The organism is Paenibacillus sp. Soil766 (assembly GCF_001428105.1).
Lineage (GTDB): Bacteria > Bacillota > Bacilli > Paenibacillales > NBRC-103111 > Paenibacillus_E.
In genome coordinates this window covers 1-57,671 of sequence record NZ_LMSJ01000030.1, presented here as the reverse complement: position 1 = coordinate 57,671, position 57,671 = coordinate 1, and the positions used below count along the sequence as shown (strand labels likewise).

Genomic DNA, 57,671 nt, shown 5'->3' with positions numbered 1-57,671 from the left:
ACGAAGCAATGGGTCCTGCAACGCCTACTGGATGAACAAGCCATAACGATTGGTGAGCACGATGAAATTTCAGCTTCACTCACGACCAAGCTCAAGGGTGGAGACAAAATTGTTATCGAGCAGGCCTCACCAATTCAATTGACTGCTGATGGAAAGACCACCACTGTTTACACAACTGCAAGAACGGTAGAAAGTGCATTGCAACGTTTAAATATTGCACTTGGGGAGAACGATCGTATTTCTCCCGAACCGACGGCCGCTCTTGGCACAGGCGATGAAATTAAGATCGTCCGTGTGACCAAAGAGACGGAGGAAGTCTCTGAACCGATCGCATTCGAGACAGAGAAAAAGAATGACGCATCTTTACTCAAAGGCAAAGAGCAAGTGGTCCAAGAAGGTAAAGAAGGCGTGTTGGTCAAGAAGAAAGAGAAGACTTTCGAGGACGGTGTTTTAGTCGCGGAAGCAGTTGTGGGTGAGGAAGTACAAACAGAAAGCGTTAAAAAGGTAGTATCCGTAGGTACGAAAAATCCCGTGGTTGTGCTCTCTGCCTCTTCACCGAGCGTGGATGAGGTTTCCAAGAACGGTGTGACCTTCGGCTACAAGCAAATTCTCAAAAACGTGAAACTTACTGCCTATTCAGCGGGCGTTGCGTCGACAGGCAAAACCGAGGGATCCGCAGGTTATGGTAAAACCTACACAGGTACTACCGTAACTGAAGGGCGTACGATTGCTGTTGACCCCAAGGTGATTCCACTGGGTTGGTGGGTATATATTGAAGGTCTTGGTTTCCGTCGTGCTGAAGATATTGGCAGCGGCGTGAAAGGTCAAATGGTCGATGTATATTTCGAAGATCATGGTTACGCGAATAAATTTGGAACCAAACAAGGGTACACGGTGTACGTGGTTGGCCCCACAAAACCGTCCCAAAACTAAGGTGTAAACGTTAGTTAGGCCGGGAACACTAGGCTATACACGTAGCCTGGCATATGCCTGTGCGAAAGAAGAGGAGACCCCTCTTCTTTTTCTGCTTGTACTGGGAAGGAAAACGTAGATGATAAAAGAAATGATCGTTGTGGAAGGTAAGGACGATACAGCTGCCATCAAGCGGGCTGTGCAGGCGGATACGATTGAAACAGGTGGCTCCGCCATCGGACAAGCTGTGCTGGGGCGGATTGCGCTGGCTCAACAGCGCAGAGGCGTCATTATATTCACGGATCCGGATCACGCAGGGGAACGGATTCGCAAAATCGTGGCAGCCAAGGTTCCTGGCTGCAAGCATGCCTTCATTACGCAGGAGCAAGCGGCGTATAAAGGCGACATCGGCGTCGAGAACGCGACGCCGGAGACGATCCGTCAAGCGCTTCAGAGCCTGCGGACGGAGTATGACGCGGCCGTCTCGCAGCTGACGATGGAGGATTTGATCGCTGCCGGTCTCATCGTGCATCCGGATGCGGCAGCTCGCCGATTGGCCGTAGGCAATGCGCTAGGCATTGGTTATTGCAATGGCAAGCAATTTTATAAGCGTTGTGCGATGTTTCAGATTTCGCGAGAGGAATTTGAGGCGGCGCTCGAGCATTTGAATTGAACGCATTCGGAACGCATTGCATTGAATGACGAGAATGAGAACCTAATAGATAATGAGGTCTAACCTATGACGATATCCGGGCAAGAAGTAATTGTGACTGCAGAAGATGTGGCGACACCCAGTAAAACAAAACAAATTATTAAGAAAAATGGTCTCGTGCTGAAAAAGAGCTTGGGCCAGAACTTCTTGATTGATCAAAATATATTGAGCAAAATCGTCCTGGCTGCTGAGCTGGGGCCTACGAAGGCTGCGCTTGAGATCGGCCCCGGTATAGGCGCGCTCACACAGCAGCTAGCCAAGCTCGCTGGCCGCGTGCTGGCCGTTGAGATCGATCAGCGTCTTCTGCCCATCTTGGACGAGACGCTGGCGCCTTACCCCCATGCTACTGTCGTTCATGGGGATATCTTGAAAACCAACCTGCCGGAGCTGTTCCGGCAGCATTTCGAAGGCGTGGATGGCGTCAGTGTTGTCGCCAACCTGCCGTACTACATCACGACACCGATCATCATGAAGCTTCTCGAAGAGAAGCTTCCCCTGGAGAATATCGTCGTGATGATTCAAAAAGAAGTGGCCGACCGCATGGCGGCTCGTCCGGGCACCAAGGATTACGGCAGCCTGAGTATTGCCGTGCAGTTCTACTGCGAGCCGGAGCTCGTCACGATCGTGCCTCGCACCGTCTTCGTGCCGCAGCCGAACGTCGATTCCGCTGTCATCCGGCTGCGAGTGCGTCAAGCGCCGCCTGTTGAAGTGGCGGATGTGGACTTCTTCTTCGCTGTCGTCCAGGCGTCCTTCGTTCAGCGTCGCAAAACCCTCTACAACAACCTCGCGGCGAGGTTCTTTACCAAAGAGAACAAGCCTGAGCTGGAAGCATTGCTGCACGGCATTCAGATCGAGCCTTCACGCCGGGGTGAGACACTCAGCATGGAGGAGTTCGCACGTTTGTCGACGGCCCTTCGTGCGCACGGCTGCAAATAAACCCGCACCAAATGCCTAGTCTCGCCATAGGATACCCTTAGGAGGGGATTTGTGCGATGAGGCAAGGAGATTTTGTTACCCGTATTTCCTATGGCGGCGACGTCGTGTTTAAAATTGAACGAATTGAGCATCTCAAGGCCATTCTAAGGGGTGTCGATTTTCGGTTACTTGCAGATGCGCCGCTCACGGATCTGACAAAAGCGAATCCTAAGGAGACCTTAGATCATCCACGGTCAAGCTCGCCTGAATTTCGTGAGTCGCTGCGTCGACTGGCGGTGTCCCAAGTGCAATTGCAGGAAAAGAATCAGATAGCTGTCAATCATAAACAAAAGTCACAACCAGCTCATAACAGCTATTTTGAAGTGCCCGGAAGAGTTCTACACTTGGATGGCGATCCGAGCTATCTGCGCAAAAGCATGCAGCTCTACGGCGAATTACGCATTCCGGCAGAAGGTTTCTTTATTCCTGAGGCGCAAATGGCGGAAGCACTGCAAAGATTGCTTCCTCAATATAAACCGGACATTGTCGTCATTACGGGGCATGATGGTATTTTGAAAAATCGGCAAAGTGTGAGCCCAAGTAATCTGTCGAGCTATAAGAATTCCCAGAACTTCGTGAATGCGGTTCGAGTGGCCCGACAATATGAGAGGGATCGGGATTCTTTAATTATTGTGGCAGGTGCTTGTCAGTCGCACTTCGAAGCTTTATTGCGGGCTGGGGCTAATTTCGCCAGTTCCCCTGCACGCATACTCATTCACGCCTTAGATCCGCTATGCATCGCAGCTAAGCTGTCCTATACCCCAACAAGAGAAACGATTTCGATGTTGGATATTATGGATTTGACGGTGACGGGATTAGAGGGGCTAGGTGGGGTGGAGACGCGAGGCAGTTATCGGATGGGTGTTCCTGGTATTCAGCACACAGAAGAGTCTGTATAGCTGAATTAGGCGTCCCTAGAGAACGGGGGATGCTTGTAGTTATTTGATGCGAGTGAAAGCTATCCTGAATCTTGCGATTCTAAGTAACACTTTCTGTTATGAACTCCGTATTGGAGGGCGACAGAGAGTGTTCTTTTTTTTGTCCACGGCAGGCTGTTGTTCCCAGTGTTTATTCAATGTGCGTAAGCTCAGGGGAGAGAAGTTTCTCCGTAACTGGAAAAGTGTGAATAATTTGCGAACATTGGTGACAACCTGAAGGGAGGAGAAATCGGAAAACCTATAAAAATGCCGTTGACAACGGGATTGGGGTGCTGATATAATATTTGACCTCATTTGACATGATGGGGTGAATGAGTTATAATTGACAAGGAAAGAGGTGGTAGTTGACAATGGCAAAAAATGCGCTATTGGAAATCAAACGCAGTTTGGAGCCCCATGTTGGGCAGAAGATCATGTTGAGAGCGAATGGTGGCCGTCGTAAGACTGTCGAGCGTTCCGGTGTTTTAGAAGAAACCTACCCTTCTGTGTTTATTGTGAAATTAGATCAAGAATCTCACGCCTTCAAACGAGTGTCATACAGCTACGCCGATATCCTCACCGAGTCCGTCGAAGTTACCGTATGCAACGATGATGGTCAGGTTCGCATCACTTACATACAGCATTAGCTTAATAGCGTTCCGATAATGAACAGGCCCTTGCGGTCTGTTTTTGCTTTGTATAGATAGGCTGATCAGGCTGGAGTTCGTGTAGTGCATGTACTTACAGTGATAGGGCATACTAATCGAAATCGTCATCAATCACTGCTTATGATGGTTGCAGCGTTCATGGTGCGCAAATGATAAGGAGGATTTGGTATGAGTCGAAGAAGAAGTGTGATGTCAGAGAGCTTTAAATATGAGTTAGCGAAGGATCTTGGTTTCTACGATGTCGTACAGCGAGAAGGCTGGTCGGGGATTCGAACGAAGGATGCAGGGAATATGGTGAAGCGGGCGATTCAAATTGCACAAGAGCATTTGGCCAAGCAATACGTTTCGGCTCCGATCAACGTGCAAACCACCTCGTCTAACTATCATCAGTCGACTGCTAGTCAGCCGGCATTTAATGGACAGGGTTATACAAACTATTCACCGTCATATAACAGTCATCATCAGCAACAAGCGGGCTCTACGAATTATCCGCCGCCAGCGGGCTACCAGCAGTCTTACCAACAGTCTGGACAAGGAGTGCAACGTCCGTTTTACAGCTAAAGCAAATGCTTTAGCTTTTTTTTTATGCTTTTGTTATAATATCGGGGTGGCTAACGAGCAAAAGAAGGTGATCGGATGAAGATTTTTGAGAAAGCACCGGCTAAAATTAATTTGTCTCTTGATGTTTTACATAAAAGGCCAGACGGCTACCATGAAGTTGAGATGGTGATGACGATGGTGGATCTGGCTGATCGGATCGAAATGCAGGAGATGGCGCGTGACACGATTATCATATCGAGTCAGGCGGGGTATATTCCGCTCGATGAGAAGAATCTAGCCTTTCAGGCTGCGCGTCTTATTAAAGACCGCTACGACGTCAAGCAGGGCGTCTACATTCACTTGGACAAGCGGATACCCGTGGCTGCAGGTTTGGCGGGCGGGAGCAGCGACGCAGCGGCAACATTGCGAGGGCTCAACCGTCTCTGGAATCTGAATATCCCAAATGAGGAACTTCAAGTGCTTGGCGCAGAGCTTGGTTCGGATGTGCCTTTCTGTGTGACTGGAGGGACTGCTCTTGCAACAGGGCGTGGCGAGAAGCTGGAACATATCTCAGCTCCTCCTCAGTGTTGGGTTGTCTTAGCGAAGCCGCCCATTAATGTATCGACCTCAGAGATCTACGGAAAGCTGAACGCGCGTGAAATCAAGCAGCATCCTTCCACGGCGGGTGTACTAAGTGCGATACGGGACAAGCAGTTCGATCGTTTGTGCGATAATCTAGGCAATGTGCTGGAGGAAGTGACGCTGGATCTGTATCCAGAGGTCAGACATCTGAAGGAGTGCATGCAGCGCTTAGGTGCAGACGGTGTATTGATGTCGGGCAGCGGGCCAACCGTCTTTGGTCTTGTTTCCAAGGAAGCGAAAGTGCCGCGTATCTATAACGGGTTGCGAGGCTTTTGTAAGGATGTTTATGCTGTGCGCATGCTGACCTAAAGAAGCTTATTTGAGCCCCTCATTGGGGCTCTTTTTCATCTAAAGGGGCATAATGGTAAAAGTCGAGCATGAAACATAATTGATGTAAGATGTGTGTTAAGTTTATGTTAACATATTTTTCATGGTTTGCTTGAACAAATACGTATATAAGTGGTATATTTTCATTATAATATTCGGATTTTGGGGGGTAGTGCGATGAAAAAGTTGAAAAGGAGCGCTAGGCTGGTAGAAATGACACAATATTTGTTATTTCGCCCCCACTCGTTAATCCCTTTAACGACTTTTGCCGAGCGTTACAACTCCGCGAAATCTTCCATAAGCGAAGATCTTGCCATCATTAAGGAAGTTTTTGAAGAAGAAGGTTTGGGTGAACTGAATACGCTGGCCGGAGCAGCCGGAGGCGTGAAGTTCTCACCGAAAGTACCCAAAGAAATATCACTGAAGTTTATCCAGAACCTATGTTTGCAACTTCAACAACCAGAACGGATTCTTCCGGGTGGATATTTGTATATGTCAGATATTATGGGACAACCCCAGTATTTGAACGAAATTGGCAAAACCTTTGCATCCGCTTTCGCTGGTCGCGAGGTGGACGTGATTATGACCGTTGAAACCAAAGGGATACCGCTCGCTTATGCGACGGCCACCTATATGAATTTGCCTGTTGTTATTGTGCGTAGAGACAGCCGAGTGACGGAAGGTTCAGCCGTTAGTATTAACTATGTATCGGGCTCCAACAAACGGATTCAGACCATGTCACTTGCAAGACGCGCACTGAAGGAAGAATCCAAGGTGCTGATTATCGATGATTTCATGCATGTTGGCGGAACGATTCATGGCATGATGGACCTGTTAGCCGAATTTAAAGCAACTGTACAAGGTGTTGGTGTATTCATGGAATCCTGCGAGGCCGAGGAGCAGTTGGTGGATAATTACGTGTCACTAGCTCGATTGTATGGCGTAGACTCCAAGACGAAACAAATTACGGTAGAGCCTGGCAACTATTTTGATTCGAAATAAAGGAGATTTCTAAGATGGAACTTATTTCAACATCAGCAGCACCTGCTGCTATTGGACCTTATTCACAAGCAGTTAAACTGGGTAACCTGTTGTTTACTTCCGGACAAATTCCGTTAGGCTTAGATGGTCAAATCGTAGAAGGCGGTATCAAAGAACAGGCTGTTCAAGTTTTCGAAAATTTGAAAGGCGTGCTTGAAGCAGCGGGCTCATCTTTTGGGCAAGTTGTGAAAGCGACGGTCTTCTTGAAGGATATGAACCAATTCGGCGAGCTGAATGAGATCTACGCTGCCTACTTCGGAGATCACAAACCTGCTAGATCTACCGTTGAAGTTGCGAGATTGCCTCGTGATGTTTTTGTCGAAATTGAACTAATTGCTGTGATTCCTGTCGAAATTTAACAGAAACATTAAGAACACATTAAATTATCAAAAATTTCAAAAAAATAAGAAGGAATTTGCATGGAGATGTTGAATATATCACCCAAGTCTCAGAGATGGAAAAAGGTGGTGAACACAAGTGCAAATTACAGATGTAAGACTCCGCCGGGTAAACTCCGAGGGGAGGATGAAGGCGATTGCTTCTATTACCATTGATAACGAGTTCGTCGTACACGACATTCGTGTCATCGATGGCAATAACGGAATGTTCGTTGCTATGCCGAGCAAGCGAACACCAGACGGTGAATTCCGCGATATCGCTCATCCGATTTCGTCCACGACTCGTGAAAAAATTCAAGCAGCAGTACTCGCTGAATATGATCGCGCAGCTGTAGAAGAGGAAGTTATTGAAGAAGGCGCATAATTCAGATTATTGAGAGAGCCCTTAGGGCTCTCTTTTCTTTTCGCAGGTAATGATGCTATATTGGGGGAAGAACTCATTTTATAGACATAGGCTCTAGAGATATAAAGAGAAATCATGAATTTATAATAGAGGAGTTGGATATTCGTTGAAGCTCATGGCAATTGTGTTGGCTGCAGGACAAGGGAAACGAATGAAATCAAAGCTTTACAAGGTGCTTCACCCGGTTGTTGGTAAACCGATGGTGGGTCACGTTGTGGACACGCTGCAACATATAGAAGTAACGCAGACAGTGGTAGTGGTTGGATTTGGTGCGGAAGCTGTAAAAGGCTATTTAGGCGATCGTGCCCAGTATGCGCTGCAAGAGCAACAACTAGGAACGGGGCATGCCGTGCTTCAGGCCAAGGATCTGCTAGGTGAGGAAGAGGGAATGACGGTTGTCATTTGCGGCGATACGCCTCTTATTACGGCAGCTACGCTGCAAGAGACGATTGAATTGCACCGACAATCAGGCGCAGCGGCGACGATTCTGACTGCAAAGCTAGGTGAACCACATGGTTACGGACGTATTATTCGTGGAGAAGACGGACGCGTTGCGCGAATCGTCGAGCAGAAGGATTGCACACCAGAGGAAGCGGCTGTTCAGGAGATTAATACAGGTACGTACATTTTTGATAATCGCAAAATGTTCAAAGCGCTGGCGTCGGTTACGAACAAGAATGTACAGAATGAGTACTATTTAACCGATGTTATCGGGATTATGACAAGCGCTGGCGAAGTTGTTCAAGGGTATTGCATGGCAGATCCTGCTGAATCGATTGGTGTAAATGATCGTGTGGCGTTGTCCGAAGCGGAGCAACTTTTCAAGGCGCGGATTAATCGCGAGCATATGTTGAACGGTGTTACGATTATTGATCCGCTGAATACGTATATCGAGAAGGATGTTACGATTGGCGCCGATACCGTTCTACTGCCGGGTACAATTTTGCGCGGAAACACACAGATTGGTGAGCTTTGTACGATTGGACCGCAAACTGAAATCATCGATTCCACAATTCAAGATGAAGTGACGATTAAACAATCCGTTCTTCAAGGGGCATTTGTAGATAGCGAAACATCGGTTGGCCCGTTTGCTTATTTGAGACCTGGCGCTAAGCTTGGCAAGCAAGTGAAGGTTGGCGATTTTGTAGAGATTAAGAATGCTACACTGGGTGAAGGAACGAAGGTTTCTCATCTGAGCTATGTTGGTGACGCGGTAGTCGGGACGAATGTGAACATCGGTTGCGGTGCTATTACGGTGAATTATGATGGGTTTAATAAAAACGTAACCGAAATCGGGAACGATGCGTTTATTGGCAGCAATGTCAATTTGATTGCTCCTGTGAAAATTGGGGACGGTGCGTTTGTCGTTGCTGGGGCTACAATTACAAATGATGTGAATGAAGGCGATTTGGCTATCGCTCGTGTGCGACAAGAGAATAAGGCGGGTTACGCTGAAAAAATTAAAGCGCGGATGAAGGCGAAGAAAGAAAATAAAGGTCGTTGATGGACGGTGTGTTGCCATTTGCGACGGAGTAATTGAGCAATAGGAATGGAACCTCTTGAGGCGGGGTACGCTAGAAATGAAGTGCTGCCCACTCAGCCTGGTTTACGTGGAAGCGTCCAGGCGGAGCGAGACCGATAGAGGTTCTTTTTCTCGTGCTAGTGCGCCTGCAGCAATCGTGGGACGGTCGAAGAGTTGGAAAGTCACAGCTGCTCCCCCAATGAAAGCGCTTAATATCCAGGGCGCGAAACAAAAGTATGCTTCTTTCTGCTATAAAAGATACGATTAATCTTAACGAAATGACGGTTGTACATTTCAACGAAGCCTATATCCTTGTGCAGATTTTGATAGTATACTTGGACGGGTACGTCCGCATCGATATGATCTTGGAAATGATCATCTTCTGTAAGCTGTTCTCCATGAAGATACATCGTTCTTTTATCACCTACAGCTTTTATGGGATGGATAACATTAGGTAACAGGTATATTGTAAACAATAACCTTTAGAAGCGGGTTCCGCAAAGGTTTTTTAGTTTATCGCTAGGGGGATTTTGAAAATTATGAAATGTTTTATCGGACTGGGAAATCCGGGAAAGCAGTATGAGCTAAATCGGCACAACGTTGGATTCATGGCGATTGATCGCTTTGCAGCCAAGTGGGGGATTACCTCTTTTCAGAATAAAGGAAAGGGGCTGCTCGCAGAAGGTAATGTGAACGGGACGAAGGTGTATTTATTGAAACCAATGACGTACATGAACCTTTCAGGTGAATCCATGCGAGCCTTCCTTGATTTCTATAAAGCGAAATTGGAAGACGTCGTGATTGTTTACGATGATATGGACACATCCTTCGGTCAAATTCGTCTTCGTTATCAAGGGAGCCCAGGCGGACATAACGGTATTAAGTCCATTATTCAGCATGGGGGCACACAGATCTTCAATCGGATTCGAATTGGTGTGAATCGCCCTGCGCCAGGCTATAACATTGCAGATTATGTGCTGTCCAATTTTTCCAAAGATGAGATGAAGTCCATAAATGACGTACTGGATCTAACCTGCGATGCAATGGAGTTTAGCTTAGGCGAGTCCTTCGAGAAAACGATGGCGAAGTTTAATAAATAATCACAACGCATTAACCTGCTGTATATATGATGATATGTAAGCTCCCTATTCGAAAATGACAATGGCAGATTCGGCTAATTATTCCGAAGAATGGTCATACTAGGATGTAATCGAATTGTCGAAGGAGGCATACATATGATCAAGTATATTTGCAGGCACTGTCATACCTTTGTCGGGGAAATTAATCAGCGTGCGATTACCGAGCAGCAGTTAGGCTTCCATTTCTTGACCCCTGATGAGCGTAGAGATATAATATCGTATAATACGAATGGAGATGTTACGGTTAGGGTCGTTTGCGACTACTGTCATGAGGCACTAGAAGCGAACCCAGAATTATCCCTGCTAGCCAGTCCGTTGCAATAATTTATGATGAAGATAAAGAGTTAATAGCCGAGGCAAGTGTGCCGAGGCTTCTTTTTGTGAGGGGAGTGTACTTGTTTGCAAGCTTTAATTCAAGCTTTTTCTGCGGATACCGACTTTCAAACGATCGTGACTGGCCTTAAGTCCGAAATGAAAGAGCAGCTCATTGCCGGTTTAACGGGCTCCTCCAGGCAAATCATGCTGGCCTCACTTGCGCGTGAGCTTGAGCGTCCGCTTTTCGTTGTTACGCATAATATGTTCGCTGCGCAAAAAATAGCGGAAGACCTCTTGGAGTGTCTTTCCCCAGATGAAGTGCTGCTCTACCCATCTCAAGAGCTTCTGACTACGGAAGAAGCGGCTTCAAGCCCAGAGATGTTAGCGCAGCGTATTGACGTTCTCACCAAACTTGCCGGCGGATTCCGCGGCGTAGTTATTGCACCATTTGCTGGCGTGCGAAGATTGCTGCCGCTCAAACAGGTGTTCGAAGAATCCCGAGTAACGATTAACGTCGGTGATACGGTTCAATTAGACGAACTGCTGGCTTCCTTATCCAGCCTAGGATATGAACGGGTTGAACGGGTTGAAACCAAAGGCGAAATGAGTGTGCGAGGCGGTATTCTCGATTTATTTCCGTTAACGTCGGAGAATGCGATTCGGATTGAGCTCTTTGATATCGAAGTCGACTCTATTCGGACTTTCGATGTAAGTGACCAGCGGTCAATAGATAAACTAACAACGGTGACGATCCCTCCATGCCGTGAGATTCAAGCGGATAGAAAGCGGTTACAATCAGCGGCGCAACACGCGTATGAGTTGCTGCAGGCACAGTTGGCGAAGATGACTGAGCGCTCAGCCAAGGACAAATTGTTAGAGGTCGTAGGCCGCGATATCGAGCTTATGCGCGAAGGTCAGACGTTCCCAGGCATTTATAAATATATTTCTCTCCTATACACGGAAAGACAGACGCTCATGGACTACATGCCCAAAGATTCGATACTCATTATCGACGAGCCTGCCCGCCTCCTGGAAACAGCGAAGCAGCTCGAGCGTGATGAAGCCGAGTGGATGATGCATGCGTTGACTGAGGGGAAGAGCTTGCCGGCTTTTGTGCTGTCCAAATCTTATGAAACCCTGCTGCACCGCAGACCCTTCCCAACGTTGTATGTGTCCTTGTTCCTACGTCAGGTAGCGGGTATTCAGCCGCAGAATATCGTTAACTTCGTTTGTCGTGTCATGCAGAACTTCCATGGACAGATGAATCTCCTCAAGGCGGAGATGGAACGATGGAAGAAGAATGGCAGTAAGGTCATTCTTCTAGCGAATGGTGACGACCGTGCAGAACGTGTACGTCGTGTTCTTGGCGACTACCAGATTGAAGTTCCTGAGATTGTCGATGGCAATCTGCAAACCGGATTTGAAATGCCTTCGATTCATCTCGTCGTGATTACAGAGGGTGAGATTTTCACTCAGAAGCAGCGTAAAGCACGTAAAGTGGAGAAGAAGCTGGAGAACGCAGAGCGGATCAAAAGCTATCAAGAGCTGAAGGTCGGCGATTACGTTGTTCACGTCAACCACGGGATCGGGAAATACGTAGGCATAGGTACGTTAGAAGTTGGCGGGATTCATAAGGATTATTTGCATATTATGTACGCTGGCGGCGATAAGCTGTCTGTTCCGATTGATCAGATTGATTTGATTCAGAAATATGTTGGTTCCGAAGAGAAGGAGCCGAAAGTATATAAACTTGGCGGCACGGATTGGGCGCGGGTGAAAAGCAAAGCACGCGCATCTGTCAAAGATATTGCAGATGAGCTGATTAAGCTGTACGCCGAACGCCAAGCGGCGAAGGGGTATGGCTTTGGTAAGGATAGCTCGTACCAGAACGAGTTCGAAGCGATGTTTCCTTATGATGAGACGCGAGATCAGTTGCGCGCGATAGAAGAAATCAAAACGGACATGGAGAAAGAACGTCCGATGGACCGTCTATTGTGCGGTGATGTTGGGTACGGCAAAACCGAGGTTGCGGTCCGTGCAGCCTTCAAAGCTGCGATTGACGGGAAGCAAGTGGCCGTGCTCGTGCCAACGACAATTCTGGCGCAGCAACATTATGAAACGTTCCGTGAACGCTTCTCTGGCTACCCGTTCAATGTAAAGGTATTAAGTCGGTTCAGATCCAAGAAGGAACAAACTGAAGTAATGAAAGGCGTCAAGAAAGGTACCGTAGATGTTGTCATCGGGACCCATCGCCTTTTGTCACAAGATGTCCAGTTTAAGGACCTTGGCTTGCTCATCGTCGATGAAGAGCAGCGTTTCGGCGTGTCCCACAAAGAGAAGCTTAAGCGTCTGAAGACGAACGTGGACGTGCTTACGCTAACGGCGACGCCAATTCCAAGAACTTTGCATATGTCCATGCTGGGTGTTCGTGACTTATCGGTCATTGAAACTCCGCCAGAGAACCGCTTCCCGGTTCAGACCTATGTGGTGGAATACGGGCCAACGCTGGTTAGAGAAGCGATCGAGCGTGAGTTGGCGCGTGAGGGGCAAGTTTACTATCTATACAATCGCGTGCAAGGCATTACACAAATCGCTGATCAAATCTCGATGATGATTCCGGATGCGCGAGTTACTGTAGCACATGGTCAAATGGGTGAGCAGGAGCTCGAGAAAACGATTCTCGATTTCTTGGACGGGGAGTACGATGTTCTCGTCAGCACGAGCATTATCGAAACCGGCGTAGACATCCCGAATGTGAATACACTTATTGTCCATGATGCGGATAAAATGGGCCTCTCTCAACTCTATCAGCTGCGCGGACGAGTAGGTAGGTCGAATCGCGTCGCTTATGCGTATTTCACGTATCAGCGTGACAAAGTGCTGACAGAAGTAGCCGAGAAACGACTTCAAGCGATTAAAGAGTTTACAGAACTTGGTTCAGGCTTTAAAATTGCGATGAGGGACTTATCCATTCGTGGCGCAGGAAACTTATTGGGTGCTGAACAGCACGGCTTTATAGCATCTGTCGGTTTTGATTTGTACTCCCAAATGTTAGCCGAAGAAATTGCAAAGCTGAAGCTTGCGATAGATGGAGAAGAGGTCATTCCAGAGCCGGAATGGCATACGTCAATCGACATTCAATTGGATGCGTATCTGCCATCTGATTACATCTATGACAGCATGCAAAAAATCGAAATTTACAAAAAAGTGGCCGCCATTCGTACGCTGGAAGAAGCCGCGGATCTGCATGATGAGCTCGTTGATCGCTTCGGCGATCTGCCGCAGGCCGTGTTCAACCTACTGACAGTGGCTCGTTTGAAAGCATACGGTTCGGAATACCGGATTGAAACGATTAGCCAAAAAGGGGAGGATTACCTAATCAAGGTGCATATCGACCAGAATGGCAGGCTGGATGGTCAGAAGCTGCTTGCTTTGTCCAAAGGCTTTGATGGTCGTATCAAATTGAACGCAGATCCGCAGCTACTTATTGTTATCCGCTTTAAAGGCATGAAGCCGGAGGCCTCCATCGAATTGTTGGAGAAATTCTTGGTACAATATAAGAGTGTTCTGAAAACGAAAGGGGAATTACAGGATGTTGCCAAATGAAACTAGCAGACAACGACGTACTTCAAAAAAATGGATATTAAGTTTGGTGACAGTAGTCCTTGCATTCTCTGTCCTCAGCGCGTGTGGAGACAAAAAGGAAGGCGCTGCAACAGCTTCGCCTTCCGCAACGGCGGCTGCTACAGGTAATCCAAGCGATATTATTGCTACGTACAAAGAAGGCGGGAAAATTACACGCGGTGAATTCGATTCCTTCATCAACGTAAATAAAATGTTCTCCCCGCAATTAGCTCAATACTTGGCTGATCCAGCTTTCCAACAAGATATGTTGAAGCAAATGGTTACTTTCCGTGTTCTTTCCGCCAAAGCAGACGACAAAGTGAAAGCAGATGCTGACAAACAAGTTACGGAGCAAATGAAAGCCATTACTGACTACTTCGGTAAGCAAGAAGGCGGAATGGACAAGCAGTTGAAAGACAACGGTATCGAGTTGAAGGATATCGAATCTTTGATGAAGTTAAGCTTCTACACAATGGGCAGCATGGAAAGCAAAGTTACAGACCAAGCAGTTCAAGACGCATATAAAGAACAGGCAGCAGCACATGCGTTTGATGTTGCAACCGTTAGCCACATTCTGATCTCCTTGAAAGATTCTGCAACACAAGCAGATCTTCGTACGAAGGAAGATGCGCTCAAAAGAGCGAAAGAAGTGAAAGCGAAACTGGATGCTGGCGGCGACTTCGCAGCGCTTGCGAAAGAGTATTCCGATGACCCAGGTTCCAAAGATAATGGCGGTACGTACAAAGATGCTAACATTAATGAGTGGGTAACAGAGTTCAAGGATGCAGCAAGTACACTTCCATTGAACAAAATTAGTGATCCAGTTGAATCCACATTCGGTTACCACGTGATGAAGGTAGAATCCAGAAGCACGAAGCAACTGGATGATACACTTAAAACACAAATCAAATCTCAGCTTGCAGAGAAATCCTTGTCTGAATTTGCAGAAACAGAGTATCCGAAATTGATCGAAACGAATAACCTTCCTAAAGTTGAAGCAAGCCCAGCACCAGCGGCTAGCCCAGCAGCTAGTCCTGCGGCAAGCCCAGCTGCAAAGTAAGAACTTACCAGGATGTCCGATTATGGACATCCTGTTTTTATTTCTCATTTTTGGACATCATAAGCGCAGCAGGGTGCAGAGCTAAATAAAGTAAATTGCTTAGTCGAGGCGTCTGCATAGAAGAATGGGAAGTGAAGAATACTATGGATAGATTTCAAGTTCCCACCAAATCCCGATCTAGCATACAAGGTTTCATGCTCGTGTCGTATCTAATTCGAAAGCGGAAAGTGAGGCATCTAGAGATATGAAAGCAACTGGAATTGTCCGTCGGATAGATGATTTAGGGAGAGTTGTAATCCCCAAGGAAATACGGCGCACCCTACGCATTCGTGAAGGTGACCCTTTAGAAATTTTCGTTGATCGTGATGGAGAAGTTATTCTGAAGAAATATTCACCGATTGGTGAGCTTGGTGATTTTGCGAAAGAATATGCGGAGTCACTGTTTGAAAGCACCAATCACGTTGCCTTGATTTCGGATCGAGATCATATCATTGCTATGGCTGGCGGATCTAAGAAGGATTACTTAGAGAAATCCGTTGGGGCGATCATAGAGTCTTGCATGGAAAATCGTAAGGCTGTTATTGAAAGCAGTTCAGGTCAATTCGAGATTATTAAAGATACCACTGAAACGTTCACTTCCTTCGTAGCGGCGCCGATTGTAGCAGGGGGAGATCCCATTGGTTCGGTCATCCTGATTTCGAAGGACGAGAATGTGAAAATGGGCAATATGGAAGTTAAAATGGTCGAGACTGCCGCTGGATTTCTAGCGAAGCAGATGGAGCAATGAACACATAATTCCAAACGAAGGCTTCCTTACGGAGATGATGGATCTGTAAGCGAAGCTTTTTTTTGTCTGAAGGGGTAGATTTCGCTATAATACGTACATAGGAAGCATGTTTGTGTAGAGGAGTAAATCGGGATGAAGGCTACCTTCAAGGAGCAAGATTGCCAGAAAGAAGGGCTCCATGGGCATGGTAACGGTAAGCAGGGGAACAAGCTGTTAAAGGGCGCTGCCTTGCTTGGCGGTGCGGCTGTGCTCTCTAAGTTACTTGGGACGCTGCAGAAGATTCCTTTGCAAAACGTAGCCGGAGATGTAGCTTTTGGCATTTATAATGCGGTTTATCCGCTCTATATTCTGATCTTATTTGCAGCTACGGCTGGGTTTCCAGTCGCTGTGTCGAAGTTTGTAGCCGAACGCGTCATGGCAGGGGATCATCCTGGTGCAAAACGGATTGTGGTTGTTTCATCTGCACTATTGATGAGTGCGGGGTTTTTCTTATTTCTCCTGCTGTATTTCGGTGCGGAGACGATTGCTGGTTGGATTGGTATTTCGCAGACTGTGACGGCGATCCGCAGCGTATCCTTTGCTCTGCTCTTATCTCCGGTCCTTGCTGTCCTGCGGGGATATTTCCAAGGGTATCAAAACATGGTGCCTACTGCGGTCTCGCAAGTCATTGAACAGCTCATTCGTGTGATTACGATGGTCGCGTTATTGCTGTATCTGGTTGCACTTGCCTACGATGAGGCATGGATCGCTGCGGGGGCCACATTTGGCTCTGTGACAGGCGCTGGAGCAGGTCTAGCCGTAATGGCCGTGTATTGGCGGCGAGAGCGGCGTGCGGAGCGTATAAAGCATCTGAAGGCAGACTTACCCGCGGATGTTGAGCTAGAGGGTGAAAGCGGCCAAGATGTGAGGAAAGTAGTAGCCGCTGGCTTAGAAGTCGAGCAAGTAAGTTCATCTTGGCAATGGGCGAAACGGATCACGGTGTATGCGATCCCGGTCTGCTTAGGTGCTATTGTTGTGCCGTTACTCACGCTTGTGGATACATTCACCATGCCTCGACTGCTGGATGCTTTATTTGGGAGCGAGCTGGAGGCTATGCGTCAGTTCGGCCTTTATAACCGTGGGCTTCCACTAGTTCAGTTGGTCGTGATGGTGGCCTCCTCAATGTCGGCTGTTTTGGTACCGGCTATCGCAGAAGCGAAAATAAGGGGGCAAGTTGATCTGATCCGCTTTCGCGCAGAGATGTCCATAAGGCTTGCGTGGTTGATCGGGCTCGGCGCCTCGTTTGGCCTCGCCTTCTTAGCGATGCCGATCAATCTGATGCTCTATACGAGCACCGAGGCGAGCTGGACGATGGCCGTGTTGGCCTTCACGGCCTTGTTTAGTACGCTGAACGCTGTCAGTGCCAGCGTTCTCCAGGGCACCGGCGCGATCCGCACGCCGGTTCTTGCGCTGCTCGTTGCCATCGTGCTGAAAGCACTCGGCAACGTCGTGTTGATGCCCCGCTGGGGCATCGACGGCGCCGCGCTCAGCGCGGTGATCGCCTACGCCGCTGCGGCGGGGCTGAACCTGGTGCAGCTGCGCCGCAGCACCAGAGTGCGCTTCGCGCTGCGGCCGTACGCCGTCAGTCCCACGCTTGCCGTGGGGCTGATGGGCGGCGGCCTCGCAGCGCTGCAAGGGCTGGCCATGCTCGCTAGTGCGGCATGGCACGTGCCTGAGCGATGGAGCGCGAGCGCCATCGCTCTCATAGGCGTAGCCGGCGGCGCGGCCGTCTACGCGCTTGTGCTGCTGCGCAGCGGCAGCATCAGCCGCGAGGAGCTGCGGCTGATGCCGGAGCTGGAGCGGAAGCTGGCGAGGCTCCAGGCGAAGCTGAGGCCGCCGAATCGTGATGAGTAGCGGCGTGGGAGCTATTGTTCAAACTAGTAAGTCGAACTGGTGCATATCTCGCTTTATAATGTATACTGTGCAACAGTGTAGCCCGGAGTCAACGGATTGTGTTCCAATCGACTGGCGAATTTCGCCGCATAACTCCCTATAACCATTACTCAGGAGGTGTCATTCTATGTCAACAAGCAACCCGCGAATTACTGTCCTTGGACTCGGGACAGGAGACGAAGATCAATTAACCTTAGGCGTATGGAAGAAGCTTCAACTAGTGGCAAAGTCGCAAGCGAAGCTATTCCTGCGCACGAAAGATCATCCGATGGTTCACCTGCTGGATGCGAACGCCATCCCATACGAAACGTTCGACGCGAATTATATGTCGAATGAGTCGTTCGAGGGCGTCTACGAGTCCATTGCGGAAGCATTAATCCATGCAGCGAAAAGCCAGGCGGCAGAAGTGTTGTACGCGGTCCCAGGTCATCCCATGGTGGCGGAGTACACGGTGCAACTTCTGAAACAACGTTGCCCTTCTGAAGGCATCGAACTCCAAATTACAGGTGGAGAGAGCTTCTTAGACCAAGCCTTCTTACGCTTTGGCTTCGATCCGATCGATGGCTTCCAGTTGCTGGATGCGACGAGCATCAGCCGTTATGCGTTGAATCCACAGCTTCATACGGTGATTGGGCAGGTGTACGATACCTATACGGCCTCTGATCTAAAAATCAGCCTGATGGATGCCTATCCAGATGAGTACAGGGTAGTTGTTGGTCACTCTTTAGGAGTTGCAGGTCAAGAACAAATCATCGAAGTGCCGCTCCATGAGTTGGATCATGTCAAAGGCTACGGTAATTTGTCACTTGTATGGGTGCCTCGCAGCGAACAGCAAGAAACATATTACCGAACGTTTGGTAAGCTCCATGAGATTGTACAAACCCTGCGCAGCCCAGAGGGCTGTCCTTGGGATCGTGAACAGACACATGAGAGTCTGCGCAAGAATCTGATTGAGGAAGCCTACGAAGTGCTGGAAACCATTGATGAAGATGATCCAGATCACATGTGCGAGGAGCTTGGCGATTTGCTTTTACAAGTCATGCTGCATGCCCAAATGGAAGAAGAAATCGGCACCTTCTCCGTGTATGATGTGATCGCGACATTGAATGAGAAGCTGATCCGCCGTCATCCGCATGTATTTGGAGAGTCGACGGCAGAGGATGCCGATGAGGCGTTGGTTAATTGGAATGCAATCAAGGTTGAAGAGAAGCGGAAGAAAGGCATTGATGTGACGAAACAATCGGTGCTAGACGGGGTTCCACGTGAGTTGCCGGGCTTGATGAAGGCGATGAAGCTGCAGAAGAAAGCGGCGGCGGTAGGTTTTGACTGGACAGAACTGGATGATGTGTTGGCTAAAGTGGAAGAGGAGCTTTCCGAGCTGCGCGAAGCGATTGCGTTAGGAGCAGAAGACGGGGCTCAGGAGCGCCGTGACGAGCTGGGAGATGTTCTCTTCTCTATCGTTAATGTTGCTAGATTCCTCAAAGTGGACCCTGAGGAAGCGCTAGCCCAAACAAATCGTAAATTCATGCAAAGATTTTCGTATATCGAGGAACAGCTACGTTTAAAGGGCTTATCTTTTGAACAAACTGGGTTATCAGAGATGGAAGTTTACTGGCAGGAAGCAAAAAAAGTTGTAAAACTTGATCAGCGATAGAAGGATTTTGACGAAAAAAGCAGAATACTAGACTTGTTGCAAGGTATAGTTATGAAATGTAACCACACTTGGTACATAGAAGATGGGATCTTCAAACATTTTGGGAGGTAAAGAAAACACATGAACAAAACAGACTTGATCAACAACATCGCTGAAAAAAGCGGACTTACTAAGAAAGACGTAGAAGTTGTCCTTAACGGATTCCTTGGTGAAGTGACAGACGCTCTTTCATCCGGAGATAAAGTACAATTGATTGGTTTCGGTACATTTGAAACTCGTAAGCGTTCTGGCCGTACAGGTCGCAACCCGCAAACGGGCAACCCAATCGAAATCGCAGAATCCAATGTTCCTGCTTTCAAAGCGGGCAACAAGCTTAAAGACGCTGTAAAATAATGCGTATCGATAAATTTCTCAAAGTATCTCGTCTGATCAAACGCCGTACGGTTGCAAAGGATGTGTCCGACCAAGGGCGCGTGTGGATTAACGGTAGGGATGCGAAAGCGAGTACGCATGTGAAAGTTGGAGATGAGCTATCCATTCAGTTCGGTCAAAAGAAAGTGACGATTCGCGTTGAGCTTTTGACAGAGTCGACCCGTAAGGAAGACGCTGCGCAGATGTACACGCTGCTGAAGGAAGAAGCCTTCCAATCCGAATAGCGCATAACGATGAAATAGCCTGGGATTCCTGCAGAGGGAGTCTCGGGCTATTTTTTTGACCACATAAGAATTTATAAGTTTCCGAGGCTCGGAAGAACAAATTCTTATTGGCGATAAAAACCACCATATATAGGGATCTTTGGTTGGAGACCAAAGTCTCTCCACTTAATAACGCGGTCGCTCATCCTCGAAGGACTTCGATAGAAGTTTTTCTCATGGAAAAGCAAATAGAGGGCTTTCGCCCTCTACTGCAATGTCAATTCGCTACTCTACTGCCACGTTCGATCCATTTGAACCACTACCGTGTCCTTGCGCCGGACAGACTCGCAGGTACGAATTGATCAGTTTTTCTTGTAACGCTCGTAGGCGGCATTGTATATTTTCAAATACTCATCAAGACCCATTTTTTTGAACTGTTCCACGTACTTATCCCAGTCCGTCACGCCGCCGACAATGAACTTCGCTTGCATCTCCTTCACATAGACATCAATGTCCGCGTGGAGTTGATTCATCCTTGCGTTCTCTTCCAGTGTGTAAATGAAGGCTGGCCACACTTCCTTCGGAAGGTACGGTTTTACCGTTTCCGTCGCTTCTATCATTGAAGGCACTGCGGCTTTGAACGTCTTTTGTTTCACGATGCCCGGATAAGACCCGCCTGGCCATGTTAAATACTGCGAGATAACCTGCTCCAACGTTTTTCCGTCAGGGCTATTCGTTACGTTTTTCGTATACTGCAAATCGCCGTTTTGTAATTCCTCATACGTCTCGCCCTTCCAGCCCATGAAAAACTGCTTGTTCCCTTCTTCGCTGTAGAAATAATCGATCCATCGCACCGTTTCCGCCGGATATTTGTTTTTATCTGTAATAACAAACGCACCAGGCGATGCTAGAGAGGAACCGATAAAGGAGAATATTTGATCTCCGTGAGGCCCCTTCAGTGCAGGAGCTCCGATATAATTCGTTTGCTTCATCAGCGTTTCCATGCTCGTGACGATGGATGATCCATAAATGCCTTCTGTGCCCTTCGCATAAAACTCATTTGCCGGTACAGTGAAAATGTCCTTACTAATCAAGCCTTCTTTATAAAGCTTATGAATGAACTCCATCATTTCTTTATAGTTCGGATCGGTCGGAACAAAGCGAAGCTTCCCAGATTGCGGCTCCACATCGACATAAGCATGCGTACGTCCGCGGTTCGTCAAGCCCCATGCGCCCTTCAAGTGATTGATCAAATTATCAGCTTTAATCCCTGCGTACGGAACCTCGTCATTTTTGCCGTTACCGTTCAAATCCGTTGTTTTCACGGCCTTTAAATACTGATAAAACTTTTCGGTCGTATCCGGAGGAGCCATGCCCAGTTTATCCAGCCATGTTTTGTTAAGCCATAACGGCGAGCTCACGAGCAAATAGGTGAAGTTCGGGTCGTAGTAGGTTGGGAATGAGTAAATGTTGCCATCCGGCATCGTAATCCCTTTTTTCAATGCGGGGTTCTGGTCGAGCAGCTTCTTAAAGTTCGGAGCATATTTGTCGATCAAATCATTGAGTTTAATAAACGATCCTTCTGAACCGTGTTTGATCAGATCTGATGCTGTCAATTTGGCCGTATGGAATGCGTCGGGGTAATCCCTGCTGGCCATAACCAGATTGAACTTCTCCACTAGTCCCGCAGTCGGAACCATCTGCCATTCGATGTCCATGTTCGTTGTCTTCTCATATTCGTTAAAAATCCTCACAGTATTCCAGTTCGGATTGGTTGTCGGAGCCTGACCTGCCATCATTGTCAGCTTGATGGGCTCCTTCACGATCGGGAATCCGGTTGCATTCATATTGGCCGTTTTCTCCTCTTTCCCCATGTTATCCGTACTTGTACCTGTATCCTTACTGCAGCCCGCGACCAGTATCATTGCACACATCGCGACACTCATCGATACTCCCCACTTTTTGCGCATGGATGTAAGCCCCCCTTAGTTTTTGTTCATCTATCACTTCAAGAGTTACCCCTTCAAAGCCCCTACCATAACGCCTTTGACAAAATACTTTTGTAAAAAAGGGTACAACATCAGCACGGGGAGATTGGCAACAACAACAACCGCGTATTTCAACCCTTCTACCTGCATCATATGCTTCACGAGCGACTCGTCCTGAACCTGGATCATGTCGTTCATCTCGTTCTGAATTAAAATTTCCCGCAAAAATAGCTGCAGAGGGAATTTGTCCCGGTCGTTTAGATAAATGAGCGCATTGAAAAAGGCATTCCAATGATGGACGCTATAGAATAACGTCATGACCGCCATAATCGGCATGGACAACGGCAGTACGATCCGAAGTAAAATCTGGATATTAGAGCAGCCATCAATCGAGGCTGATTCCTGGATTTCATGGGGAATGCTGCTTTGGAAAAACGTCCGCATAATGACAACATTCCATACGGATACCGCACCAGGAATAACTAGTGCCCAAATCGAATTGAGCATGCCAAGGTCGCGGATCAACAAGTAGGTTGGGATAATCCCGCCGCTGAAAAACATAGTAAACACCATAAATCCGGTAATCAGATTGCGTCCGGCAAAATCCCTGCGAGATAACGGGTATGCGATCATCGTTGTAAGCAGCAGGTTAATTGCGGTCCCTAAAAGGGTGTATACCATCGTATTGGCATATCCATTCAAGATGTTCTTATTCTGGAATACCTTCACGTACGATCCGAAATTAAAATCGACAGGCCATAGCCACACATTGCCCTTCATAATTTGTGATGGGTCGCTTAAGGAAGCACTAATCACAAAGATGAGCGGGTAGATAACGATCAATGTCGTAAGCGCCAACCCCATATAAATAAGGACTTCAAAAACTCGATCGCCTCTCGTTTGCCCCAATTGCGATCCCCCCTTTACCATAAACTTGTTTCATTTACTTTGCGGGCCAAATAGTTCACTACGATCAACATGATGAAAGTGATCACCGCATTGAACAAGCCGACAGCCGTCGAATAGCTGTACTGTGCACCCGCAATACCCATTCGATATACATGTGTGGCAATGATGTCCGATGTTTCCATATTCAATTGATTTTGCATGAGAAATACTTTCTCGAACCCGACGCTCAAGATGCGACCGACGTTCAGGATGAGCAGAGTGACGATCGTCGGCATAATGCCAGGGAGATTAATGTGCCATATTCGCCGTATCCGACTGGCTCCGTCAACTCTCGCCGCTTCATGCAATTGCTGATCCACACCGGCCAAGGCGGCCAGATAAATAATCGAACTCCACCCCATGTGCTGCCATGCACCTGAAAGCACATAAATCGTTTTAAACCACCCCGCGCTCATCATGAAAGAGACAGGATCTCCGCCGAACAGCTTAATGAGCTGGTTGACAATACCCGTTTGCGGGGATAAAAAGATGAATATCAGCCCAACAAGAACTACCGTAGATAAGAAGTGCGGTGCGTATGTAACCGTTTGCACAAATCGTCTGTATATTCCATTTTTTACTTCGTTGATCATTAATGCCAACAAAATCGGTAGCGGAAACCCGACAACAAGCTCATATATGCCGATGCCAAGCGTATTCTCGATTAATCTCCAAAAATAGTAGCTGTCAAAAAAACGTTCAAAATGGACAAGGCCCACCCAAGGGCTGCCCCAAATTCCTTTCGAGGCAACAAAGTTTTTAAAAGCGATTTGTAGACCGTACATAGGGAAATACTCGAAAATGATGAAATAGATGAGCACTGGGATGGCTAACAAATAAAGATCCCAATTTTTGCGAAACGGCCTCCATCTTCCAGGCCGAACCGGCTTCCTCACGGAAGGAAGTTCCGGTTTATCCTTATCCGTCGCTGTGATAGCAGCCATACAATTTCTACTTCCCTTCCGGATCAATTTGTTCAAGACACCGTGCGGCTCCACGGGGTAAGTGTAAATTCGGTGAATTTACAGGGGAGAATAATAGTAATAATGGTTCAGCGGATACGAGGCTTCAGAGCCATTGACGGGCGACAAGTGCCTGAGATGTGGTGCCGAGTACTTGTGCCTGTATTGGGAGGCAGTCATTCCTTTCATGTTCATGAACGTCCGATAAAAGTAATGCACGTTCTGAAAGCCGACGGTATAGGCGATCTCGGAAATGGTCCATTTCTCCTGGAGCAAAAGCTGGCAGGCTCTTTCGATTCTACGTGTCATAATCGCCTTCTGGGGCGACATCCCCATATACTGGACAAATTTTCGGGTGAAATACTCATGGCTCCAACCGACCTCCTGGGCCAAGTGGGCGATCGTGATCGGCTCCTTCAAATGAGAATCGATATAATCCAATGCTTTCAGAACGGGCAACGAATGCTTCGTATCCGAGATCGGCGTGGATTTTGACGAAGGCATCCCTTTTAAGCCCTCCAACTCCGCCAGTGCTGAAGCAAGCAGCAGCTTGCAGCGTTCTTCCCACAGATAAACCTTTTTGTTGGACAAATGCAAAATTTGTTTGATTAGCAGCGGTACAAAAGTCTCCTCTACCGATTGTAAGCAGACGGAGTCGCCCGATGACGATAATTTATCGGAGTCTGATTCTTCCGGCCCCCTTTCCCAATGGAACGTAATGAATAAATGCCGGACCGGCTGCGCTTTGTCGAATTCATAGGAATGCGTTAATCCTGGCGGCGTAATGATGACACAAGGCTTATTCAGAACGATCGACTTATTTGAGCATATATAGCGTGTTTCCGTTCCGGTAGGGAAATAAACAATCTGGTAGTTCTGAAAGCAGACCGGACCGTATACCCAGCCTGGCTTCACAATAAAATCACCGGATCTCAATAACCGGATCCGCTCAAATTCGACTGTGGAATGAATCAGATCAAATGACAAGGCAGACACTCCTTTTCTGGAATATTCAAATAGTATAAACGCCCTGATGCGATTATCCATAATCAGATGCCGAAACCCATTGACCCTGTGTACGATTGTGAACATTTTGTAGATCGTATGCGGCGTACACTTGGGCATCCTTAGTTGATCTAACTGGTACTAGTATGCGACATTTCGTGTCTTCCTCTCAATGCATGGGAACAGCGAATTTGTGCACGGATTTGATGTTAAATATTAAAAACTAGTAAATGCCAAGTCCGTACACAAAGTAGCGTTTTTGGTGCATATTTAATTTTTCAGAATCAAGGTAAGCTGTTTATGCGGTCGTCAAGACACAACTTGACCCTATTCACTTGACCCTATTCAGATATAAAAAGAGGAGGACTTGCGCAATGACAGTTCAAGCTAAAGAGGAATATGCAACAATCGGGTATACCGTGCTCCCTCAATTGTTTTCGGGGGAAGAAGTGCTCATGTACAAGGAAGCGGCTCGTACAATATTGGAACAAAACGGAGTTGGCAAGGAAGGCGTTTATTTGGGAATGGCGGTGGCCAGCTCCTTATTCAAGAAAGCTGCTGCACATCCAGTATTGGTGGCGGCATTGAGGGACATTATTGGAGACGATGTCATCTTCTTGAGTGACAAGCTCGTTTTCAAAAACTCGTCCACTGATTTCGGTTCACCTTGGCACCAGGATTATCCCTATTGGAATGGAAGCCATAAGGTGTCGGTGTGGATCGCTTTGGATGATGCCACCCCCGAAAATGGATGTCTGAGGGTCGTCCCCGGTTCTCATTTGCTAGGATCCGCTACTCATGGAGGCGATGCATCGGACGGACTTGGCTTTAAAAATCGCTTGGATGACAGCGATCTCGAAGGTCAGAACGTGGTCGATTTAGTCGCTTCGCGGGGGGATGCCATTATTTTTCACGATCTACTATACCATGCCTCCTACCCGAATACGTCCGGGCAAGACAGATGGGCATTGATTTCAACTTATAAAGACGGGACTCAGGAAGACCCCGAATATAGTTGGGCCAAGGCAGCGTTCAAAGTAAGCTGAAGGAAGGAGAGCCGAGGCTTAAGAGGCATCCAGATTATTGAATAAGTGGTACACGTCGCTTTACAACTTAACATAGTCGTGTAAAAACAGTCCCAGCTCTATAGAAGCTTGGGCTGTTTTGCTTTCGCAGTTCTAAAAAAGGACATCCCCCCATATCGTAAGAATAGGTGAAGGAGGGGTACAGGCCATGATTGAACCTGTAAAAAACAGTAACAAAAGGCAAGAAATTAAGATGCTGAATCGCAAGCTCTTGGAAATATCGGGAGTTTTGAACGTAGAAAGCTTTGATAGCGAAGAATTCCTCCTAGAAACGGAAATGGGCTACTTGATGATTAAGGGGCAAAATTTGCACATCAAAAACCTGAGCTTGGAGCAAGGATTAGTCGCCATTGAAGGTATTATTCATGAATTAGCCTATGTGGACGGGAACACCCAGGAGAAATCCAAAGGGTTTCTTGGTAAGTTATTTAAGTGACGCTTCACGTTCAATTTCAGACGATTTTCATGATGTTCCTGAGTGGAATTTGCATAGGGGCTCTGTTCGATATTTTTCATGTACTCTCGGGCAAGCTGCGATTGCCACGATGGACCATCCCAATTGTAGATAGTATCTATTGGATTGTGGCGATAATCCTAGTGTTCAAGATGCTCATTTACAGTAATGAAGGACAAGTTCGCATTTTTATTTTTCTTGGAATGGGGATCGGACTTTGCTTCTATTTCGGTCTTCTTAGTCCGCTTGTCATTCGTCTAATACTCATTCTCATACGAATTATTGTGGCGATTTACCGCTTCCTTACGAGGACTGTCGAAATTTTAATCATTAAACCGATTATTGGGTTATATCGTCTAACGGTGATAATTTTAGGCTTTTTGCTAGCCGTAGCTATATTCCTTTACAGAATTGTGCTACAATTGCTCTATCCTTTGTGGAGATTATTCCTCTGGATGACTAAGCCTGTGCATAAGTACTTGGTGATCCCTGATTGGTTGAAGAAACTAAAGGGACGTATCATTGCGCTTTATCACAGGATATTCTCGAAGTAGGAGGATTTCCTATTCATGCATGCTCAAGCAACCGTTTCAACCAAGCGCATCAGTCGGGAAGGCTCGAAGCGAAGACTGCGTATCCTTTTGATCATCGTCTTATGTTTTCTGAGCTGGGCTGCTGTTAACATCTGGGGGCAGTTCGCCAAGCTGCACGAGAAGAAAGCCGTCGTAGCGAATATGGAGCAACAACTCGCCGAAGCGCAGAAGATAAATGCCCTCACGACGAAGGAAATCGCACGACTGCATAACGACGAATATTTGAATCAGATCATTCGCCGGGACTTTCATTACAGTAAAACGGGAGAGACGCCACTAAGCGCCTCGAGGCCGCAATGAGAAAACCTTTATCGAGGTAATTCGAAGGTGAGCGACCGTGTTTAGATGTCGGTTTTATCGCCAATAACAAAGCAATTTTCGGATACCGAAAACTTATACTTTTTTATGTGGTAAAAAACGTTACGAAGAAGTGGCGAATGCCGTGTTGACCGTGGTTTCTGCATCGGTTATAATCGGCGTAGCCAGTGTTTTCAACATTTTAAGGGAGGAACATTTTACTTTATGGCAATTGAAGTTGGCACCAAGTTAGAGGGAAGAGTGACGGGGATTACTCACTTTGGAGCATTCGTCGAGCTTGCTGAAGGAGTTACCGGTCTTGTTCACATTTCGGAGATCGCGGACAATTATGTGAAGGACGTTAATGACCACTTGAAGTTGGAAGACAAGGTAACGGTCAAAGTAATTAACGTGGACAAGGATGGCAAGATCGGACTGTCGATCAAGCAAACGATTGACAAGCCAGTTGAGGAAAGACCAGCTCGTCCTGAACGAACAGGTGGCAGCAGCTATCAAGGTCGCCCTAGTGGAGATCGTCCAAGTGGCGGTTACCAAGGTGGTCGTCCAAGCAGCGGCGGAGACCGTAGTGGTCCTCCAAGCGGTGGTCAAGGTGGTAGTGGCGGTCGTCCGGGTGGCGGCGGTGGCTTCAATCGTGGCGGCGGCGGTGGTGGTCGCGGCGGCTTTAACAAGCAGCAAGGCGGAGCTAGACCGTTTTCGTTCGAAGATAAAGTATCTCGTTTCCTCAAAGATAGTGAAGAGCGGATTTCGTCCTTGAAGAAGAACACCGAGTCCAAACGCGGTGGCCGAGGCGGAAGAAGAGACTAATAGATGCAGATGATGAACCACATTCGCTCCGGCGGATGTGGTTTTTTCTTTGCCGTGTAAGACAGATGTGCGACAAGTCCGGCAAAAACAGCCGAAATCAATCGACATGGAGTTACGGGTATCTCCCTCATATGCGGGTCGAAGTTTCGAGGTAATCAGACTTCTGGAAACGTTTTCACTATGAGGAACCTAGAGTAGGCAAGGGCTGGGACCTGTTGACAAAGACATCGGGACATGTCGGAAACTTTTTTGAATCTATCAACTCATTCTGACAAACTTTCTGCTAGATTGTATCTATACTAGAGTAACAAATAAGGGAAGAAATGGATGGTGTTCGAGAATATGCAAAGACGAAGCTTAGGCGCGGTGATGGGAAGCGGATGGTCGGGAATTTGGCAGAAAGCAAAAGTAGGCGTTCACGGTGCAGCTGTGGAGAATCGGTGGGTTCAAGCTTTTGTTGCTAAGAAATGGTCGTTGCTGCTTATCGTCATGGGCTTCTTGCTCGGTCGGGCGATGATTCTGGAACAGTTGTCACCATTTGCTTTAGCGTTTGTCGCAGTCATTTATTTTACAAGAAAGGATATCTTACATTGGGTGGGTATTGCAGCGTTTGCCGGAAGCTTGCTCGCAGTGAATGGGAACACCGGTTATCTGGTGACAGAAATCATTATCTTCTTAGGGATCCAGAAGGCACTTGAGAAATATGAACGCTCAGACGTTTCGTTAGCGCCGCTGCTCGTGTTCAGCTCAACGTTTCTCGTGCAGCTCTTTGCGGAGTTGGTTGTGTCTAACTTGACGTGGTACTCGTTGATGATGCTTACCGTTGAAGCGTTGCTGAGTTTGGTGCTGACGCTCATTTTCATTCAAGCGATCCCTGTATTCACGCTTACCCGCAAAAACTATCATCTGAAACATGAGGAGATCATTTGTTTAATTATTTTGCTGGCTTCGGTCATGACAGGTACTGTGGGTTGGCTTGTGGGTCCTGTCACGGTAGAGCATGTGCTATCTCGTTACTTGATACTACTGTTTGCATTGGTAGGAGGAGCGCCGTTCGGAGCATCCGTTGGTGTTGTTACAGGGCTGATCCTGAGTCTTGCGAATAGCAATGCGATCTATCAGATGAGTTTACTTGCTTTCTCTGGTATGCTCGCAGGTCTACTTAAAGAGGGGAATCGATTAATGGTTGCCTTCGGGATGCTGATCGGCTCGTCTATTCTATCTTTCTATATGGGTTCTAGTGTGGATATGATTAATTCAGCCTGGGAATCTCTTGCGGCCGTTGCATTGTTCCTCCTGACACCGCGCAGTGTGATTCTCATGCTTGCTAAGTATGTGCCTGGTACCCAAGAGAATCTGAAGTCGCAGCAGGATTATGCGAAGCGTGTGCGGGATGTGACAGCTGGCCGCGTGGAGCAATTCTCTGAGGTGTTCCGCCAGCTGGCGCGCAGCTTCAAACAGCTGACGACCGAAGATGAGGTGAGTCGTAAGGAGGAAGATGTCGGACATTTCATGAATGCTGTCGCTCAGAAGACGTGCGAGTCGTGTTGGAAGAAGAGCCAGTGCTGGGATCAGAAATTCTATCAAACTTACACGTATATGACGGATATGATGAGCCAAATTGAGACGAAGGAGAGTATGACGAAGAAGCAGATTCCGCCTGAATGGAAGAAAGTGTGCATTCGTTCGGAACAAGTGCTAGATGTGATGAAAGGGCAATATAGCTTATATAAGAATGACAGGCATTGGAAAAAACAGATCATCGATAGCCGGCATCTTGTAGCCGACCAACTGTCAGGTGTTTCGCAGGTCATGGAAGACTTAGCGAAGGAAATCAAGAGAGAAGGACAGGAGTTGTTCCTTCAAGAAGAACAAATTCGTAATGCCCTGGAGGAGCTGGGCTTATCTATCCATACCATCGATGTGATTTCCTTAGACGAAGGAAACATCGAAATCGAAATTATCCATCAATATACGAAAGGATTTGATGAATGTCGGAAGATCATCGCGCCGCTTCTGAGCGAAATCATCGGCGAGAACGTCGCCGTGATGCGTGAGGAGATGCACACGCGCGGCGAGGGCTACAGCACGGTCGTATTCGGCTCCGCCAAGGAATACGAGGTGGAAACCGGAGTCGCCGGCGCTGCCAAGGGAGGCGACCTCTTCTCGGGCGACAGCTACTCCACGGTGGAGCTGGGCAATGGCAAGTATGCCGTTGCGCTGAGCGACGGCATGGGCAATGGCGAGCGCGCGCGCGCGGAGAGCGAGACAGCGCTTAGCATCCTGCAGCAGCTGCTGCAGTCGGGGATGGACGAGAAGCTCGCGATCAAGTCGCTGAACTCGGTGTTGATGCTGCGTTCATCCGATGAGATGTACGCCACGGTGGATATGGCATTGATTGATATGTACAGTGCCCACACGACATTTATGAAGATTGGCTCTACGCCAAGCTTTATCAAGCGTGGTACGGAGGTTATCCCGATCTCGGCAAACAATCTGCCGGTGGGCATCTTGAGCGAAATTGATGTCGATCTGGTCTCCATACCCTTGCAATCAGGGGATATCCTTGTCATGATGACAGATGGCATCTATGATGCCCCAGGCCATGCTGTGAACAAGGAGATGTGGATGAAGCGGATGATTCAGGAGATCGATACCACTTTGCCGCAGGACTTCGCGGATTGCTTGTTGGAGCGTATTTTCCGTCACCATCACGGGGAGATTCAGGATGATATGACTGTTGTTGTAGCACGTATTGAGAAGAGGCAGCCGGATTGGGCAACGTTCCGTTGGCCGGGCATTACACGCATGGAGCGTCCGAAAACAGTTAGTTAAAGGTTCTAATAAGCCGTGCCGGCTCATTTGCCGGCGCGGTTTTTGAAGTAGAAGAAAGGCGGTTAGTTGAATGATCAGAAGGATGTTAGCCATATTGCTCATACTTCTGGGTGCATGCCTGTTTCTGTATCCCACGATAAATGATCGATATGAAAGTTATCAACAACATCAGATTTTGCAACAATGGCAAGAGAATATGCAGGCCATGGATCAGTTGATTGGGGAGGAAACCGAGCAACTGCGTGCCGTAGGTGTTTGGAATACGACGTCTGTCGGGGGTGATGTGATTTCCTCATCAGATGTAAATGTAATGGTTAGTGAGCCGTTGGTATCTGAATCAGCGAAACCCCCAAGCGTGAGCGACACGGCTGTGAAGGTCATGGCGACAGCGAAGCCTCCCTCCGCAAAACCTAAGAATATGGAAGGGGTTCTGAGTATTGATAAAATTGATTTGAAACTCCCCATTCTATCAGGTGCGACCATGGATAATATGAAAGTCGCAGTTGCCAGTATTGCAAATACAGGAAAAGCTGGTGCAATAGGCAATTATGCCATTGCTGGGCATCGGAATTTGACGTACGGTAAGAATTTTAATCGGTTAGATGAAGTTGTTCCTGGTGATTTGATTGAAGTAGATACAGGAAGCCAGAAATTCGTCTACAGCGTAGCAGAAAAGTTATATGTTCTACCAACGGATGTGTGGGTACTGCAGAGCAAGGGTAGTAATCGGGAAATTACGTTAATTACCTGCGATCCCATGGTAGACCCGACGCATCGTTTAATTGTGAAAGGGAAATTAGTTGAATAGTTAGAAGTTCACGTATAGAAAGGATGGAAATGACATATTTTCAAAACATGCTGTATTTTACTCTGGTTTTTATGATACAATTTGTATCATAACTCTTTAAAGCACTTTTTCGCCTAAGGAAAGGCGCATATCTGAAATGGAGGTCTAAACAAAGATGGTGAAGAAACAAACGAAGGCCATGCTGATTGCGCTCTTGATGTTTATGCAATGCCTATACGGAATTACCTTATCTAGCCAAGTGAATGCAACTGAAATATCGGGCAACATCCTAGATAGTGTCACATTAGCGGTATACGATAGTAACGGTCAAGTTGTTACGGGGAATGTGTATGATCAGAATGCCCAGGCGAAGCTGGATTACACATGGTCTTTGCCAAATGGTCATGGCTATCATAACGGAGATACATTTACTTTTACACTGCCGCAGGAGTTTGTGTTATTCAATCATGTAAGTGGTGACCTTGTCCTAGATAACAGTTCAACGGTAGGGGAATTCCATGCCGATAAGGATAGCCATCATGTGGTGATTACGTTTAACGAATTCATTGAAAGCCATGATAATTTGAAGGGAACGTTGAGTTTCCTTACGCAATTTAACAAGAGCCAAATTACAGGGACTACTGAACAAACAATCGTCATTCCTATTCGCAGCGGAGATCAAATATTTACCATAAAGTTCAGGCCTATCGTTGGTTCAACGATTAATAAATCTGGTGCTCCTGCAAGCTATAATGCGAAATCGATTAATTGGACGGTAGATGTGAACAAGAAGCTGGATACTGTACCAGATGCCGTTGTTACGGATTCGATTCCTGAGGGATTATCGGTTCCTGTGACGGTTGCCGTGTATCAATTAAACGTACAACTCAATGGGTCGGTCATTCAGGGGGCGGAATTGGATAGTGGCAGCTATTCGGTGAGTACAGTAGGTGGAGCTCTTCGCGTTCAGTTTACGAATAGTCCAATTACGTCGGCCTACCGTATTCAATATACAACACCTATTACGGATAAGCTCAAGACTTCTTTTAAGAATGAAGCCAGTTTCTTTGGGACTAATATGGATCAACCTGTTCGAGCTTCTTCAACAGTTAGTGTATCACGTGGGCAAATGCTGGTGAAGGACATGACAACGTATACGCCAATAACTCAGACCATGCAATGGGCTGTCTTGTATAACGGCGGAGAAGAGGAAATCCCGCAATCAGAGGCTGTCCTGACGGATTTATTTGATGATATTCATCGGCTGGTAGGAGATTCCTTACATGTGTATAAGGTGACATTCAATAGCGACGGTGTTGCTGCACTCGCTGGCGAAGTGCCAGCTGATAAATATACGGTTTCCTTACAAACAGAAGGGGGAAGCGCAGGCTTTAAATTGCAATTTCTTGAAGACATCTCTTCTGCGTATAAAATTATTTATGAAACGAAAGCAATAGGTCCCATATATGTGGATGGAGTTCTCACAAATACGGTTAGGACGGGAGGAAATAGCAGCGTTACGGTCCCCGAGCCCTACACGCAAGTTTGGATTGTTAAGTCGGGAGGTGATGTCAATTATCAATCGAAGAAGGTCGGGTGGAAAATCGTCATTAATGGTGACAGCCAGGCCATGGATCACGTCGTTGTGACGGATATTTTCTCTAATAAAGGGCTGCGACTGCTGCCTAACTCATTAGTAGTAAAGAAAGGTAATGTAATCCTCACAAATCCAGAAGACTACACACTAGATAGCAGTATTGATGCAGATTTTGGATTCACCCTATCCTTTACCAAGGCGATTTCTCAGCCTGTAGAAATTACTTATGATACTGCGTTCAACCTGGATGCAGCAACGCCATTAGGTCGTGCAACTGTATTTACTAATCAGGCTGCAATCGATTGGATTAGCCAAAATGAAACGCATGCGGCAAAAGTCACAGCGGAGTTCAGTCCTTCCAGCAATGTGATGAATAATGGTTTCAAAAGTGGTACATATAACGCAGAGAATAAACAACTCTCTTGGTATGTGGGGATTAACTACAATGGCAAACGTATTTCCGAAGCCAAAATTGAAGATAATTTGGAGAAGGGTCAGACCCTGATTGATAACACGTTAGTTATTCATAAAATGGTTATCGCTCCTAACGGGGCCCATTCGCGGGGTGATTTGGTGGACTCTGCACGGTACCGCTATGAGGTTACGCCTCAGAATAAACTTATCATTACATTCCTTGACCCCATTTCAGAGGCATATACGATTGATTTTAAAACAAGTTTTGAAAACCAGTTACTAACTAAACAGGTGGTGAATATAGCAAAACTATTTGATGGCATTACCCAAGTTTCTGGCAATCTTACAGCCACTGTTCCAATCCCTCATGGCGAAGAATACGTGAGCAAGAACGGATCACAGAACGGTGATAAGATCAACTGGCAGATTACCATCAACCCAGGGCAGTCCAAGATAACAGATGCGGAAATATTCGATACGCCATCTAGGAATCAAGTATTGCTTTCGGATTCTTTTCATTTGTTCAGTATGAAGGCGGCCAGTAATGGTGATTTGTCTAAGGATGTGGAATTAGTAAAGGGTACTGGCTACACCGTTGACATTCAGACCGATGCAGTAGGGAATCAGACGTTCCGTTTAAAATTCAAGAGCCTGATCTCGACAGCCTTTGTGCTGGAGTATCAGTCTGTGATTGCAGCCCGGGATCAGGAATCGGTCTCCAATGCCGTGAACTTCAGCGGGAAGCATGAGTCAACGTTCAAGGAAATAATCGTTAAAGACATTGTAGTCGGTGTATCCTCGGGTTCAGGCACAGGCAATGGCGTCCGCGGTTCCATAGAAGTAAAGAAGGTTGATGTCTCCAATAGAGAATTATTTCTACGTGGAGCAATTTATGAGCTTTATCGGAAGTCAGGCGAAACGAAGAATTTAATTCAGACGCAAACGACAAATGAAATTGGTGTAGCCATTTTCCAGGGGTTGCTAGCTGGGGACTATGTGATTAAGGAGATTACGGCTCCTACTGGGTATGCGCTAGACGGAAGTGAGCATCCAATCACACTACAATCGGCAGAGAATAAGAAGGTGACGTATACGAACGCGAGGACGTCAACACCGCCGCCATCATCGACGTCAACGCCGCCACCATCATCGACATCAACACCGCCGCCATCATCGACATCAACACCGCCGCCATCATCGACATCAACGCCGCCACCATCGACGACACCAACACCACCGCCATCGACGACACCAACACCAACACCAAGTATTACTCCGAGTCCGTCAATCACACCGACTCCTAAGCCTACACCACCGGTTGGGACGGTTCCGTCACCTAAACCTTCTGATCATGGTGCAGTGACTCCTCCCGCTGCTGAGCCTGCAACATTGCCGGTAACGGGTGAGTCTAGTCATCTCTATGTCAAGCTTGCTGGACTTACGTTCATACTAGTTGGCTTGATGGTAGGAAGGAAAGTTCGGAGGAGACGCTAGCTAACTTAAAGCGATTAAACAGCGCTGCGAATAAGCGGGGGGATGCCTCCTGCTTATTTGGTTTCTTAACGGACGCAATTTAGAATAAAGTCGAGTAAATACCTCCCTCAATCCCTGCCTGCAAGATGATTAGACACTCTCATAAATGGAAAAACTAGGAGATGAAACTGCTAGAGAGCGAATCTTATCGGCCAGGGAGGCAGAAGATCATGATGAAACAAATTTTATTAATTACAGATGGTTGTTCCAATGTTGGCGTAAGCCCCGTGATAGCAGCGGCACAAGCGCAAGCAGAGGGTGTTGCTGTGAATGTCATTGGTGTGATTGATCATGGGGAGTTAGGCGTGCTTGGCTCAGAAGAGATTCGAGAGATTGCAGCAGCAGGCGGTGGCATGAGTCGGATTGTTAATTCCGAACAGCTGTCGCATACGGTGCAAATGATGACCCGGAAAACGGTGAATGCAACCATCCAGCATGCTGTGGGCAAAGAACTGCAAAGTATATTGGGGATTTCACAATTAGAGCAATTGCCACCGGAGAAGCGAGCTGAAGTCGTGCAAGTTATTGATAATATGAGTGAAACCACGTCTCTACGTGTTGCCCTTTTAATAGATGCAAGCGCTAGTATGAAGCCGAAGCTTGCCGCTGTGCGTGAAGCGATTCATGATCTTTTGCTTAGTTTAAGAGCTCGGAGCGGCGTGAGTGAACTTGCTGTTTTTCATTTCCCATCTACCAAATCAAGTGATCAGGAACTAGAAATGGATCATGGTTGGACGAATCAGCTTGCAAATGTCGACAAGATGTTCTATAAAATAAACATGAAGGGTACGACACCAACCGGTCCAGCGCTGCTGCAAACGTTGCAGTTCGTGACAGAAAAGCCTTTCTCACCAAAGACGACTGAGGAAGGGATGCTGAGTGACTACGTGGTATGATGAAGCCTTTCGCCCAGGGGCAGCAATTAAGGGGAAGTGGAACGGCCATGTGTATGTGGTCGAACGCTTATTAGGTGCAGGTTCCAATGGTATTGTTGCTCTAGTACGAAGGGGAAACGCTAGATTTGCGCTCAAAGCTGGATATGAAACGGTCGACCATCAATCAGAGATCAATTCCTTGCTTGCTATTTCGTTGAAAGAGAATTCATTTAAGAACTTTTTGATTGATTCGGATGATATGATTATTCAGGGTAAGGGGATTTCCTTCTATGTCATGCGATATATCGAGGGCGTAACCTTATCTGAATTTATACATAAGCGCAGTCAAGATTGGATCTATGTGATAGGGACGAACCTATTGCGGAAGCTCACTGAAATCCACAAGAGTGGGTATGTATTTGGAGACTTGAAGGCCGAAAATATGATTGTATCTAACTATGGTGATGTGGACCTTATCGATTTCGGAGGCGTATCACCCAAGGGCCGAGCGATTAAGCAATTAACAGAAGTCTACGACCGCGGGTTTTGGAATATGGGGGAGCGGGTTGCGGAGGAAAGTTACGATCTATTCTCATTTGCCATTTTACTATTAAAAACATTAGATCACCGCAAACGCTTCGCTGGCTTTATCAAAACACTCCCTCAAAACCGGGAGTTGGATCAACTGACGTCCATTATGCGGGAAAATCCAGTTGCTGCGCAGTTGGCACCTTTTCTGAATAAAGCTTTACGCGGCGAGTTTAGTACGTCGGAAGAAGCAATTGTGGAATGGAAAAAGCTGATTGCAGGTAAGAAGGTTGCGCAGACGAAGTTGAAAATGCCATGGCTTAAACTATGCTTTGCTACATCTATTTTTATTTTTGGTGCAACGATTTATATGTTTTGGTAGAGCGGGGTAAGAAAAGGCCGAAAGGAATGCGAGATGGAAACGGATCTTGTTGCCAGAGTGGAACGACGAATTGCAGAAGAAAAGCTTGCAGATATGGGAGATGTAATTGTCGTCGCGGTTTCAGGGGGACCTGATTCAGTGGCGCTGTTACATGTCCTTTTTGGTCTTGCGGACAATCGTCAGTGGACGATCGTTGTTGCGCATGTGAATCATCAATTCAGGGGTATGGAATCGGATGCGGAGGCAGATTTTGTTGCTGAGCTTGCAGCGGGGATGGGGCTTCCTTGTGAAATTGCTGTCATCGATGTTCCTGCTTATATAGAGGAAGCTTCTTTAAATGGGCAAGCGGCAGCGCGTGAGAAAAGGTATGCATTTCTCCATCAAGTTGCTGACCAGTACGGAGCACAACGGATCGCGTTGGCCCATCATGCCGATGACCAAGCCGAAACGATGTTGATGCGAATCCTACGTGGGACAGGCCCTTCAGGGCTCGTTGGCATGCCGGAACGCAGGCGCGAAAAAAAAGTGGAACTGATTCGTCCTTTTTTACGTATATACAAATCAGATATTGTGAATTATTGCGCTCAGCATGAAATTGCCTATTGTAAGGACAGCAGCAATGAGCTGCGGAAGTATTTCCGCAATCGGATTCGGCTAGATCTTATGCCGATGTTGAAACAGTATAATGAACAACTTCCAGAGTCACTCAATCGATTGACGGATGTGATGCAAGCTGAGAATGATTATTTGGACGGGGAAACCGATAAGGTTTTTCGCCGAATTGTGACATTTCAGCCGGGCATTGGCCGCTTAGATCGGCGTGATTTCGCTGAGCTTCACGTTGCTTTACAAAGGCGTTTGATTAAATTAATATTAAACTGTCTTTGTTTGGAAAGGGAACGGCTGGTATTTACACGAATTGAGCGTGTGCGTGAGTTAATTGTGAAAGATCAGATGTCGAATCAAGTTCTCCAAGTGGATGAACAGATTTATATTGTGAGAGAATATGGATCTATTCAATTTCAGACCTTTGCGCCAGATCCTAAGCCTTATGCTTATGAGATCGGGTTAGCATCGAATGAGCTGGACCTGCCGGACATGAACGCCAAATTGATCTACTCATGGATGCCTTCGAGCTCGTATGAGAAAGCTGCTTCATCACCAGACCATAATGGCGACGTATTTTTGGATGTAGACCAAGTAGAATTGCCTCTTTTTTTGAGAAGCCGCAGATCGGGAGACCGATTGGAACCACTTGGTTTAAACGGGTCCAAAAAAGTAAAGGATATGTTCATTGATGCCAAAATTCCGCCAACTCGGCGTGAGGTCATCCCACTACTGGTCGATGCATCTGGACGGATTCTCTGGATTGCTGGATTTCGTAGGTCCAAACACGCTTTGGTCGGATCAGACACAGAACGTGTGCTTCATATGAAGCTAGTGCTGCAGGAACATACGTAAATTTCGTTCTTCTAGAATGTAAATTTATAAGGATTCATAATATAATCTAGGGGGTTCATCCTTGTACAGCGACATTCAAGAAGTACTTTACAGTGAAGAACAAATTCAAGGCAAGATTAAAGAATTAGGGGAATTGCTTTCCACTGATTACGAAGGTAAGAATCCATTGGTTATTTGTGTGCTGAAGGGCGCTTTTATTTTCATGGCGGATCTTGTAAAGCAAATTAAAGTACCTTTGGAAATTGATTTTATGGCGGTATCCAGCTACGGTCAATCCACGAAATCCTCTGGCGTTGTTAAGATTATCAAAGATCTTGATGTACCCGTGGAAGGACGTCATATCCTGATCGTGGAAGATATTATCGATAGTGGCTTAACGCTAAGTTATCTGATAGATGTGCTAGAACGTCGCAACGCTAAGACAATTTCGGTTGTTGCGCTGTTTAATAAACCGGCACGCAGAACGGTAGAGCTTGAACCTGATTATGCGGGTTATGCACTGCCAGATGAGTTCGTTGTCGGATATGGTCTGGATTATGCAGAGAAGTATCGTAACCTTCCATTTATCGGCATATTGAAACCAGAGATCTATTCGAGCTAGTGTCATGTTCCGCAGGCGCAGTAGGACAGTAATGTTGTAGCGCTTTACCGGAATGTGGTAAAATAATAATTGTGTGCCGTTTGAGAGGAGGCTCGTTATGAATCGAATTATCCGGAATACCGGCTTTTATTTGCTTATATTTTTGGTTACCGTGGGGATCGTTCATTTCATCAGTACCCAGAATGAACAGAAGGAGTTAATCACTTACGATAAATTCCGACAAGCAGTAGTAAACAAAAATGTAGAGTCCGTTGTATTAAAGTTTGATGGGTATACCTATTCGATTAAGGGTAAGTATATTAACCCGCCTAATGGTGCTGATAAGAAGAGCTTCGAAACACATGCTCCTTACGAGCCGTTAGTCGTACAAATGATTGAAGCGAACGGCGTACCTTCGGAAGAGTACGGACCGATGGAACGCGATAGCGTTTGGATTAGCTTTCTTACGTCCATTATTCCATTCGTCATTATCTTCATTTTGTTCTTCTTCTTATTGAATCAAGCGCAAGGCGGCGGCGGTAAAGTGATGAACTTCGGCAAGAGCCGTGCGCGCCTATATAACGAGGAGAAGAAACGTGTCACATTTGAAGATGTGGCAGGTGCGGATGAAGAGAAGCAAGAATTGATCGAGGTTGTCGAGTTCCTTAAGGATCCTCGCAAATTCGCAGCAGTTGGCGCTAGAATTCCTAAAGGGGTTCTATTGAATGGCCCTCCAGGAACAGGTAAGACACTACTGGCTCGTGCAGTTGCCGGTGAAGCAGGCGTTCCTTTCTTCAGTATCTCCGGTTCTGATTTCGTTGAGATGTTCGTCGGTGTCGGCGCATCGCGTGTTCGTGACTTGTTCGAGAATGCGAAGAAGAATTCACCTTGTATTATCTTTATCGATGAAATCGATGCGGTTGGTCGTCAACGTGGCGCTGGTTTAGGCGGCGGACATGATGAGCGTGAGCAAACACTCAACCAATTGCTAGTTGAAATGGACGGATTTGGCGCGAACGAAGGGATTATCATCGTAGCTGCAACGAACCGACCTGATATTCTAGACCCTGCCTTATTGCGTCCAGGCCGTTTCGACCGTCAAATCACGGTAGATCGTCCGGATATCAAAGGCCGTGAAGCTGTATTGAAAGTTCATGCGCGTAACAAACCGCTTGCTAAAGATGTTAAGCTAGATTCACTTTCACGTTATACAACAGGTTTTACAGGTGCTGATCTTGAGAACTTGTTGAATGAAGCAGCTTTGATTGCAGCTCGTCGTAATCGTAAAGATATTTCGATGGCAGAAATTGAAGAAGCATTTGACCGTATTATTGTAGGTACACAGAAGAAAAGCCGTATCATCTCCGAAGCTGAGAAACGTATCGTAGCGTACCATGAAGCGGGTCATGCGATTATCGGTTACCATGCGGAGAATGCGGACATGGTTCATAAGGTTACGATCGTACCTCGTGGACGCGCTGGCGGATATGTGATGATGCTGCCTAAAGAAGGCGAAGATCGCATGATGCAAACGAAGAACGAGCTTCTGGATAAAGTAACTGGACTCCTGGGTGGCCGTGTTTCCGAAGAATTGTTCATCGGAGAAATTGGCACAGGCGCATACAGCGACTTCCAGAAAGCAACGGGAATCGTTCGTCGCATGATTATGGAATACGGAATGAGCGATAAGCTTGGACCGATGCAGTTCGGCAGCTCCCAAGGTCAAGTATTTTTGGGCCGCGACATCGGACACGAGCAGAATTATAGTGATGCGATTGCTTACGAAATCGATCAGGAAATGCAGAGCTTTATTCGTACGTGCTACGAACGTGCACGCACGATTCTTACCGAACATGCAGATCAGATCCACCTCGTTGCCAAAACATTGCTAGAGAAAGAAACGTTGGATAAAGACGAAATCATCGAACTCTTGGAACAAGGCAAGCTTAACGCTAGCACCGATGAGGAAGATGTTAAGGTTACTATTCAAGGTCAAAGCCAAGCTAGCGAAAGCAATAAGCTGGAGTTTGACAAAGACAAAGAAGATAAAGAGATTAAACCGGATCAAACAGAAGAGTAAGTTGCAATGCGAACTCGGAAATCCGTTGTACACATCCAGTGTGCGCGGAATTCCGAGTTTTTTCAATGTATTTGCGCATTGACAGGCGATAGGAGAATGTGTAAATTAGTTGTAAATCTCTAATTTTATTGCTTTTAGATCATACTACTTTTAGATAGACGATTGAGACGATTCTTACGTCCCAGATAGGGGAGGAAGCACCATGGAAGCCTTAGCATTAGAGCGTAAAGCGGAGCAAAACCGCGAGCTCAAAGAACGACTGTTGCAATTGAAGAAAGAACGGAATGCCATTATTCTTGCTCATTATTATCAGCGTGACGAAGTTCAAGAGGTAGCGGATTTTCGAGGAGATTCCTTTTTGCTTGCTCAGAAGGCGGCACAAACCGATGCAGATGTCATCGTATTCTGTGGTGTTCATTTCATGGGGGAAAGTGCGAAGATTCTTGCGCCCAATAAAACCGTAATTATTCCAGATGAACGGGCTGGTTGCCCGATGGCAGATATGGTGAATGTAGAAGGTCTGCGGGCCCTTAAACGCCAGCATCCGAATGCCAAGGTCGTTGCTTATATTAATACTTCGGCTGATGTGAAGTCCGAAACCGATATTTGTTGTACTTCCGCGAATGCGATCAATGTTATCAATTCCGTCGATTCAGATGAGGTTATCTGGGTACCGGATAAAAATTTAGGTGACTATGTATCAAAATTCACAAGCAAAAAAGTGATCATCTGGGAAGGCTACTGCAACACGCATGATATGCTGACTGTTAAAGATGTGGAAGAAATGAGAGCGCAATATCCGAATGCACAATTCGTTGTTCATCCTGAATGTCGCCCAGAAGTGGTGAAGCTTGGGGACTTTGTGGGTAGCACGACTGCGATTATTAAATATTGCAAAGAGTCCGACTGCCAGGAGTTTATCGTAGGGACCGAAGATGGAACTGGTTATCAGTTGCGTCTAGATAGCCCTAATAAGAAATTTCATTTTGCAACGAAGTACTTGGTTTGCCCTAATATGAAAGTGAACAATTTGAAGAAAATCGTGAAATGTCTTGAGACGATGCAACCAGAGATCTATGTACCGGAAGACGTAGCAGATAAAGCAAGATTGTCCTTGGAGCGCATGTTACAAGTTAAGTAGCATGCGCTACTCTCTTGTCTTGAATAGGTGCCCTCGTGAAGCAAGGCTAGTTTCGTCCAATGAGCGAATTTGGGGACAAGCTAACGTTGCTTTACGAGGTATTAATGGTGAAGAACAGGTGAACTGTCATGATTCCTAGATATCTCGTAGATGTTGATTTAGATTCTATTCCTCATATACATACGGATGTAATTGTTATTGGTGCGGGTATAGCAGGGTTATTCGCGGCGCTTCGCGCTAGTGAGAATAAGAAAGTGCTTATGATTACGAAGAAATCTCTCCTGGATAGCAACACCCGCTATGCGCAAGGCGGAATTGCAGCTGTAATCTCAGACGAAGATTCACCGGAATATCATCGTCAGGATACTGTGATTGCAGGTGCAGGGCTTTGTTCGACAGAGGCTGTTGATGTTCTTGTGCATGAAGGGCCTGAAGGCGTTCAGGATTTGATTCGAATGGGAACCCAGTTCGATCTAGAGAACGGGGAATTTGCTTTGACGAAGGAAGGAGCACATAGTCAGCGTCGAATATTGCACTCTAATGGCGATGCAACGGGTGCGGAAATCGTCAGAGCTCTTTCGGAGCGTACGAAGCAAGATCCGAATATTGAACTCTGGGACGACCACTTCGTGATCGACCTGATTACCCAAGACGGCGAATGTTACGGCGCGCTTGTGCAGAAGCCTAACGGACAGCGTGTGTTTGTGCGCGGCAACGCCACAATCCTTTGCTCCGGTGGCGCGGGACAGCTGTTCCGTTACACAACGAATCCAGACATCGCTACAGGTGATGGGATTGCGATTGCCCACCGAGCTGGCGCGCAAATTCAGGATGTGGAATTCATTCAATTCCACCCAACAGCGCTATGCTATCCAGGCGCACCGCGGTTTCTGATCTCTGAAGCGGTGCGGGGAGAAGGCGCCTATTTGCGCAACATCAAGGGAGAGCGCTTCATGGAGCGCTATCATCCACAATTGGAGCTAGCGCCAAGGGATGTTGTTGCACGTGCCATTGTTGACGAGATGGAGAGCTGTAAATCAACGTTTGTCTACATAGACATTACACACGAATCAGAAGAATTGATTAAACATCGCTTCCCAACGATATATGAATATTGCCTGAATTATGGGCTCGATATGAGCACCGATTGGATCCCAGTTGCCCCAGCAGCGCATTATATGATGGGTGGCGTAAAAACTGATCTATACGGAGAAACCCAGGTTCGTCGCCTATTTGCATGTGGCGAAGTTTCATCTACAGGTGTACACGGCGCTAACCGTTTAGCGAGCAACTCGTTATCGGAAGCCATCGTTTTCGGACGTCGAATTATTGAACGAATTCAAGAGTTACCTGCCCTTCAAGGGGATATCCAAATCCGTTCAGCTTCTGAAGCTCCTCGGACGGAGATACCGAATCAAGCCGTTGTAGAGAAGAAGTTGAAGCTTCAGAAGGTCATGCTCCGCTACGCAGGTCTCAAACGCTCGGCCAAAGGCTTGCAAAAGGGTTATGAGGAATTAGCGAGACAATTGTCGATCTTTGATTCTTTGATGACGAAGCGCGAAGAGTATGAGTTTGCTAATTTGCTTAACGTAGCCCTTTTAACAACGACAGCAGCATTAACCCGTGAGGAAAGTCGCGGTGGTCACTATCGAGAAGATTTCCCTGATCGGGATGACTTGGTATGGAGGAAGCATATAGTTTTCCAGCGCGGGGAAGATAGGATTGAGGAGTGGATCTAGTATGTTAGAAATAAATATGGAATTAGTTCGGAAGCAAATTCGCCTTTGGCTTGAAGAAGATATCGGCACTGGCGATGTCACGACTCTGACAACAATCCCTTTGGAACAAGTATCCAAAGGGATTATCCACGTCAAAGAAGATGGAATTGTTTGTGGGCTTCGCATCGCACAGGAGGTTTTTGCTGTGATCGATGCTTCTCTTCGTTTTGAAACAAAAGTGGTTGAAGGATCGTCTGTTAATAAAGGGACCATACTAGCTGAAGTGGAAGGCAATACACGAAGCATCCTTTTGGGCGAGCGGTTAAGTCTGAATTTGATGCAACGATTGTCGGGGATCGCCACGAAGACACATGAATTTGTGGTTGCTTTAGAAGGCTTGCCTACTAGACTGGTTGACACACGCAAAACAACGCCTGGACACAGATTGCTTGAGAAGTATGCGGTACGCGTTGGTGGTGGGTACAATCATCGTTTCGGTCTTTATGATGCGGTTATGATCAAAGATAATCATATCAAAGGCTCTGGTGGCATTACTCAAGCGATTCAAGCAGCTCGTCAGAACATTCCCCATACGATGAAGATCGAGGTGGAAGTTGAGAATTTCGAGCAACTTCATGAAGCGCTCCAAGCGGGTGCGGATATCATCATGTTGGACAATATGGCTCCAGTTCAAATGAAAGAAGCAGTTTCGATAATTAAAAGCAAAGCGCCGCATATTGTAGTAGAAGGGTCAGGTTCGGTCACACCGCAAACGATTAAAGCAATGGCAGAAACGGGTGTAGACGTGATTTCTGTTGGACGACTGACGTACTCGGTTACAGCGCTCGATATTTCACTAGATTTGAATGCGCGGAAGGGGACGGCACTATGATTCTCGTTATCGATGTCGGGAATACAAACATTGTGCTCGGCCTCTACCAAGAACGTACGCTCTTGCATCATTGGCGGGTAAGCACGAATCGGTCGGCTACCGTAGATGAGTATGGCATGCAGCTGCATAGTTTGTTCCAACACTCGGGTATTTCCTTTGCACAAGTAGAGGGTGTCATTATTTCATCAGTCGTGCCCCCGTTGATGAATGCGATGGAAAACCTTTGCTTACACTACTTGAAAAGAGCCCCGTTTATCGTAGGCCCAGGGATCAAAACAGGATTGAACGTCCGTGTGGACAATCCGAAGGAAGTTGGCGCTGATCGCATCGTGAATGCGGTAGCGGCATTGGAGCTATATGGAGCTCCGTGTATTATCGTCGATTTCGGCACAGCGACAACTTACGATTACATCGATTCCTCAGGACAGCTAGTGGGATGCGCCATTGCTCCTGGCATTGGGATCTCCACCGAGGCACTGTATCAGAAAGCAGCGAAGTTGCCCCGCATTGAGCTGGTTAAGCCGAAAAGCGTTGTCGGTCGGAATACCGTTGCAGCGATGCAAGCCGGAATTATTTATGGGTATGTCGGCCAGGTTGATGGGATCGTCGGACGGGTCATTCAAGAGTTTAATGTAAATCCTACAGTTATCGCTACGGGTGGATTGGCTGAGCTTATTTCCAGTGAGTCACGGACGATTGGAGTCGTCAACCCCTTGCTTACTTTACAAGGATTACAAATGATTTATGAGAAAAATGTTTAGGCTGCTTAAGGAAGGACATGGACATGACTGATTATTTAATTCGAGGAACAGCGCTAGATGGACGCGTACGCGCGTTCGCTGTTCAGACGACTCTTCTTACGGAAGAGTTAAGTCAAAGGCATCAAACGACACCAACAGCAACAGCTGCTTTAGGAAGAACAGCCGCGGCGGCGCTTCTTATTGCTGCTATGCTCAAGGGAGAGGAACATCTCATTGTGCAAGTCAAAGGGGATGGCCCGATCGGCCAAATCGTGGTTGATGCGAATGCGAAGGGTGAAGTACGGGGATACGTAGATAATCCTTTGGTAGATCCGCCGCTCAAAGAGAATGGCAAATTAGATGTTGCTGCTGCCGTGGGCACAGACGGTTTTTTATACATAACGAAAGATCTAGGCATGAAAGAACCGTACAAAGGAAGCGTTCCTTTAATTTCAGGTGAGTTGGCAGAAGATTTTACGTACTATTTTGCTATGTCTGAACAAACACCTTCGGCTGTCGCACTTGGCGTTTTGGTGAATAAGGACCATACGATCCTTGCTTCTGGGGGATTTGTGATTCAGCTGCTTCCAGGTTTAACGAATAGTGAAATTGATGAGATTGAAGCGATGTTAGCTCAAATCCCAACGTTCACGAACATGTTAGGCGGAGGATTGAATTTAGAAGAAATTTTACAAACCATACTCCCCTCCTTCCGTAAGCTTGACGAGATGGACGTCATGTTCCGCTGCAAATGCAGTCGGGAGAAAGTGGAGTCTACACTGATTTCGCTGGGCAAAAAAGAACTTCAAGAAATGCTGGAAGAAGAGGGAGTTGCCGAAGTCGTTTGTCATTTCTGTAATGAAGCTTACCGGTATGAAGGAGACGATTTACAACGGATGATTGATCGGCAAACATGGTAATCTGCTTGATTTAGCTAGTGAACACAGGTGCAAGCAGCAATATGGAAGTAAAAGAGGGAAATAGGATGCGCAATGTAAAGCGATTGTGGGGAGTCATCATCGCGATGGCGATATGTATTCTCGTGCTTGCATCCTTGCTGATCAGTCATGCCATCAACCAATCAGAACCAAGACAATCACCGCAGCCAGAACAGCAGGGTGAGAAGGAGCATACACGAGTTATCGCCAAAATTGGGAATCGTGAAATTACCATGGATGAGCTAGAATCAGCGCTCGCACGCCATTATGGCCCAGAGCAGCTAAGTCAAATGCTGGATCGCGAAGTAATTCGCCTAGAGGGAAATGAGTCGGGGATTAAGGTAGAGAGTGCGGAAATCAATCGTGAGCTGAAAAGGATGCAGCAAGGGTACGAAAGTGAAGGGCAATTTTATGACTCCATGCAAAGTCAACTGGGAATGTCTGAGCAGGAAATCCGAGAAGATGTATCGAATAAGTTGTTACTTGAGAAACTAGCCACGGCACCCATTCACATCACAGATACTCAGGTTGATACATACATAAAGACCCATGCAGATGAGTTTGAACAAGAAACGGAATACAACATTGGGCAGATCATTGTATCCACGAAGGAACAAGCAACGAAAGTCATTGCGGAACTAGCCAAAGGGGAGAGTTTCGGGATCCTTGCCAGAGATCGATCCATTGATGATGCCACCAATAACAATGGTGGTGATTTGGGTTGGATTGAAGGGGATGATCCTTTTGTGGAGGCTCCGATCTTGGAGACAGCGAAATTACTGAAGGTTGGCGAAGTCAGTAAGCCCATCCCTGTTTTGCAAGGATTTGCCGTCGTATTACTCAAAAGTAGACGGGACAAAAAGAACCCGGATCTAGTGTTCATTCGGGAGAATGTACGCATGGAGCTCGCGTTGCAACAAGCCCCTCCATTGAAAGAGTTTGTCGCGCAGCTACGTGGCAAATGGAAGGTGAGTGTGTTGGATCCATCGCTCCGATAAGGGATTGTGAGAAATTGATTGACAACCTGTGAGTGCATTGTTAAGATTAGTATAATTAATACCGACTAATTAACTCGGAAATCATTCAAACTTAATCTGGAGGGGAAATATTATGGCAAGATTAGTACAGAGCATTACGGATTTGATTGGAGATACACCACTAGTTCGTTTGAACCGTGTTGTACCAGAAGGCAGTGCAGAGGTTTATGTGAAACTAGAGTACCAAAATCCTGGTGCAAGTGTGAAAGACCGTATTGCCATCTCCATGATCGAAGTTGCTGAGCAAGAAGGCAAATTAAAGCCAGGTGACACAATTGTAGAACCGACGAGTGGTAACACTGGAATCGGTATTGCTTTGGTGGCAGCAGCTAAAGGATACAAAGCAATTCTAGTTATGCCAGAAACAATGTCATTGGAGAGACGTAACCTGCTTCGCGCTTACGGTGCACAGCTCGTTCTAACTCCTGGAGCAGAAGGTATGAAGGGTGCCATTAAACGTGCGGAAGAGCTTCAAGCGGAGAATCCTTCCTACTTCATTCCACAACAATTTAAGAACCAAGCGAACGTGAAAGTTCACCGCGAAACAACAGGACCAGAAATCGTGGAAGCGATCAACGCTCATGACGGTAAACTGGATGCTTTCATCTCCGGTATCGGTACAGGTGGAACAATCACAGGTGCGGGTGGCGTTTTGAAAGAAAACTTCCCGAACATCAAAATTTATGCAATTGAACCTTCGGCATCTCCAGTTCTTTCTGGTGGTAAGCCAGGTCCTCATAAAATTCAAGGTATTGGCGCAGGCTTTGTTCCAGATATTTTGAATACGAATGTGTACGATGAAATTATTACGGTTGAGAACGAAGATGCGTTCGAAACGTCACGTCGTGTTGCCAAAGAAGAAGGTATTCTTGGCGGAATTTCCTCCGGTGCAGCGATTTTCGCAGCATTGAAGGTTGCTAAAGAGCTAGGCGCTGGCAAACGTGTAGTTGCTGTAATTCCAAGTAACGGTGAGCGTTACCTTTCCACGCCGTTGTACCAATTCGAAGAGCAATAAGATTGAATCGTATGCCAAAGAGATCAAGCCTTCAGCTATTGCAGCTGGGGCTTTTTTTCTGTATAGGGTTGGAGTATACTAATGGACAACGAATTAACGGATTTTAAGGAGCGCAAGTATGATCTTAACTACAGTGGAACAATGGCAGGAGTGGTCTTCTAGCTACAACATGCTGCCGTATATAATTAAATTAGGCTTAGCCGATGATCGGATGGCCTCGTGGGAAGACGCATGGAAAGAAGCTTCACCAGACTCCTTCGTACTTGAAAGCGGAAAAGGCGGACGATATACGCACTTTGGGTTGCATCCTTTTTCGACAGTGCGGGGGACAGGCTTGGAAGCGGAAATCAAAGGTCACACGAACTCAAAGATATCACACCTGCAGGGTAAGCCACTCGACATCGTCAAGCAGTGGATGTCCGCTTATCGTAGCCCGAAAGTCCAAGGTGCGCCCAAATTTGTCGGCGGCTGCGTAGGCTACTGGAGCTACGATGTGATTCGCACCATTGAGAAACTGCCAGAGCAAGCGCAGAATGATCTGCCGATCCCTGATTATAGCTTCGCTATGTATGATCAGGTATGGACGTTGGATCACACGGAGAAGAGTCTCTTTATCGCTGTGCATATGCCTGTCGCCAAGGGCGCAGACCTCAGCGAGCTCTACGCGCAGGCGCACGCTCGCGCCGAAGCCATGCTCGTCCGCTGGCACGCGATCCGCGCAGGCAACTGGTCCGGCACACCGCTGAGCGGTGCCGACCAACCCGCGATGGCACACGAGCAGCTGCACATCGACGTCGAAAGCATCGCAGGCATCCAGCCTGCCTTCGACAAAGCCGCTTACATGGCTGCGGTGGAGCGCATCCAAGCCTACATCTCCCAAGGTGACGTGTTCCAAGTCAACTTGTCGGTTAGACAGAGCCGGCAGCTGCGCACGACGCCGGAGGAGATTTACGAAGCGCTGCGCATCGTAAATCCTTCGCCGTACATGGGCTTGCTGCGCTTCGCGGGCTTCGCCCTTGTCTCTGGCTCGCCGGAACTGCTCGTGCAGCTCGAGGACGGCATCCTGCGGACGCGCCCGATCGCGGGCACGCGCCCTCGCGGCAAGGACGCACAGGATGATCTGCGCCTAGCCGGCGAGCTCATCCACAACGACAAAGAGCGCGCTGAGCATGTCATGCTGGTCGATCTCGAGCGCAACGACCTGGGCCGCATCTCGCGATATGGCTCCGTCCATGTGAAAGACTTCATGGTCATCGAGTACTATTCCCATGTGATGCATATCGTCTCCGAAGTCGTCGGAGAATTGGCCGAGGGCAAGGATGCCTATGATGTCATTGCGGCGACCTTCCCTGGTGGTACCATTACAGGCGCTCCGAAGATTCGCTGCATGGAAATCATTGAAGAACTAGAGCCCGTACGTCGTGGTCCTTACACAGGATCAATGGGATGGATTGACTATAATGGCAATATGGAATTTAATATTATTATACGCACGTTAGTGGCGGTTGATGGGATGGGGCATATTCAAGCAGGGGCTGGGATCGTCATAGATTCCATACCAGAGCGTGAGTACATCGAATCCTTGAATAAAGCCAAAGCAATGTGGAAAGCAATTGAATATAGTGAGCGGAGCATGAGCCGAGCTTAGGGCCTGAGAGGGCTGAGACGAAAGGGGAGCTTAGAATGATTTTAGTGATTGATAATTATGATTCGTTTACGTACAACCTTGTTCAGTATTTGGGAGAGATTGGCGAGGAAGTCATCGTTCGTCGCAATGACGAAATCGATTTGGCAGGTGTCGAAGCGTTAGCGCCTGACCATATTTTAATATCTCCAGGTCCTTGCACGCCGAATGAAGCTGGAATTAGCTTATCACTGATTGACCATTTTAAAGGGATTATCCCGATTTTCGGCGTTTGCCTCGGACATCAATCCATTGGCCAAGCTTTCGGTGGCGATGTGATTCGCGCAGAGCGCTTGATGCACGGTAAAACCTCGGAGATTTTCCACGACGGGAAAACTTTATTTGAAGGGCTTCCGTCACCTTTCATTGCAACACGTTATCATTCTCTAATCGTTAAAACGGAAACCTTGCCCGATTGCCTAGAAATCAGCGCACAAACGGCTGAAGGAGAAATCATGGCTTTGCGTCATAAAGAGTATCCGATCGAAGGGGTGCAATTCCACCCAGAATCGATCATCACCCAGCATGGTCATCAAATACTGCGTAATTTTCTTCGCCGCACAGCGAAGTCAGGGGTTTAACTAACGTATGATCATCTCTATCAATGGTATCTTAACCGAAGAAACACAAGCCGTGGTCTCTGTATACGATCACGGTTTTCTTTACGGGATTGGCTTGTTCGAGACGTTTCGAACCTACAGTCGCAAGCCATACTTACTTGCTGAACATATCCGTCGCTTAACGGATGGATGCCAAGAGCTTGGCATCGTCTATGAGCCCAACCTAGAGAACCTGACACGCCTCATCCAAGATCTGCTCCAAGCTAACCATCTTGAAGAGGCGTATATCCGCTATACCGTTTCTGCGGGCGTCGAGGCATTAGGTCTTCCTTCCGGCGATTATACGAAGCCATCGGAAATCATCTACATCAAGCCTTTGCCTCCGAGGGATGAAAGAACCTACCTTCATGGCAAAGCATTGCAGCTACTGAAGCTGCCACGTAACACACCGGAAGGCTTATATCGGTTTAAGTCTTTTCATTATATGAACAACATTTTGGCTCGAAGAGAGCTTGGGCAGTATGCATGGGCTGCTGGGGCGGAAGGCCTTATGCTATCGGAAGATGGCTATGTGGCGGAAGGGATCGTCAGCAACCTCTTTTTCGTCAAAAATAACTTCCTCTACACCCCATCGCTCGATACGGGCATCTTGCCGGGCATTACTAGAGCGCATGTGATTAATCTCGCACAGCAGCTTCAGCTTCCTACACAGGACGGTTTGTACCGTTGGGAGGATCTCGTAGATGCAGAAGAAGTATTTCTCGTGAATTCGATCCAAGAAATCGTTCCCGTCACCACGCTTTACACACCGAGTGGACAAGCTTATACCGTAGGCATGGGTTCTCGGGGGCCGATAACGGAACAGTTGAGCCAACACTACGCTTTATCACTGTAATGAACAGGAAGTGAACCTTAAATGAATGTGTTATCCTGTAGAGGACACGAACTGCCCATTGGTGATCGCACGATCATTATGGGCATATTAAACGTAACGCCAGACTCCTTTTCGGATGGCGGCAGCTACCAACATGTCGAAGACGCGGTTCGCAAAGCCCGCCAAATGGTTGCGGAAGGCGCAGACATCATCGATATTGGCGGAGAATCCACACGACCGGGTGCTGCGATTGTAACCGTAGATGAGGAACTACATCGTGTCATCCCTGTCGTTGAGGCGATTCGCCGTGAAATTAGCATCCCGATTTCCATAGATACCTACAAAGCCGAAGTAGCTAGACAAGCCCTGGAGGCAGGGGCCCACATCATCAATGATGTTTGGGGTGGTCAAGCGGATGCCGCCATGGCAGCCGTAGTGGCGCGATATGATTGTCCCTTCATTATCACCCATAATCGGATAAGCTCAGAATATGTCGAATTTCTCCCGGAAGTCATTTGGGATCTCCAGCGCTATACAGACCAGGCACTTCATGCAGGTGTTAAGCCAGAACATATCATTCTCGATCCTGGTATCGGGTTTGCCAAATCCTACGAGCAAAATCTCTATCTCATGAACAACCTGCGCCCGATCGCAGATCTGGGGTATCCGGTTCTTTTGGGCACATCCCGCAAAAGCGTCATCGGGATTACCCTAGGGTTGCCTCCCGAAGAGCGTCTCGAAGGAACGGCAGCAACTGTCGTACTTGGCATCGCGCAAGGGTGCGGAATCGTTAGAGTCCACGATGTTCAAGCTATCAAACGGTTAGCCCTTATGACGGATGCTATGCTGCGCAGTAAACTGTAAAGCTCACTCTTTATTTCAACCCTGGAGGCTTCCCCTATGGATAAAATCATTCTTTCCCGCATGCAATTTTTTGGCAATCACGGTGTGTTCCCTGAAGAAAATACGTTGGGCCAACGCTTCTACGTTGATGTAGAGCTAATGCTTCCTTTAGATAAAGCTGGAAAGACCGATGACTTGACGGAAACGGTTCATTATGGCGAAGCTTTTTTCCTGATCAAAGAGATCGTAGAAGGGCGTACGTACAAATTAATCGAGGCATTAGCAGAAAATATTGCATCCGAGCTCCTGCATACTTATACTAGTATCAATGAAGTGACGGTTCGCGTCATTAAGCCGCATCCGCCCTTCGCCGTTATTTTTGACGGTGTTACCATAGAGATCAACCGAAAGCGGGCATTGGAATGACAGCCGAAGATCGAGAACGCACAATTGCTTATGTTGCATTAGGCTCCAATATTGATAAGCGCGAACATTATTTGCAGGGTGCAATCGCAGCGCTGGATGAGGAATCGGGGATAACGGTGACGGGGCAGTCCAGCATCTATGAAACCGAGCCTGTTGGCTATGTGGATCAATCTGCTTTTCTAAATATGGTAATTCAAATTCATACGGACTTATCGCCTGAAGCGTTACTGACTACCTTGCTAGCCATCGAGAATCGTTTGGGTCGGACGCGTGATTTACGTTGGGGCCCCCGAACAATTGACTTGGATTTACTCTTGTATGGTGAACATCAGCATTCGACCCCCGACTTGATCATTCCGCATCCGCGGATGCATGAGCGGGCTTTTGTATTAGTGCCCCTCTCTGAGGTTCTCTACGCGCGGCAGGACGCTCTGTTTGAATCTATCTCTGCACACTTGGAGAAACTGGAAGGAAAGGAAGGCGTCATCCTATGGAAAAAAGCTCAATAGCACAGCGCATTCGCGCTTTTCGTAAGTTAAAAGGGTATACGCAGAGTGAATTGGCCGATTTGTTAGGCGTATCCATTGCCATTTTAGGGGCAATTGAACGTGGAACGCGCAAGCCAGATAACAAAATGATTCATAATATCTCGCAAGTTCTTAACATAGAACCCGAGGAATTAGTCGCAGTAGTTGTGAAATGAGAGGAGTGGAATCTTCGGTGCTGAAAATAGGAAATGTCGAAGCTCCCAATAAAGTTGTGTTAGCCCCGATGGCGGGTGTATGTAATCCTGCCTTTAGATTAATCGCCAAAGAGTTTGGTACAGGCTTAGTCTGTGCGGAGATGGTTAGTGATAAAGCGATTGTTCATGGTAATGCACGCTCATTGGAAATGTTATATGTGGATGATCGTGAAAAGCCATTGAGTCTTCAGATTTTTGGAGGCGACACGGAGACGTTGGTTCAAGCGGCTAGAATTGTTGACCAACATACGAACGCCGATATTATTGATATCAACATGGGGTGCCCTGTTCCCAAAATCACGAAATGTGATGCAGGCGCTAGATGGTTGCTCCAACCAGATAAAATCGAAGCTATGATTGCGACAGTTGTTGCCGCTGTAAGTAAACCGGTTACGGTGAAGATGCGTATTGGTTGGGATTCGGAACATATTTATGCTGTCGAAAATGCAAAAGCTGTCGAAAGAGGCGGCGGAAGCGCCGTTAGTGTTCATGGACGTACGCGTGAGCAACTGTACACGGGCAAAGCCGATTGGGATATTATCCGCGAGGTGAAGCAAGCTCTTTCCATACCAGTTATTGGTAACGGAGATGTTGTCACACCGGAGGACGCGAAGCGCATGCTGGATCAAACAGGTGTGGATGGTGTTATGATTGGTCGTGGTGCCTTAGGCAACCCTTGGATGTTGTATCGTACTGTGCAATACCTAGCCAATGGTGAACTCCCGCCGGAACCGTCGGCAGAAGAGAAAATCCGCATCGCGATTTTGCATATGGATCGTTTAATTGCCCTTAAAGGCGAGCATGTTGCCGTGAAGGAAATGCGTAAACACATGGCTTGGTACCTCAAGGGGATGACAGGAGCAGCCCGTGTGAAAGACGTCATTATGGAGACCGAGAAGCGGGATGAAATGGTTCGTACATTGGACGCCTATGTCGAACATCTTGCGACGAGTTCCGTGTCTGGGACAGCCGAAGAATCAGCTGTGCTGCATTAAAAAGAAGCAGCAATGGTTGACATTGACATTTTGAAACCGTTGCAATATAATCAGTCAATATTAATGTGTTCCTGCATATATTGAAAGACTAACGAGTAAGCAACTTATTATGAAACGTGAATTCATACTACTTGAATCAGCTCTATAAAGACCTAACTCCTAGCAGGAAGCATCGATTCAACGATATGAAAATCTTTCACATGACGGGAGATCAGTTGGCAATGGCTGAAAAAGAGGTCATTCTTACACCAGTAGGGCTACGGAAATTAGAGGATGAGCTTGAGCATCTGAAATCCGTGAAACGCCGTGAAGTCGCGGAAAGAATTAAGGTTGCCATCGGTTATGGCGATATTAGTGAGAACTCCGAGTACGAAGATGCGAAGAATGAGCAAGCCTTTATTGAAGGAAGAATCATTACTTTAGAAAAAATGCTGCGCAATGCGCGGATTATTAATAACGATGATGTCGATATTAACACAGTTAGTGTTGGATCGATTGTTACGCTGAAAGACTTGGAATATGGTGACTTGGTAGAATACAACATTGTAGGTTCGGCTGAATCCGATCCGTTGCAGAATAAGATTTCTAATGAAAGCCCTGTGGGTAGAGCTATTCTAGGCAAGCAAAAGGGCACCAACGTTGATGTTGTAGTACCTGCTGGCGTCATTCAGTATCAAATTATTGATATTAAAAAGTAGCGTGCAGCCGCAAGCCTTTTGGAAAGCTTCCCTCAGGAAGCTTTTTTCCGTTAACAGCCCTAAACTAATTCGTAGGAGATGAAAAGCATGAGTCAGGAACTAGAATTGAATGAATTGCTCGTTATTAGGCGCAACAAGTTGGACGAGCTTCGCGGTCTTGGTGTCGATCCATTCGGCGGCAAGTTTGTAAGAACGCATGCGGCAGGGGATATTCTTGCGGCTTATCAAGAGATGAGCAAAGAAGAGTTGGATGAAGCGAACGTAGAGGTTCGAATTGCAGGGCGTATCATGCAGAAGAGAAGTATGGGTAAAGCTAGCTTCGCGCATTTGCAAGACATCACAGGGAAAATTCAAATCTATGTGCGTGAAGATGCGCTAGAGGCAAATATATATAAAGCTTTTGATATTCTCGATCTAGGCGATATGGTAGGGGTGGAAGGTGTTGTTTTCAAAACGAAAACAGGCGAAACCTCTATTAAAGTGAAATCACTTGAGGTATTGACGAAATCTTTACTTCCATTACCGGATAAATTCCATGGTCTTAGTGATGTTGAGCTTCGCTACCGTCAACGTTATGTGGATCTTATTATGAATCAGGATGTTCAGAAGACGTTTATTCTTCGTTCCAAAATCATTCAATCCATGCGCCGTTATTTAGATTCTTTGGGCTATTTGGAAGTGGAGACACCTACGCTGCATTCTATCGCTGGCGGCGCGTCTGCACGTCCTTTCAATACGCATCACAATGCGTTGGATATGCAGCTTCATATGCGTATTGCGATCGAGCTACACTTGAAGCGTCTCATTGTAGGCGGATTGGAGAAAGTGTACGAAATTGGTCGTGTATACCGCAATGAGGGGATCTCTACGCGTCATAATCCAGAGTTCACGATGATCGAGTTGTATGAGGCGTATGCCGACTACAAAGATATCATGAAGCTTACAGAGGAGCTTGTTGCTCATATCGCGCAAGAGGTGCTTGGACAGACGACAATTCCTTATGGCGATCATGAGGTTGATTTAGCTGTAGGTTGGAGACGTGTCTCCATGGTTGATGCGATTAAAGAAGTCACGGGTGTAGACTTTAGCGTTCATATGACGAATGAGCAAGCTCACGGATTGGCCAAAGAACATAAGGTTTCTGTTGAGCCGCATATGACGTTTGGTCACATCGTGAACCAATTCTTCGAAACGTTTGTTGAAGAGACGTTGATTCAGCCTACGTTCATCTATGGACATCCATTAGAGATTTCTCCGCTTGCCAAAAAGAACCCCGAGGATCCGCGGTTTACGGATCGCTTTGAGCTCTTTATCGTGGCACGTGAGCACGCGAATGCTTTTACAGAGCTTAATGATCCTATCGATCAAAGAGAGCGATTTGAGGCGCAGCTGCGCGAAAAAGATCTGGGCAACGACGAAGCGCATGAAATGGATGAAGACTTCATTCGTGCACTTGAGTACGGAATGCCGCCAACAGGTGGGTTAGGTATAGGTATTGACCGTTTGGTTATGCTATTGACGAATGCACCATCGATCCGTGATGTCTTATTATTCCCGTTGATGCGTGAACGCCAAGGCGAGTAATTCCTTCGTTTAGAGGCGCCATTCGGTGCCTCTAATTTTTTTGAAATTAGGACTTGCAAAGTATATATGGTCTGTGGTATCTTATAAAAGTTGCCGCTGAGGACAACACGAGAAACACAGAAACACAACAAAAAACAACTCGAAATTAAGAGTTGCAAATAAAAACTCAGTGTGGTATATTGGTCTTCCGGCTTTCGAAAGAGAGCGGGTAGGACAAGAGTCGTTTGATCTTTGAAAACTGAACAACGAGTGAGTAAGCACAGTCGAGTAATCGACTATAAAAGAGATTGCAAAATCTCGCTAGCTTCAAATGAGCATTTCAGCTTTTCTATTATGGAGAGTTTGATCCTGG

54 protein-coding genes and 1 pseudogene (1 of these 55 running past the window's edge) are annotated in these 57,671 nt (G+C 47.0%); 50 read left to right on the top strand and 5 right to left on the bottom strand.

The features are described 5' to 3' along the window. From ASG89_RS22575 to glmU, 11 genes and pseudogenes are all read left to right on the top strand, one after another. Nucleotides 1-933, top strand: the 3' portion of a protein-coding gene (locus ASG89_RS22575; RefSeq protein ID WP_200963521.1) for a 3D domain-containing protein. It extends 159 nt beyond the left edge of the window; 933 of the gene's 1,092 nt are visible here — the last part of the coding sequence; its start codon lies off the left edge, out of view; its stop codon occupies nt 931-933. Nucleotides 934-1,051: 118 nt separating this feature from the next. After that, nucleotides 1,052-1,585, top strand: a complete 534-nt coding sequence (gene rnmV, locus ASG89_RS22570) for a ribonuclease M5 (RefSeq protein ID WP_057313319.1) — start codon at nt 1,052-1,054, stop codon at nt 1,583-1,585. Nucleotides 1,586-1,651: 66 nt separating this feature from the next. After that, complete coding sequence (gene rsmA, locus ASG89_RS22565) at nt 1,652-2,560, top strand: 16S rRNA (adenine(1518)-N(6)/adenine(1519)-N(6))-dimethyltransferase RsmA (protein ID WP_057313318.1); 909 nt, start codon at nt 1,652-1,654, stop codon at nt 2,558-2,560. 56 nt (nt 2,561-2,616) lie between these two features. Beyond that, nucleotides 2,617-3,498 carry a sporulation peptidase YabG gene (yabG, locus tag ASG89_RS22560; RefSeq protein WP_057313317.1) on the top strand — a complete coding sequence of 294 codons (882 nt, stop codon included), beginning with the start codon at nt 2,617-2,619 and terminating at the stop codon, nt 3,496-3,498. A 389-nt stretch (nt 3,499-3,887) separates the two neighbouring features. Next, nucleotides 3,888-4,163, top strand: coding sequence for a biofilm formation stimulator Veg (gene veg / locus ASG89_RS22555; protein ID WP_028557365.1), 276 nt, complete (start codon nt 3,888-3,890; stop codon nt 4,161-4,163). Between the two features lie 189 nt (nt 4,164-4,352). Continuing rightward, a pseudogene (locus ASG89_RS36600) lies at nt 4,353-4,523 on the top strand (small, acid-soluble spore protein, alpha/beta type); the annotation flags it as partial. Nucleotides 4,524-4,820: 297 nt separating this feature from the next. Then, on the top strand, nt 4,821-5,675 hold the full coding sequence (gene ispE, locus ASG89_RS22545; protein WP_057313316.1) for a 4-(cytidine 5'-diphospho)-2-C-methyl-D-erythritol kinase: 855 nt from the start codon (nt 4,821-4,823) through the stop codon (nt 5,673-5,675). Between the two features lie 195 nt (nt 5,676-5,870). Next, complete coding sequence (gene purR / locus ASG89_RS22540) at nt 5,871-6,695, top strand: pur operon repressor (protein WP_057313315.1); 825 nt, start codon at nt 5,871-5,873, stop codon at nt 6,693-6,695. A 14-nt stretch (nt 6,696-6,709) separates the two neighbouring features. Continuing rightward, nucleotides 6,710-7,093 (top strand): RidA family protein, encoded by a 384-nt coding sequence (locus ASG89_RS22535; protein WP_057313314.1) that lies wholly within the window; start codon nt 6,710-6,712, stop codon nt 7,091-7,093. Between the two features lie 118 nt (nt 7,094-7,211). Next, nucleotides 7,212-7,496 (top strand): septation regulator SpoVG, encoded by a 285-nt coding sequence (spoVG, locus tag ASG89_RS22530; RefSeq protein ID WP_028557369.1) that lies wholly within the window; start codon nt 7,212-7,214, stop codon nt 7,494-7,496. 145 nt (nt 7,497-7,641) lie between these two features. Continuing rightward, on the top strand, nt 7,642-9,039 hold the full coding sequence (glmU, locus tag ASG89_RS22525) for a bifunctional UDP-N-acetylglucosamine diphosphorylase/glucosamine-1-phosphate N-acetyltransferase GlmU (RefSeq protein ID WP_057313313.1): 1,398 nt from the start codon (nt 7,642-7,644) through the stop codon (nt 9,037-9,039). A gap of 227 nt (nt 9,040-9,266) precedes the next feature. Here glmU and ASG89_RS22520 read toward each other — a convergent pair whose 3' ends face one another. Then, nucleotides 9,267-9,467 (bottom strand): hypothetical protein, encoded by a 201-nt coding sequence (locus ASG89_RS22520; RefSeq protein WP_057313312.1) that lies wholly within the window; start codon nt 9,465-9,467, stop codon nt 9,267-9,269. Nucleotides 9,468-9,596: 129 nt separating this feature from the next. Between ASG89_RS22520 and pth the strand changes: the two genes are divergently transcribed. The 9 genes from pth to ASG89_RS22475 all read left to right on the top strand — a co-directional run bounded on the left by pth (nt 9,597) and on the right by ASG89_RS22475 (nt 20,224). Next, nucleotides 9,597-10,157 (top strand): aminoacyl-tRNA hydrolase, encoded by a 561-nt coding sequence (gene pth, locus ASG89_RS22515; protein ID WP_056617983.1) that lies wholly within the window; start codon nt 9,597-9,599, stop codon nt 10,155-10,157. A 135-nt stretch (nt 10,158-10,292) separates the two neighbouring features. After that, complete coding sequence (locus ASG89_RS22510; protein WP_056617980.1) at nt 10,293-10,520, top strand: anti-sigma-F factor Fin family protein; 228 nt, start codon at nt 10,293-10,295, stop codon at nt 10,518-10,520. Between the two features lie 75 nt (nt 10,521-10,595). Beyond that, nucleotides 10,596-14,117: a transcription-repair coupling factor gene (gene mfd / locus ASG89_RS22505; protein WP_057313311.1), complete on the top strand. Its 3,522-nt coding sequence runs from the start codon at nt 10,596-10,598 to the stop codon at nt 14,115-14,117. Further along, nucleotides 14,104-15,195, top strand: coding sequence for a peptidylprolyl isomerase (locus ASG89_RS22500; RefSeq protein WP_057313310.1), 1,092 nt, complete (start codon nt 14,104-14,106; stop codon nt 15,193-15,195). The genes mfd and ASG89_RS22500 overlap by 14 nt, the downstream gene beginning before the upstream one ends. 244 nt (nt 15,196-15,439) lie before the next feature. Further along, on the top strand, nt 15,440-15,982 hold the full coding sequence (gene spoVT, locus ASG89_RS22495; protein ID WP_057313309.1) for a stage V sporulation protein T: 543 nt from the start codon (nt 15,440-15,442) through the stop codon (nt 15,980-15,982). A gap of 132 nt (nt 15,983-16,114) precedes the next feature. Further along, nucleotides 16,115-17,875 carry a polysaccharide biosynthesis protein gene (locus tag ASG89_RS22490; protein ID WP_082593510.1) on the top strand — a complete coding sequence of 587 codons (1,761 nt, stop codon included), beginning with the start codon at nt 16,115-16,117 and terminating at the stop codon, nt 17,873-17,875. A gap of 166 nt (nt 17,876-18,041) precedes the next feature. Further along, nucleotides 18,042-19,568, top strand: a complete 1,527-nt coding sequence (gene mazG, locus ASG89_RS22485; RefSeq protein ID WP_057313308.1) for a nucleoside triphosphate pyrophosphohydrolase — start codon at nt 18,042-18,044, stop codon at nt 19,566-19,568. A gap of 120 nt (nt 19,569-19,688) precedes the next feature. Then, nucleotides 19,689-19,961, top strand: coding sequence for an HU family DNA-binding protein (locus ASG89_RS22480; RefSeq protein WP_028557378.1), 273 nt, complete (start codon nt 19,689-19,691; stop codon nt 19,959-19,961). Beyond that, on the top strand, nt 19,961-20,224 hold the full coding sequence (locus ASG89_RS22475) for an RNA-binding S4 domain-containing protein (RefSeq protein WP_057313307.1): 264 nt from the start codon (nt 19,961-19,963) through the stop codon (nt 20,222-20,224). The genes ASG89_RS22480 and ASG89_RS22475 overlap by 1 nt, the downstream gene beginning before the upstream one ends. A gap of 341 nt (nt 20,225-20,565) precedes the next feature. Here the strand turns inward: ASG89_RS22475 and ASG89_RS22470 are convergent, their stop codons facing one another. The 4 genes from ASG89_RS22470 to ASG89_RS22455 form a co-directional block, all read right to left on the bottom strand. Further along, nucleotides 20,566-22,173 carry an extracellular solute-binding protein gene (locus ASG89_RS22470; protein ID WP_057313306.1) on the bottom strand — a complete coding sequence of 536 codons (1,608 nt, stop codon included), beginning with the start codon at nt 22,171-22,173 and terminating at the stop codon, nt 20,566-20,568. 45 nt (nt 22,174-22,218) lie between these two features. Beyond that, nucleotides 22,219-23,121, bottom strand: a complete 903-nt coding sequence (locus ASG89_RS22465; protein WP_057313305.1) for a carbohydrate ABC transporter permease — start codon at nt 23,119-23,121, stop codon at nt 22,219-22,221. Then, nucleotides 23,115-24,083: an ABC transporter permease gene (locus tag ASG89_RS22460; RefSeq protein ID WP_057313304.1), complete on the bottom strand. Its 969-nt coding sequence runs from the start codon at nt 24,081-24,083 to the stop codon at nt 23,115-23,117. Before ASG89_RS22460 ends, ASG89_RS22465 begins: the two co-directional genes overlap by 7 nt. Nucleotides 24,084-24,161: 78 nt before the next feature. After that, nucleotides 24,162-25,088, bottom strand: coding sequence for a helix-turn-helix domain-containing protein (locus ASG89_RS22455; RefSeq protein WP_057313303.1), 927 nt, complete (start codon nt 25,086-25,088; stop codon nt 24,162-24,164). 392 nt (nt 25,089-25,480) lie between these two features. On the opposite strand from ASG89_RS22455, the gene ASG89_RS22450 reads away from it, so the two are divergent. The 30 genes from ASG89_RS22450 (at nt 25,481) to lysS (ending at nt 57,319) form a co-directional block, all read left to right on the top strand. Continuing rightward, entirely contained in the window at nt 25,481-26,152 is a 672-nt protein-coding gene (locus ASG89_RS22450) for a phytanoyl-CoA dioxygenase family protein (RefSeq protein ID WP_057313302.1), read from the top strand. A 187-nt stretch (nt 26,153-26,339) separates the two neighbouring features. Then, a complete protein-coding gene (gene yabP / locus ASG89_RS22445) occupies nt 26,340-26,627 on the top strand; it encodes a sporulation protein YabP (RefSeq protein WP_056617955.1) in 288 nt (95 codons plus the stop codon). Continuing rightward, complete coding sequence (gene yabQ, locus ASG89_RS22440) at nt 26,624-27,199, top strand: spore cortex biosynthesis protein YabQ (RefSeq protein WP_057313301.1); 576 nt, start codon at nt 26,624-26,626, stop codon at nt 27,197-27,199. Before yabP ends, yabQ begins: the two co-directional genes overlap by 4 nt. Nucleotides 27,200-27,214: 15 nt before the next feature. After that, nucleotides 27,215-27,538 (top strand): FtsB family cell division protein, encoded by a 324-nt coding sequence (locus ASG89_RS22435; protein ID WP_057313300.1) that lies wholly within the window; start codon nt 27,215-27,217, stop codon nt 27,536-27,538. A gap of 222 nt (nt 27,539-27,760) precedes the next feature. Further along, complete coding sequence (locus tag ASG89_RS22430) at nt 27,761-28,360, top strand: S1 domain-containing RNA-binding protein (protein ID WP_057313299.1); 600 nt, start codon at nt 27,761-27,763, stop codon at nt 28,358-28,360. Nucleotides 28,361-28,702: 342 nt separating this feature from the next. Continuing rightward, nucleotides 28,703-31,195 (top strand): stage II sporulation protein E, encoded by a 2,493-nt coding sequence (gene spoIIE / locus ASG89_RS22425; RefSeq protein ID WP_057313333.1) that lies wholly within the window; start codon nt 28,703-28,705, stop codon nt 31,193-31,195. A gap of 70 nt (nt 31,196-31,265) precedes the next feature. After that, on the top strand, nt 31,266-32,003 hold the full coding sequence (locus ASG89_RS22420; protein ID WP_057313298.1) for a class D sortase: 738 nt from the start codon (nt 31,266-31,268) through the stop codon (nt 32,001-32,003). A 154-nt stretch (nt 32,004-32,157) separates the two neighbouring features. Further along, a complete protein-coding gene (locus ASG89_RS22415; RefSeq protein ID WP_057313297.1) occupies nt 32,158-35,487 on the top strand; it encodes a collagen binding domain-containing protein in 3,330 nt (1,109 codons plus the stop codon). A 212-nt stretch (nt 35,488-35,699) separates the two neighbouring features. Then, a complete protein-coding gene (locus ASG89_RS22410) occupies nt 35,700-36,422 on the top strand; it encodes a vWA domain-containing protein (protein WP_057313332.1) in 723 nt (240 codons plus the stop codon). Further along, the gene (locus tag ASG89_RS22405) at nt 36,406-37,311 is read left to right on the top strand and encodes a protein kinase domain-containing protein (protein ID WP_057313296.1); all 906 of its coding nucleotides are present in this window, start codon (nt 36,406-36,408) and stop codon (nt 37,309-37,311) included. Before ASG89_RS22410 ends, ASG89_RS22405 begins: the two co-directional genes overlap by 17 nt. 33 nt (nt 37,312-37,344) lie before the next feature. Then, nucleotides 37,345-38,772 carry a tRNA lysidine(34) synthetase TilS gene (gene tilS, locus ASG89_RS22400; protein ID WP_057313295.1) on the top strand — a complete coding sequence of 476 codons (1,428 nt, stop codon included), beginning with the start codon at nt 37,345-37,347 and terminating at the stop codon, nt 38,770-38,772. A gap of 61 nt (nt 38,773-38,833) precedes the next feature. Next, on the top strand, nt 38,834-39,373 hold the full coding sequence (hpt, locus tag ASG89_RS22395; RefSeq protein ID WP_057313294.1) for a hypoxanthine phosphoribosyltransferase: 540 nt from the start codon (nt 38,834-38,836) through the stop codon (nt 39,371-39,373). Nucleotides 39,374-39,470: 97 nt separating this feature from the next. After that, nucleotides 39,471-41,432 (top strand): ATP-dependent zinc metalloprotease FtsH, encoded by a 1,962-nt coding sequence (gene ftsH / locus ASG89_RS22390; protein ID WP_057313293.1) that lies wholly within the window; start codon nt 39,471-39,473, stop codon nt 41,430-41,432. 202 nt (nt 41,433-41,634) lie between these two features. After that, nucleotides 41,635-42,573, top strand: a complete 939-nt coding sequence (nadA, locus tag ASG89_RS22385; protein WP_057313292.1) for a quinolinate synthase NadA — start codon at nt 41,635-41,637, stop codon at nt 42,571-42,573. 128 nt (nt 42,574-42,701) lie between these two features. Then, nucleotides 42,702-44,312 carry an L-aspartate oxidase gene (gene nadB / locus ASG89_RS22380; protein ID WP_057313291.1) on the top strand — a complete coding sequence of 537 codons (1,611 nt, stop codon included), beginning with the start codon at nt 42,702-42,704 and terminating at the stop codon, nt 44,310-44,312. 1 nt (nt 44,313) lies between these two features. After that, nucleotides 44,314-45,183 (top strand): carboxylating nicotinate-nucleotide diphosphorylase, encoded by an 870-nt coding sequence (nadC, locus tag ASG89_RS22375; protein ID WP_057313290.1) that lies wholly within the window; start codon nt 44,314-44,316, stop codon nt 45,181-45,183. Continuing rightward, nucleotides 45,180-45,944, top strand: a complete 765-nt coding sequence (locus tag ASG89_RS22370) for a type III pantothenate kinase (RefSeq protein WP_057313289.1) — start codon at nt 45,180-45,182, stop codon at nt 45,942-45,944. The genes nadC and ASG89_RS22370 overlap by 4 nt, the downstream gene beginning before the upstream one ends. A gap of 23 nt (nt 45,945-45,967) precedes the next feature. Further along, complete coding sequence (gene hslO / locus ASG89_RS22365; RefSeq protein ID WP_057313288.1) at nt 45,968-46,843, top strand: Hsp33 family molecular chaperone HslO; 876 nt, start codon at nt 45,968-45,970, stop codon at nt 46,841-46,843. A gap of 65 nt (nt 46,844-46,908) precedes the next feature. Further along, nucleotides 46,909-47,859 (top strand): peptidylprolyl isomerase, encoded by a 951-nt coding sequence (locus tag ASG89_RS22360; RefSeq protein WP_057313287.1) that lies wholly within the window; start codon nt 46,909-46,911, stop codon nt 47,857-47,859. 112 nt (nt 47,860-47,971) lie between these two features. Beyond that, nucleotides 47,972-48,913: a cysteine synthase A gene (gene cysK, locus ASG89_RS22355; protein ID WP_057313286.1), complete on the top strand. Its 942-nt coding sequence runs from the start codon at nt 47,972-47,974 to the stop codon at nt 48,911-48,913. A gap of 118 nt (nt 48,914-49,031) precedes the next feature. Then, complete coding sequence (locus ASG89_RS22350; protein WP_057313285.1) at nt 49,032-50,561, top strand: anthranilate synthase component I family protein; 1,530 nt, start codon at nt 49,032-49,034, stop codon at nt 50,559-50,561. 35 nt (nt 50,562-50,596) lie between these two features. Further along, nucleotides 50,597-51,178 carry an aminodeoxychorismate/anthranilate synthase component II gene (gene pabA, locus ASG89_RS22345; RefSeq protein WP_057313284.1) on the top strand — a complete coding sequence of 194 codons (582 nt, stop codon included), beginning with the start codon at nt 50,597-50,599 and terminating at the stop codon, nt 51,176-51,178. A 7-nt stretch (nt 51,179-51,185) separates the two neighbouring features. After that, on the top strand, nt 51,186-52,052 hold the full coding sequence (gene pabC, locus ASG89_RS22340; RefSeq protein ID WP_057313283.1) for an aminodeoxychorismate lyase: 867 nt from the start codon (nt 51,186-51,188) through the stop codon (nt 52,050-52,052). A gap of 21 nt (nt 52,053-52,073) precedes the next feature. Continuing rightward, nucleotides 52,074-52,895: a dihydropteroate synthase gene (gene folP / locus ASG89_RS22335; protein WP_057313282.1), complete on the top strand. Its 822-nt coding sequence runs from the start codon at nt 52,074-52,076 to the stop codon at nt 52,893-52,895. A gap of 36 nt (nt 52,896-52,931) precedes the next feature. Beyond that, nucleotides 52,932-53,300, top strand: coding sequence for a dihydroneopterin aldolase (folB, locus tag ASG89_RS22330; protein WP_057313281.1), 369 nt, complete (start codon nt 52,932-52,934; stop codon nt 53,298-53,300). Continuing rightward, nucleotides 53,297-53,809: a 2-amino-4-hydroxy-6-hydroxymethyldihydropteridine diphosphokinase gene (folK, locus tag ASG89_RS22325; RefSeq protein WP_057313280.1), complete on the top strand. Its 513-nt coding sequence runs from the start codon at nt 53,297-53,299 to the stop codon at nt 53,807-53,809. The genes folB and folK overlap by 4 nt, the downstream gene beginning before the upstream one ends. Further along, on the top strand, nt 53,791-54,003 hold the full coding sequence (locus ASG89_RS22320) for a helix-turn-helix domain-containing protein (RefSeq protein ID WP_056617884.1): 213 nt from the start codon (nt 53,791-53,793) through the stop codon (nt 54,001-54,003). Before folK ends, ASG89_RS22320 begins: the two co-directional genes overlap by 19 nt. 17 nt (nt 54,004-54,020) lie before the next feature. Next, entirely contained in the window at nt 54,021-55,037 is a 1,017-nt protein-coding gene (gene dusB, locus ASG89_RS22315; RefSeq protein ID WP_057313279.1) for a tRNA dihydrouridine synthase DusB, read from the top strand. A 221-nt stretch (nt 55,038-55,258) separates the two neighbouring features. After that, complete coding sequence (greA, locus tag ASG89_RS22310; RefSeq protein ID WP_056617876.1) at nt 55,259-55,735, top strand: transcription elongation factor GreA; 477 nt, start codon at nt 55,259-55,261, stop codon at nt 55,733-55,735. 87 nt (nt 55,736-55,822) lie between these two features. Further along, complete coding sequence (gene lysS / locus ASG89_RS22305) at nt 55,823-57,319, top strand: lysine--tRNA ligase (RefSeq protein WP_057313278.1); 1,497 nt, start codon at nt 55,823-55,825, stop codon at nt 57,317-57,319. Nucleotides 57,320-57,671: the final 352 nt, after the last annotated feature.

Bases quoted from the DNA above. Each gene is read 5' to 3' on its own strand.
- rnmV (WP_057313319.1), top strand. From the start codon at position 1,052: ATGATAAAAGAAATGATCGTTGTGGAAGGTAAGGACGATACAGCTGCC.
- rsmA (WP_057313318.1), top strand. From the start codon at position 1,652: ATGACGATATCCGGGCAAGAAGTAATTGTGACTGCAGAAGATGTGGCG.
- yabG (WP_057313317.1), top strand. From the start codon at position 2,617: ATGAGGCAAGGAGATTTTGTTACCCGTATTTCCTATGGCGGCGACGTC.
- veg (WP_028557365.1), top strand. From the start codon at position 3,888: ATGGCAAAAAATGCGCTATTGGAAATCAAACGCAGTTTGGAGCCCCAT.
- ispE (WP_057313316.1), top strand. From the start codon at position 4,821: ATGAAGATTTTTGAGAAAGCACCGGCTAAAATTAATTTGTCTCTTGAT.
- purR (WP_057313315.1), top strand. From the start codon at position 5,871: ATGAAAAAGTTGAAAAGGAGCGCTAGGCTGGTAGAAATGACACAATAT.
- ASG89_RS22535 (WP_057313314.1), top strand. From the start codon at position 6,710: ATGGAACTTATTTCAACATCAGCAGCACCTGCTGCTATTGGACCTTAT.
- ASG89_RS22520 (WP_057313312.1), bottom strand. From the start codon at position 9,467: ATGTATCTTCATGGAGAACAGCTTACAGAAGATGATCATTTCCAAGAT.
- pth (WP_056617983.1), top strand. From the start codon at position 9,597: ATGAAATGTTTTATCGGACTGGGAAATCCGGGAAAGCAGTATGAGCTA.
- ASG89_RS22510 (WP_056617980.1), top strand. From the start codon at position 10,293: ATGATCAAGTATATTTGCAGGCACTGTCATACCTTTGTCGGGGAAATT.
- ASG89_RS22500 (WP_057313310.1), top strand. From the start codon at position 14,104: ATGTTGCCAAATGAAACTAGCAGACAACGACGTACTTCAAAAAAATGG.
- spoVT (WP_057313309.1), top strand. From the start codon at position 15,440: ATGAAAGCAACTGGAATTGTCCGTCGGATAGATGATTTAGGGAGAGTT.
- ASG89_RS22490 (WP_082593510.1), top strand. From the start codon at position 16,115: ATGAAGGCTACCTTCAAGGAGCAAGATTGCCAGAAAGAAGGGCTCCAT.
- mazG (WP_057313308.1), top strand. From the start codon at position 18,042: ATGTCAACAAGCAACCCGCGAATTACTGTCCTTGGACTCGGGACAGGA.
- ASG89_RS22480 (WP_028557378.1), top strand. From the start codon at position 19,689: ATGAACAAAACAGACTTGATCAACAACATCGCTGAAAAAAGCGGACTT.
- ASG89_RS22475 (WP_057313307.1), top strand. From the start codon at position 19,961: ATGCGTATCGATAAATTTCTCAAAGTATCTCGTCTGATCAAACGCCGT.
- ASG89_RS22470 (WP_057313306.1), bottom strand. From the start codon at position 22,173: ATGCGCAAAAAGTGGGGAGTATCGATGAGTGTCGCGATGTGTGCAATG.
- ASG89_RS22465 (WP_057313305.1), bottom strand. From the start codon at position 23,121: ATGGTAAAGGGGGGATCGCAATTGGGGCAAACGAGAGGCGATCGAGTT.
- ASG89_RS22460 (WP_057313304.1), bottom strand. From the start codon at position 24,083: ATGGCTGCTATCACAGCGACGGATAAGGATAAACCGGAACTTCCTTCC.
- ASG89_RS22450 (WP_057313302.1), top strand. From the start codon at position 25,481: ATGACAGTTCAAGCTAAAGAGGAATATGCAACAATCGGGTATACCGTG.
- yabP (WP_056617955.1), top strand. From the start codon at position 26,340: ATGATTGAACCTGTAAAAAACAGTAACAAAAGGCAAGAAATTAAGATG.
- ASG89_RS22435 (WP_057313300.1), top strand. From the start codon at position 27,215: ATGCATGCTCAAGCAACCGTTTCAACCAAGCGCATCAGTCGGGAAGGC.
- ASG89_RS22430 (WP_057313299.1), top strand. From the start codon at position 27,761: ATGGCAATTGAAGTTGGCACCAAGTTAGAGGGAAGAGTGACGGGGATT.
- spoIIE (WP_057313333.1), top strand. From the start codon at position 28,703: ATGCAAAGACGAAGCTTAGGCGCGGTGATGGGAAGCGGATGGTCGGGA.
- ASG89_RS22420 (WP_057313298.1), top strand. From the start codon at position 31,266: ATGATCAGAAGGATGTTAGCCATATTGCTCATACTTCTGGGTGCATGC.
- ASG89_RS22415 (WP_057313297.1), top strand. From the start codon at position 32,158: ATGGTGAAGAAACAAACGAAGGCCATGCTGATTGCGCTCTTGATGTTT.
- ASG89_RS22410 (WP_057313332.1), top strand. From the start codon at position 35,700: ATGAAACAAATTTTATTAATTACAGATGGTTGTTCCAATGTTGGCGTA.
- tilS (WP_057313295.1), top strand. From the start codon at position 37,345: ATGGAAACGGATCTTGTTGCCAGAGTGGAACGACGAATTGCAGAAGAA.
- ftsH (WP_057313293.1), top strand. From the start codon at position 39,471: ATGAATCGAATTATCCGGAATACCGGCTTTTATTTGCTTATATTTTTG.
- nadA (WP_057313292.1), top strand. From the start codon at position 41,635: ATGGAAGCCTTAGCATTAGAGCGTAAAGCGGAGCAAAACCGCGAGCTC.
- nadB (WP_057313291.1), top strand. From the start codon at position 42,702: ATGATTCCTAGATATCTCGTAGATGTTGATTTAGATTCTATTCCTCAT.
- nadC (WP_057313290.1), top strand. From the start codon at position 44,314: ATGTTAGAAATAAATATGGAATTAGTTCGGAAGCAAATTCGCCTTTGG.
- ASG89_RS22370 (WP_057313289.1), top strand. From the start codon at position 45,180: ATGATTCTCGTTATCGATGTCGGGAATACAAACATTGTGCTCGGCCTC.
- hslO (WP_057313288.1), top strand. From the start codon at position 45,968: ATGACTGATTATTTAATTCGAGGAACAGCGCTAGATGGACGCGTACGC.
- ASG89_RS22360 (WP_057313287.1), top strand. From the start codon at position 46,909: ATGCGCAATGTAAAGCGATTGTGGGGAGTCATCATCGCGATGGCGATA.
- cysK (WP_057313286.1), top strand. From the start codon at position 47,972: ATGGCAAGATTAGTACAGAGCATTACGGATTTGATTGGAGATACACCA.
- ASG89_RS22350 (WP_057313285.1), top strand. From the start codon at position 49,032: ATGATCTTAACTACAGTGGAACAATGGCAGGAGTGGTCTTCTAGCTAC.
- pabA (WP_057313284.1), top strand. From the start codon at position 50,597: ATGATTTTAGTGATTGATAATTATGATTCGTTTACGTACAACCTTGTT.
- pabC (WP_057313283.1), top strand. From the start codon at position 51,186: ATGATCATCTCTATCAATGGTATCTTAACCGAAGAAACACAAGCCGTG.
- folP (WP_057313282.1), top strand. From the start codon at position 52,074: ATGAATGTGTTATCCTGTAGAGGACACGAACTGCCCATTGGTGATCGC.
- folB (WP_057313281.1), top strand. From the start codon at position 52,932: ATGGATAAAATCATTCTTTCCCGCATGCAATTTTTTGGCAATCACGGT.
- folK (WP_057313280.1), top strand. From the start codon at position 53,297: ATGACAGCCGAAGATCGAGAACGCACAATTGCTTATGTTGCATTAGGC.
- ASG89_RS22320 (WP_056617884.1), top strand. From the start codon at position 53,791: ATGGAAAAAAGCTCAATAGCACAGCGCATTCGCGCTTTTCGTAAGTTA.
- greA (WP_056617876.1), top strand. From the start codon at position 55,259: ATGGCTGAAAAAGAGGTCATTCTTACACCAGTAGGGCTACGGAAATTA.
- lysS (WP_057313278.1), top strand. From the start codon at position 55,823: ATGAGTCAGGAACTAGAATTGAATGAATTGCTCGTTATTAGGCGCAAC.